The sequence below is a fragment of the Prochlorococcus sp. MIT 0801 genome (assembly GCF_000757865.1).
Classification (GTDB): Bacteria; Cyanobacteriota; Cyanobacteriia; order PCC-6307; family Cyanobiaceae; genus Prochlorococcus_B.
In genome coordinates this window covers 863327-920997 of the sequence record NZ_CP007754.1, presented here as the reverse complement: position 1 = coordinate 920997, position 57671 = coordinate 863327, and the positions used below count along the sequence as shown (strand labels likewise).

Sequence of the window (57671 nt, the reverse complement as noted above, 5' to 3'; positions counted from 1 at the left end):
AACTGACTCAGAATCAATGGCAGAATTTCAGATAGAAGTATTAGAGGCGATGGATGAAAATAATATTTAAATCAAATAAAAGTTAAAACAATTAAATCAAAAATTAAATACCAAAGTATTTAGCTACTGGATGTAAAGCAACAATAGCTGTAGTACTTTGTTCTGGATGAAGTTGTTCACTTTCATCCATAGATATATTAATTTTATCTGCATCTAGCCAATCTAATTGCTTTCTAGAATCTGATACTTCTGGGCAAGCTGGGTAACCAAAAGAGTATCTGCAGCCTCTATATTTTACATCCAATATATCTTTTATATTATCTGGTTCTTCAGATTCAAAACCACACTCTATTCTAATAATAGAGTGTATATATTCTGCTAATGCTTCAGCTAACTGTACAGTTAAACCATGGAAAAATAGATAATCAGAATAAGAGTCTTGGCTAAATAATTTATGGGAGTAATCACTAGCAGTATCTCCCATTGTAACTGCCTGCATAGGTAGATAATCAGAAGGAAGATTATCTACTAAATCATTATAAAAATCTGCGATGCAATATCTCTTTCCAGATCTTTGTCTTGGTAATAGAAAATTTCCTAAAAGAGATTTATGATCAGTATCAAATACATTTAAGAAATTCCCTTCTCTCCCACATGGAAAATATCCATAAACCAATGATGGTGAGATAAGATTATCATTTATGATTTTATTCATCCAATAATCTAATTTTGGCTCAGCCTTTTGCTTGAGAAATTCCTTATAATCTGAAGCCGACATATCTTTGGATCTTTTCATTTGCCATTGTCCAGCAAATAATGCATTGCGGTCTAAAAATTTATAAACAATAGATAAGTCAATATCTTTTTCTAATAAGACCTTGGAGCCTAAAAATGGAGGTTTAATGGATTTTACTGAAGATATATCTTTTGATCTGGAATTGTCGATAACTTTTTTTACCTCTAAACCCTCTTTTATTACTTTTGGATCTGAATTAGAACTTTTATAAGTTCCAATAGTTATCCCCTCAGGAGCTCCTTCGGAAAAACCAGTTTTGTTATCCCAGTTATTAGCTAATTTAGCTTTCATATATGCGTCCATAAATTTCAAATCAGTGAAGGCATCTCTCCCATAAATAACCTTGCCCTTGTAAACACTTGCGCAATCTTGGTTAACAAATTTAGGGGTTAATGCAGCCCCACCTAAAATGATAGGTACATCAATATCTTCCTCATTTAATGCTTTAAGATTATCTTTCATAAAGGCAGTCGATTTTACAAGTAGACCGCTCATTGCAATGCAATCGGCATGATGTTCTTTTTGTGCGTTTATAATTGCATTGACATCTTGTTTGATTCCTAAATTAATAACATCATACCCATTATTCGACAAAATAATATCTACTAAATTTTTTCCTATATCGTGAACATCGCCTTTGACCGTAGCTATAATAAATTTACCCTTTGATTGATTTACCTCAGATTTATCCATAAAATCTTCTAAATATGAAACTGCATATTTCATTGTTTCTGCAGATTGAAGTACAAAAGGTAATTGCATTTGACCTGATCCAAATAATTCCCCAACAACTTTCATTCCATCTAGTAAATATTCATTAATTATTATCAAAGGCTTATATTTATTTAATGCTAAATCAAGATTTACATGTAGATTTGTTTTTTCTCCATCAATAATATGATTCTTCAACTTATCTTCTATAGGTAAATTAATATCCTCATCAATTGAGCTATTATTTAGAAGTTTTTTCGAGTCATCAAAATAGGAAGTTAGGGTCGTTAGGGGGTCATAAGTGCATACACTATTATCTATGATTCTCTTGTCATAAATAAGATCCAAACATATTTTTATCTCTTCTTCACTAATTTTATTTAAAGGTAATATCTTGGATGGTGAAACAATTGCCGAATCTAATCCAGCCTTAATTGCTTCATTTAGAAAGATAGAATTAAGGACAACTCTCGCACTCGATGATAGGCCAAAACTTACATTTGAAATGCCTAGGATTAAATGTACTTGTGGATGTCGATCTTTAATTAACTTAATAGCTTTAATCGTTTCCAAACCATTCTTTCTATCTTCCTCAAGTCCTGTTGATATTGGCAAAGCTAAAGGATCATAAAAAATTTCATAGGGTTTCAACCCAGAATTTGTAGCATCCTTAAAAGCCCTAGTTGCTATTTCAGCTTTTTTTTCTGCAGATCTAGCCATTCCATCTTCATCAATTGTACCAATCACAACTGCTGAACCATGTTCTTTAGCTAGATCAATCACCTTATGAAATCTATCTTGTCCATCTTCGTAGTTAGTGGAATTTAAAATACATTTTCCGCCAGCATGTTTTAAACCACTCTCCATTTTTTCATAATCCGTTGAATCAAGCATCAAAGGTAAATTGATATTATTAACTAATCTTTTAACCAAGTTCGACATATCTTCTATGCCATTTCTTCCAACAAAATCAACATTTACATCAAGTACATGCGCATTTTCTTTAAGTTGTGATTTTGCTATTCCAACCAGACCATCCCAGTCCTCAATATTCAAAAGTTCTCTTACCTTTTTTGAACCACTTGCATTTAATCTTTCGCCAACTATCAAAAATGAGTTGTCTTGTTCATATGGAATTGACTCATAAATTGAAGATGCAGCTGGAATTATAGATCTTTCCTTTGATAGGTTAATCAATCTACGATCTGATGATAAAAGCTCAAGCGATAAATCTGAAAGTTGTTTTATGTGTTCTGGCCTAGTCCCACAACAACCACCAATTAATTGAACGCCTAAATCATTAATAAAATGACTAAGTTGGAACTTAAGTTCCATTGGGGTTAATCGATAATGAGCCTTACCACCTACATTTTCAGGAAGTCCAGCATTTGGAATACAACTTATGTGAAAGGGTGAATGCTCAGATAAGTATTTAATATGATCTTTCATTTCTTCTGGGCCAGTAGCACAATTAAGGCCCAAAATATCAATATTAAAAGGCTCTAAAATTGTTGTTATGGAAGAAATATCGCTACCAATAAGCATCTGACCTGTAGTTTCCATGGTTACAGATACCATTACTGGGATTTTAATTCCATCACCTATTGCTTCATTTACGCTCTGCAGAGCTGCCTTTATTTGTAAAACATCTTGGCAAGTTTCAATAAGAAAAAGATCAATTCCACCCTCAATCAGTGCTTTAGCTTGTTCAAGATAAGATTTTTTTAATTCATCAAAACTGATATGACCAAGGGTTGGGAGCTTTGTTGTTGGACCAATTGAACCAGCAACAAATCTTGGCTTTTCAGCTGTTTGATATTTATTTGCAATACTCCTTGCTATTTGTGCGGCTTTGAAATTGATCTCATAAGCTTTGTTTCCAATTCCATACTCATCAAGAACAATAGAAGTTGCGCCAAATGTATTTGTTTCTATTACATCACAACCGGCCTCTAAGAATGACTGATGTACTTGCTCAACACTAGAGACAGAGGTTAAAACAAGATTTTCATTACAACCTTCTAAAGAAGCACCACCATAATCATCTGCAGTTAGTTGTTGATCTTGTAAAGAGGTGCCTGTTGCACCATCAAAGACTATTATTGGTCTTTTCTCTGAGTTTAGATAGTCTAAAAAGCGAGTCATATAATATATACTTTACTTATAAAAATGAAAAACATAAATCTAAATAAATTATACATTAAGATTTTAATCTATATTCACACGTTTAACCCAATTCTCATATTCAGGTACTAAACCTTCTGTAATTTTAGTTAATTTATCTCTGAGTAAATTCATTGTTGGCATTTCTTTACTCATTAATGTTGTTTCAATCATTTTAATCGGAGTTATCTTTGCAGCTGTGCCTGTTAAGAAAACCTCATCCGATATAAATAACTCTGTTTTATCTACAGGTCTTTCAATAACATTTATTCCATTACTCTTAGCAAGTTCTAAAACACTTGCACGAGTAATACCTTCAAGAATATCTTGATCTACACCAGGTGTTATGAGATCACCATTCCGAACTATAAAGATGTTCATTCCACTAGCCTCACTAACTTTACCTTGACTGTTAAGTAATAGTGCCTCATCAAATCCACTTTTTACTGCTTCCGTTTTAGCTAATGAGCTTGTTATGTATGCTCCACTAATTTTCCCACGCAGAGGAAGTGAATTGTCTTGCTGACGGGTCCAGCTACTGACGCGACATGTAACACCATCTGGTGAAAGATAATCCCCTAATTCTATTCCGTAAATAAAGAAATTAGTTTCGATATTATGTAATCTTGGTGCAATTCCTAAATCACTAGTATAGACAAATGGTCTTATATATACAGGTTGAGTAGGTTTATTTTTGACTAGAAACGTTTCTAGAGAGTTTAATACAAAATCCTCATCTAATTCAGTCATCAAAAATTTAGCGCTTTGGCATAATCTTTTTGCATGTTTATCTGCCCTAAATAATAAAAATGATTTACTATTATTCGGGTCAGGGATAGCACGCATCCCACCAAAAGCTGCAGTTCCATAATGAAGGGCGTGAGTAGCTATTGATAGCTTTGCATCATTGAATGGAATACATTGACCCTCAAACCAAGCGAAGGGAAGAAAACTATGCATTTAAGCTCGAGCTAGGATGAAAAAAAATCAGCATTTTTAGTTTTACTGCATTAATTACACATAATAAATGAATGCATAGAATTGCCAGCCTTCCTGGGAATGATCCTCAAGAAGAAATTACATTTATTGAACAACCTAATGCACCAGTTATCTTCCTAACTAGTGCTACATCCGACATAACTTGTTTATCCTCTGTATTAAAGCAACCTAAAAATAAAAAGTGGAGAAATAAAATCAGGGCTTTACCAATAGCCTATTTATCATCAAATGCATCAATCGACCATTATATATCCAATACATGTAATACAGCAGAAATCGTTGTTGTTAGGTTTTTAGGATCAAGATCATATTGGTCATATGGATTTGAACAACTAAGTTTATGGCAATTAGAGAAACCTAATAGACAATTAATAGTAGTCTCTGGCATAGAGAGTACAGCAAATGATCTTAAAGATATTAGTAGTATAAAAGAAGATCAAGTTGATTTTATTCAACTTCTATTAAATGAAGGCGGTTTAAAAAACTATAATTACTTTTTAAAGGTTTTAGATAACATAATAAGTTTAGAAGAAATTAAACTTGAAAGAGATTTAATTGAATATCATGATGATTTAGTCAAATGGAAATGGATAGATAATGATTACCCTAAGATTGCTATATTTCTCTACAAATCATTATTGCAATCAGGCAACACAGAATTAGCAGAATCAATAGTTGAAATTTCAAAAAGACATCAGATAAATCCCAAAATCGTATGGATTACTAGTTTTAAGTCAAAAGATATTCAGAAAGAAATAATAAATTTATTGGATAATGAAAAAATTGAAGCGATCATTACTACTACTTCATTCTCATCAGTTGAATATGAGAATGATAATATAAAAAATAGCCTATGGGAGACATTAGACGTTCCTGTCTATCAACTACTTATATCCAGTTCGACGGTTAATGAATGGAAAAAATCAACAGTAGGTTTAAATCCAATTGACTTATCAATTCAAGTTGTTCTGCCAGAAGTAGATGGTCGAATTTGTACAGTTCCAATTGCATTTAAAAATCTTAGCTATACAGATAATGAATTATCTATATCTGTATATAAAACAGAACCTTATGACAAACATATTGAATGGTGTATTAATTACATAAAAAATCTTGTTTATCTTAGAAAAACAAGCAACTTCAATAAAAAAATTGCTATTGTAATAGCTAATTATCCTGTTAAGGATTCAAGGATTGCAAATGGAGTTGGTTTAGATACACCAGAAACCCTTTTGTACGTTTTGAGATGGTTAAAAGATGAAGGATATTATTTAGGAGATAACCCCTTGCCAAGAAGTAGTAAAGAGCTAATTAACAAGTTAATTACTTATAGGACAAATTCTGATGAAACCATATCTAACGAACCCCAATCATATTTAAGCCTTGTTGATTATTTATACCAGTGGAAAAAAATTGAAGCTAATGCGAAGGAAAAGGTGATTAAACGATGGGGAGAACCAAATTGTTCAAAACAATTAGAAGAAGGCGGGTTCCCGATCAATGGATTTACTCTAGGAAATATAACTGTATTAGTTCAAGCAAATAGAGGCTTTGAACAAGATAATTTGTCAGATTTGCACTCACCAGATCTACCACCCACACATAAATATATTGCGCAATATTTTTGGTTATCGCATTCATTTAAGGCAAATGCAATTATACATCTAGGAAAGCACGGTAGCGTTGAATGGTTACCTGGTAAAGGTGTTGGTTTAAGTAGTAATTGTTTCCCATTTATTATTTGCCCACCAGTTCCAAACATATACCCATTTATCGTAAATGACCCTGGAGAAGGGTCACAAGCAAAAAGAAGGACACACGCGATAATTATTGATCATTTAACACCGCCACTTTCTCACGCTGGTAGTTATAATGAGTTAATAGAAATTGAGAACTTAATTGATGAATATTATGAATCTAAACTTATTAATGATAATAGAAATGAGTTATTAGAAAAAAAGATTATAGACTTATTAATTAAAAATTCATGGCCAAGTATTGACCCATATATAATTAAAGATGATATCAAAAGAATTCATATACAAGAGATAATAGATACTGCAGAAAGTTATTTATGTGAAATAAAACAATCCCAAATAAGGACTGGACTTCATATCTTTGGTGTGAATCAAAGTATGGATAAACTAATAGAATTAACGTTGGCTATATCAAATGTGCCTACAGGGAACATTGCTGGTTTATCACAATATTTAGCTGAAGATTTAGGTTTTACCATTGACCCCTGGAGAGACGAAGAAAGTTTAGACTTAACGCAAAGAGATATTAATTTATTTAAAGAATATACCTCTATTAATGCAAGAAAAGTAGGGCAGCTAATTGACTGGTTTAATGAAATTGGAATGTATATAATTGAGTTTCATTGTATACATATACTTAATCTCGAAACCACTGCCAAAAATAAAATCGACCTTGATAGTAAACTACTAAAATATTTAGATATTGAAAACCCAAATATATTTATAAATCATTTAATAACTAATATTTTACCTAGATTATTAAAAAGTTCCAAAAACGAAAAGACTAATTTACTTAGAGCGTTGGAAGGGAAGAGAATTGCTAGCGGCCCTTCTGGTGCCCCAACAAGAGGAAAATTAGAGGTCTTACCGACAGGTAAAAATTTCTTTTCTGTTGATATTAGAGCTATTCCAACAGAAACAGCATGGGACCTGGGGAAAAGAAGTGCTGAAAAATTAGTTGATCTTTACCTACAAGAAAATGGAGAGCACCTTTTACATCTCGCTATTTCAATATGGGGAACTTCAACCATGAGAAATGGAGGAGAAGATATTTGTCAACTATTTGCACTTATGGGTCTAATGCCTATATGGGATGGAACTTTAAGAAGAGTTGTGGACGTTGAAGTCATTCCCATGAGTGTTTTAAATAGGCCCAGAGTCGACGTCACATTAAGAATATCTGGTTTATTTAGGGATGCATTCCCCCAAATCATTGAATTAATACGAAGAGGACAAAACCTTATTGGGAATTTAAATGAGCCCAATGCAATTAATCCCCTTGCTGAGTCTTATAGAAATGGAAAAACCGACTCAAGAATATATGGATCAGCACCTGGATCATATGGAGCAGGTTTGCAAGAAATTATCAATAATGGCTCATGGGATCATCAATCTGAACTGGCTAATGCATTTATAGAATGGAGTAAATGGCGATATGAAGGTTCAAACAATATTGTTAAAGACAAAAAAGGGTTGGAATATAATTTATCAAAAGTAAAAGTAGTACTTCATAGTCAAGATAATAGAGAGCACGACATACTCGATTCAGATGATTACTATCAATTTCAGGGTGGCTTAATCTCTGCAGTAAAGAAAACTAGTGGTAACAATCCACAAGCTTATTTTGCAGATAATTCTAGATATCAACGACCAAGAATACATAAACTTTCAAAAGAAATAGATAAGGTTGTTAGGAGTAGGTTATTAAATCCAAAATGGCTTGAGGGAATGAAACAACATGGCTATAAAGGAGCTTTCGAGATGTCAGCAAGCCTTGACTATTTATTCTCTTTTGATGCAACAACTAACCTTGTTCCTAATTGGTGTTATGAGTCAATTGCAAGTAATTGGTTGGTAGATGAAAAGACAAGAAAATTTATTATTGATAACAATCCATGGGCATTAAGAGATATCGCTGAAAGACTACTAGAAGCATCAAATCGAAAGCTTTGGACAGATGTATCTAATGAAGAAATAGCATCTATTAAATCTATTTTATCTGATATAGACAGTAAAATTGAAAAATTTAATTCCAATAGAAGAAATAATAAATCAGCGCCTTAAAAGAGATAATCCATGAGTATCTGTTCCACATGTTGATAACAATGAATAAGAATTTGCACAATCAAATATTTTATCGCAAATAAACTCTGACGGGATCCAAATAGGTGCTCTTTCGTAGTTATACCAAGTTTCAACAGCATCAAAATTAAGCTTTGATGCTTCATTAATTAAAATATCAAATGGAAGCTTATATCTTGCAGGATGAGCTAAAACAGCAATTCCATTCGCATTGTGTATCGAATCAACTACATTTGATGCTAGTAATTCATTACCAATAGCAGATCTATGTTCAACATAAGGTAATAAGTGTTTAGAGCTAGGATCAAATCCAAGCCCTAAAACATGTACTAAACATCCTTTTAATAAGCAGGTAATTTCTATACCAGTCCAAAGTTTTGGAAAAATTGAACTATCAAGATAATCAGATTCAATAATTTTAACTAATTCAAGATATGCATCAACTGAATGATGATCTGTAATTGCATAATGATCAATATTTAGTTCTAAGGCTTGATTATAGATTTCTATAGGAGACAAACTTCCATCACTATAAGTTGAATGCATATGAAAATTAATAGAATTTGGACAACTATCTTTAGTAACAGATTTGATTATATTTTTTAAACAAAGAAAATCCTTATTAGTCATATTAACTAAGTAAGTTGTTTCTTGTTCCTGCGCCATTTGGCATAAAATTGTATACTTGCAGCCATAAAAAGTATTAGCCCAAAGATCAACCAACTTGCAGCACTTGTTGGGAATTGGTTTTTAAATACAACAAGCATTACAACAACTACCAAAAGTAGTGTTGGCAACTCATTCAATGCTCGGAGTTGCTGACCACTATAATTGAACTGATTATTATTTAATTGATTCATAATTCTATAACAATAAAAATGATATATAAGTAGAAATAATACAAATAATAATTTAACTTGCATCCATGCTTGCGATAGATATGAAGGCTGCATATATAATAGACCAGTTGCCATTATAACAGCCAATACCATTCCTGGAGTGGTAATTATATTAGCTAACCTTTTCTCCATTAAAGAATATTGCTTATTAAAAACGTCCCTAATTTCCTCTTTCTGAGTTTGTACTTCAACATGGTAAATAAATAATCTAACTAAATAAAATAAACCTGCAAACCAAACAACTACGCCGATAATATGAAATGATTTAAACCATAAATATGTCTCTGGCGAAAAATTCATATTAAATCAAATGTTGGGTAAGTTCATATCACTCTATACATTACTCTAATAAAGATTAGATGTCGCTCAATAGTTAATAATTTAAAATTAGATTATTTATTTTTATCGGGATGAAAATAGTTTCTAATAACAACAGCAGTTGATCTGCCTAAGCCTGGTGTTGATGAAAGTTCAGAAAAAGTAGCCATTTGTATTGCCTCAATTGACCTGAAATGCTCAAGCAATAATTTTATTCTTTGAGGTCCAAGACCCGGTATTTCATTTAACTGAGAACGTTTCATCCGTTGACTCCTTTTTTGCCTATGAAAAGTAATTGCAAATCTATGAGCTTCATCTCTCAGTCTCCTTAGCAAAAGCATTCCTGGTTGATTTGATTCGGTAACTAATGATTGTTTAACCTTCGGAATAAAAACTTCCTCCTTTTTTTTTGCTAAAGAAATGACATTTAAATTTTGATCAAGTTTCAGGTCCTCAAGAGCAGCTACGACAGAACTTAATTGACCTTTACCTCCATCTATCACAACGAGATCTGGCCAGTCATTTAAATTCTGATTGTCAAGAACACTGCTTTCATTACTTAGTAGGGCATCAATATTTCCACCTTCTTCTTTAAAACGAGCCCATCTTCTAAATCTTCTAGTTATCACTTCAGCCATTGATTCGAAATCGTCGCTGTGTCCAATTTTTATATTCGGGCTTTTAATTTTATATCTTCTATAGTGTTGCCTTGCCGCAATACCATCAATAAATACTACTTGTGATGCAACAGCATCACTTCCTTGGATATGGCTTATGTCATAACATTCAATTCTCTTTGGAATATTTTCTAAATCAAGGATATTAGCCAGATCATCAAGTTCAACTAAATTCTTATCATGAGATTGTTTAATTCTTTGTAATTCTAAATTAGCATTTTTTTCTACGAGTTTAATAATCTCTGCTTTTCTAGATCTTTTAGGAACATTTATATTAACTTTTTGCTTTTTTATTTCACTAAGCCAATCTGATATTAAGATATTATTTACAAGTTGATGTTGAACTAATATTTCTGATGGGATTTCAACAGGATCTACATTTGAATAATGATTTTCTATTACTTGTTGAAGTATTTGAGATGAATTAAAATTACTATTATCTGAGAAATATCCTAAACGACCAATTAATTTACCTGATCGCATTTGAAAAATTTGTACAGAGCTTATATTTTCTTCTGATGCCATTGCAATTATATCCCTACAAACAGATGAATCAGGAATGATCATCTTTTGAGATTCATACAATCTATCTATACCCTTAAGCTGATCTCTAACTGATCCAGCCTCTTCAAATTTCAATGACTCTGAAAAAGAAATCATTTGTTTTTCTAATAATATTCTTAATTCATCCGTTCTTCCTTGAAATATCATTTCAACTCGTTTTAAAGTGTTTTTGTAATCTTCTGAACTTATTTCTTCCTGGCAAACACCAGGGCATCTTCCGATTGAATAATTAAGGCATGTTCTATCCTTATAAAGTGGAATTCTTCTTTGCCTGAGTGGAAACAATTTTTTTATAGTAAACAGAGTCTGTCTAAGTAAATAAACATCTACATAAGGACCATAATATTTATCTTTTAATTGTCGTTGACGTCTCTTTCTTGTTAAAAAAATTCTTGGATATTTATCACCCCAAGTAATACAAACATAGGGATACTTTTTATCATCTTTTAGTAAGACATTGAAATATGGTTGATGAGATTTAATTAAATTTGATTCTAATGTTAATGCTTCACTTTCATTATCAGTAACTATCAATTCAATATCTGCAACTTGTCTCACCATTAAAGATATTCTAGGACTTAATTCATTACCTGAACGAAAATAACTTCTAACTCTATTCCTTAACTTTTTAGATTTACCAACATAAAGCAATCTATCCTCACCATCTTTCATCAAATAACATCCAGGATCATTAGGTATATCCTTCAAAAAATCCGATAATCTTGACTTGTCCCTTATTAACGGTGTTAGTTCCACCGAACTTGTCTCGATAAATTAACCACCATAATTCCAACCTGTGCTCGCTAAATTTAAGGCAGATCCATCTTTATTCAATACTGCACTTTTTACTTCAGCGACGAAAACTGTGTGATCTCCATGCTCGACTCCTGAAATGACTTCACATTCAACGCCACCTATGACATCTTCGATTAACGGCATGCCTAGTTCTCCATAAGTGAATTTACAAGCTTCAAATCTTCCTCCCAAACCTTTTTGAGGCTTAAAAAACACAGCTGCTAGGTCCTTTTGATCTTCTCTCAAAACATTTAAAGAAAACATCTTTGTTCTTTGAATAATTCCATGACTCGATCCATCGGCACGAACTGCCATTACAACTAATGGAGGTGTAAATGAACCTTGTGTTACCCAACTAGCTGTAAAACCATTTATTTCATCACCCTCTCTTACTGCACATATAAATAATCCATGAGGGATTTTGCGCAAAAGAACTTTTTTTGCATCCTGATTGAGAGTCATGCGCTTTGATACTTTTGTAGATATGTGATTCTATGAAAGAACTGGACATTTTTAAAGCTAAAACACAATGAAGGCGCTTTATCCGGGTAGTTTCGACCCATTAACGTTTGGGCACCTTGATCTAATTCAAAGAGGAAGTGATTTATTTGGGGAGGTTCTCATTGCAGTATTAGAAAACCCCTCAAAAAAGGCAACTTTCTCCTGCGAGAGAAGAATCGAGCAGATTGAAAATGCTACTAAAGATATCCCAGGTTGCAGAACAATAGCTTTTAAAGGATTAACTGTAGATTGTGCTCGTGAAAACAATGCTGATCTTATTTTAAGAGGCTTAAGAGCTATGAGTGATTTTGAATATGAACTACAAGTTGCTCATACAAACAGATCTTTAAATAATCAGTACGAAACAATTTTTCTCGCGACAGAAACGCACCATAGCTTTTTAAGTAGTTCAGTAGTCAAAGAAGTCGCAAGATTTGGCGGTGAGATTCGCCATATGGTTCCTGAATTTATTGCTAAGGATCTTATGAAACTAAATACTAATTAAGTACAATAATTAGTATTATCTACTATTGATAAAATATTAATAATATTCTTCGTCGAATTTTCCTTATTATTAACAATAATACTAAATATTTTATCTTTACCTAATATAATACCAGAAATAGATCTAACGTTACTAAGTCTTCCTGATTTAGCCAAAATTCTGCCTTTGAGATTTATTGGGGCTTTTACATTTTCCAATGATCCTCTAACCCCTAAAATAGAAAAAGATGAGAAATAATAATCGGAATATCTACTTAATTGCATTCTTCTCAAAAATTGAGATAAACCATATGTGGTAACTCTATTATCTCTTGATAAACCACTAGCATCAGCAAAGATAAAATCATCTGAATCAAAGTTTTGATCATTTAACCACTTAGTGTATTTAACATTAGGAAAATCATGAGACCAGTTATTTAATGAATGTCTAAAAACAACCTCAGCTGTATAATTATGGCTTTCTGAATTAACTAGATTAAGTAAAATATATAAGGGCGCAGAATTAACACTTTTGATAGTAGAAACAAAATCAATAGAAAAATCATTATAAACAGGTTTAATAAAATATTTACTTGATAAGTTATTTCTTACTAAAGAAGTCTTTAACTCATTAATAAAATTATCTATTGGATTATTTAAAGCATTAGTACTTGCATTACTAGCTATCGAGTACTTAGTAATTGGTGCTCCATACTCCTCTTTCCTATCAGAATAGGACCAGCTAGGAGGCCACCAAGTATTTTTTTTACTACTAGTGATTAAAATTGGTAATTTAATACCCGTATTAAACTCCTTACTATTTAGTCCTCTTAGTAACTCATCTAAATGTCTTTTATCAAAGTCAGGATCACCAGAGGCATCAAGGTATAAGCCTCCATTACTCATCTCATTTAGAGATGTTTTGAGAATATAGTTTGGTCCTAAATTATCTAAAGAAAAAGCACTCGACAAAATCTTTTGATTCGATGCAGGAATTCTAGGAATTTTTCCATTTATATCTACAATAAACTCACCATTTTTATTTAATATATTAACACTTATTTTACTATTAAAGTTATCAATATAATCCTCTATCTTTTTTTGTAATGCATAACATATATTTGTCTCTTCAGGAGTTATAGAATTAATATTAATTCTTTGACGGACGTATGAATATATCGAAAACAAATTACCATTAGCTGTATTTATCGATATAATTATTAATCCAATATATAAAGAAAGTTTTTTTTTCATTAATTTACAAGTTAAGAATTATTGTTTCATCGTCAGGCCTATTAATAAATGATTTAACAAAAGAATACCCATTATTATTTAATTTAAAAAGTTCCCAATCATTGGGATATCTTTTTAATAATGCACCCATCGATAATGGTTGAACAAAGTATAAAACTTTCCATTTTTTAGCAAATCTTTTTCTCATTTCTCTTCCTACGCTTCCAATTCCAACAATGGGGTCTTCCAGCTTACCATTAATCATAATTACATTAGATTTAGCATGTGAACATACCTGTTCAAACATCTCTATATCATATGGTTGAGGAGAACAAACTAATAATATAGAATTTGACAAATCTGTTGAATTAATAAATTCTTTAAAAGTAAAGATCTTACTGGCTAATTCAGGTTTATCTCTTTTCGCGAGAGCTGCTCCACCAGCATCAGCCCACAATAAGATATTATCGTATTTAATTTCTGTAAGTTTATTAGATAATCGAAAAATTATAGGATTTAGTCTTAATCCATCGAATTTTAGATTAATAGAAAGAAACGATTGTTCGGAGTTACTTAAAAAGTAACTTTGAACAGATTCATATACATTTGATTCTGCTTCTTTAAGATCTGAAGGCAACATATTCATTATTTGAAAATCATTGTTTTTTGAGTTCTAAAGTTTGCAATGATTCGAATATTATATTTGAAACTGAGGTAATATCATCATTTGAAATCCATGGACCAATAGTAATTCTTAATCCAGATTCTTGAAATGTTTTGTCAACATTAATTGCTACCAGTATTGGATTTGGTCCTTGAATAGATGAAGAGCAGGCACTACCGCTACTTATATAAACTCCATTTTTTGACAATAATCGAACAATTTCTCTACCTTTAATCGGGATCATTGATTCTGTATGGCAGAGAAATGAAAGATTATTGGGCAGTCTTTCTATATCTGGTCCGATAAACGTAAGATGTTTATTATTAATTAGATTTTTTTTTAAAAGAGATGTCATTTTTGAAACATTATTCACAGGAAATAAAGTTTGATTGTCTTTAACCTCTATATATTCATTGAGTAAGTCAATTGCTGTCGAAAAACCTGCAATAAGAGGAACTGACTCAGTACCAGATCTTATTGAGCCATTTTTAAATCCATATGAAGGATTCTTCATTAATAAATCTTGAATACCCTTTCGCAACATCAATAATCCAATACCTTTAGGGCCTTGAAGCTTATGAGCAGAGGCGCTAAGCATATCGACATTTAAATTACTCCAATCAATAAGGCCACAAGGGAGGACCTGTGTGGCATCTGTATGGAAAAGAATATTTCGTTTCTTACATTCCATACCTATGAGATTTATGGGCTGAATGGAGCCAATCTCACTTTGTCCCCAGATTATTGAAACCAATTTTGTCGGAGGAGATAACACCTCCTCTAGTAAATCTAGATCAATAATTCCATAACGATCCACAGGCCAGTATTTAATATCCCAGCCTTCATTACGCAATTGATTAGCTATTAGGTTAATTGAGGGGTGTTCAACGCTAGAAATGACAATTCTTCCTTTATCAATATTATTAGATACAGCTTTTAGAGCTAGATAATTTGATTCAGTTGCTCCAGATGTAAAAAATAATTCGTCCGAAGACGCTTTTAATTTATTTGCTATTGATAATCTTGATCTTTCTAAAATCTCTCTTGCGATAACCCCAACTTTATGAATACTTGATGGATTACCCCAGCATTCAAGTTGAATATCCTTTAATTTAGTAATAACATCTAAATGAGGAGGAGTAGTCGCTGATGCATCGAGATAAATATCTTTCATATGAGGACTTATTAAATATCTATCTCTCCACTAAATACTTTTAAAGCTGGTCCTTGCATGAAAACGGGACCTGACTGATTAGGCCATTCAACTTCTAATTTGCCGCCTGGTAAATAGACATTAGCGTTGTTTAAAGTTTTCCCTAACTTAGAGGTAACTACCAGACAAGCGCATGCTCCAGTACCACAAGCTAATGTTGGGCCGCAACCCCTTTCCCATACCTTTACTTTAATATTTGACTTATCGATTATTTCAACAAAGTGAACATTAGTATCATTTGGAAATGCATTATGTTTTTCAAGGAAACTACCCCATTCTTTAAATGGTATCCCTTCAATATCATTAACAAATACGATCATATGAGGATTCCCCATACTAGCAGCATAAACATTTAATATTTGATCATTTATTGTAATCACTCCATTCGGAACATTTAAATTATTCATCAACAATTTTGTGGGTATATCTAAAGGAGAAAGGATAGGTTCGCCCATATTTACTTTTATATTTTTATTGCCATTAATAGAGGTAAGAATAAGACCCGCTTTGGTTTCAATGGGAATCTCAGAAGATTCATTAATTTCATTATTATCGTTCAAAAAAGCAATCAGGCATCTAATACCGTTGCCACACATTTCAGGTTCGGAACCATCAGAATTATAAATCTTCATTCTCACAAAACATTTATTATTAGACTCTAATATAAGAATAATCCCATCAGCTCCGATGCCAAAATTTCTATTACATAGGTGCTCAATAAAATTATCTTTATTTTTTGAAAATAAATGATCTAAATTATTACCACGAGCATCAAAGATAATGAAATCATTACCAAGTCCTTGATACTTTGAAAAATTATTTTTCATGATTTTCAGTTTGTTTAACTATGTTTGTAGGAAATAAAGGGCTCTTGGTAGTAATTTCAGAACTATTGGCATATTGCGCATCAATTTATGAGAACATTATTTGATTGGCAAATCAACTACTGAAGGAGATCTTCCTTGAATAATACTACTTCAGATATTAATGACCAGCGATACGAGCCTCGGGAAGTAGAAGCTTATTGGCAAAAAGAGTGGGCTAATGATGACCTCTATAGGACAAATACTGAGGTAAATAAAGAAAATACTTTCTATGCCTTGTCGATGTTTCCATACCCATCAGGTTCTTTACATATGGGTCACGTCAGGAATTATGTCATTACAGATGTACTGGCTAGATATAAAAGGATGAAAGGTTTTAACGTCTTACATCCAATGGGTTGGGATGCCTTCGGTTTACCTGCTGAAAATGCAGCAATAGAGAGAGAAACAAGTCCATCGACATGGACAGATAAAAATATTTCACAAATGAAAGATCAATTAGCTCGCCTTGGATTATCAATAGATTGGTCTAAAGAAGTTACCACTTGCAAAGCAGAATATTATAAATGGACTCAATATATATTTAATCAATTACATAAAAATAATCTTGCCTATCAAAAAAAAGCAACAGTTAATTGGGATCCAATTGATCAAACTGTTCTTGCGAATGAGCAAGTAGATGCTGAAGGTAAATCATGGAGATCTGGAGCTAAAGTTGAAAAAAAAGAATTAAATCAGTGGTTTTTACGAATTACTAGTTTTGCCGAAGATCTTAATAAGGATTTAGTTACCCTTAATGACTGGCCAGATAGAGTAAGGGTTATGCAAAAAAATTGGATTGGTAAATCCATCGGTGCAGAAATAACATTTGATATCAAAGATAGCGACCAAAAAATAACAGCTTTCACCACAAGAATAGATACAGTCTATGGTGTAAGTTATCTGGTATTAGCATCAAATCATCCATTAATTGATCAATTAATAAGTTCTAATGATATTGATAAATTAAATGAGTTTAGACAAACTCAAGAAAAGTTAAGTGATCTTGAACGTAATTCAGATACTAGACAAAAACTAGGAATGTATTTAGGAGTAAATGCAATTAATCCAGCAAATAATAAAGAGATACCGATTTGGATAGGAGACTATGTGATTATGGAATATGGAACTGGTGCTGTGATGGGTGTCCCTGCTCACGATAGTAGAGATTATCAGTTTGCAAAATCATATAATTTACCAATTCAATATGTAATAAAACCCAATATTGATGAAGATGATAATTATTTAAAGGCTGAATATGTTGATAAGGGTATCATGATCAATTCAGATAAATTTAATGGTATTGATTCTGATATTGCAAAATTAGAAATACTTGAATTTGGTTCAAATTCAAATTGGGCAAAATCAAAGATAACATACAAGTTAAGAGATTGGCTTATATCTAGACAACGATATTGGGGCTGCCCAATTCCGATTATTAATTGTAAGAAGTGTGGCCAAGTAAGAGTCCCGGACAAGGATCTTCCAGTTGTACTACCAATTGATATTAAATTAACTGGTAAAGGTAAGAGTCCTTTAACAACAAAAACCGAATGGATAAATACTTGTTGCCCTAAATGTGGAATTGATGCAAAAAGAGAAACTGATACAATGGACACTTTTATGTGTTCATCTTGGTACTTTTTAAGATATATAAACCCTGATAATTGTGAAAATCCTTTTCTGAACAGCGAAATAGATAAATGGCTTCCAGTTAAGCAGTATGTTGGTGGTATCGAGCACGCAATCTTACATTTACTATATTCTAGATTTTTAACCAAGGCTCTCAAAAGGTGTGGATTAATAAATATCGATGAACCTTTTAAGAAACTACTAACTCAAGGGATGGTTCAAGCCATTACTTTTAAAAATCCCAATACAAATAAATATTTTTCAAAGGATCAGATTGAAGATATTGAAAACCCTAAAGATCCACTTACAGGAGAGAGTATTGAAATCATCTTTGAAAAGATGTCGAAGTCAAAATATAATGGTGTAGATCCATCTGTAGTGATAGATAAATATGGTGCTGACACAGCAAGAATGTTCATTCTTTTTAAAGCGCCACCAGAAAAAGATTTAGAGTGGGATGACTCCGATGTTGAAGGGCAATACCGATTTATACAGAGACTCTGGAAATTTGTTATTAATACTTTAGAAATAACAAAGAATAATTCAAGATTAAATATAGAAAATGAAAAGTCAAAAGATAAAGAGGCTTTACGCCTAATTAATATTGCTATTAAGGAAATTACTGATGATTTGGATAATCTACAATTTAATACAGCAATATCTGAACTTATGAAGGTTGTAAATGGCCTAAGTTCAATAGTTAATTACTGTAGCAATCAAACTCTAAATAAAGTTATTTCAATATTAGTTAAAATAACTTCTCCATTTTCTCCTCATATTGCAGAGGAACTTTGGAAGACAATCGGAAATAATCAAAGTATTCATCTTCAGTCATGGCCAAAATTTGATGCAGGTGCAATTGAACAAGATACTTTTAAACTTATGATTCAAATCAATGGAAAAGTCAGAGGATCAATTAATGCTAGTAAAAATCTATCTAAAGAAGATTTAGAGGACTTAGCTATTAAAACTGAGGCTGCTATTAAATGGATGGATGGAAAAGAACCAAAACGAATAATTGTTGTCCCGAATAAATTAGTGAATATAGTTATTTAGCAATCAAGTTTTCAAAATAATAAGCTTATCAGGATTTGATTGATTACCAATCATTGAATAATGTTCGGAATTTTCTGAAAGTTTTCTAAGAATTAAATAAATTGACTCTGTTGATTCAGAAGACAACTCATCATTGATTTCATTTAATGTTCTTTGCTTCCCATCAGCTAATAATTCCTCAATCTCTTTTTGAAGTTTGATTATCTTTGTAGCGGCTTTTTTACCTGCTTCAACTCCCGGTTGATTGTAGGCATTAACATTAATCAATTCTGCATAGAGACTTACAGCTCGCTCAAATAATGCGATTAAAGCACCAAGACTTGATTCATCAAATGACTTGAAAGTGATAGTCAAATTCTGCCTACCTCCTTCAGTTAATGCTGACCGAGTTCCTTGAAGAAATCCAGACAAATAGTCACCTGGTCTTTTATTTTTTACTTCAACTATCTCTAAGGGGTCATGAAGAATTTCTATGAAATTAACAAAAAAATTATCAATACCATCTCTTAATTGCTGCACATATGCATGCTGATCTGTAGAACCTTTGTTTCCATAAACTGCGATACCTTGATTAACTTGAATTTCATCTCTGTCATACTTTTTACCTAAAGATTCCATGACAAGTTGTTGAAGATATCTACTGAAAACTTCTAATCTGTCTCTATAGGGAAGTACAACCATATCTCTTAACCCTTTTCCATTTCCCGATTTGAACCAAGCTAAAGACAAAAGTGCTGCTGGATTATTTTTAATGTCTTTTACTCTTGTAAGTGCATCCATCTGAGATGCTCCATTTAAGAATTTGTCTATATCAGCGCCAATTAGGGCAGCAGGTAATAATCCAACAGCGCCAGTAATACTTGTCCTGCCACCAACCCAATCGGGTAAATCAAAAATATCTAACCAATTCTCATTATCGGCTAAAACATCTAGCTTGCTACCTTTTGATGTAATAGCTATCGCCCTAGATGACCAATTTTGGTTGTTATCGCGAACAAACTTCATAGCTTGCTCCATTCCAATTAATGGTTCTGGAGTGCCACCAGATTTACTAACAACTACAAACAAAGTTGAATCAAGATTGGGAAGGATAGAATTTAATTTATGGGAAATCCCCTCAGGATCTACATTGTCTAGAAAATGTAGATCCAATCCGATTGTTTCTCTCTTGAAGGACTCCTTAATGAGTAGAGGACCCAAACCACTACCACCGATTCCAATCCAAAAAACATCTGTATATTTTTTTCCGTCGCTGTTTGTTATTTCACCATTTAATATTGAAGCCCCAAACTTGGATATGTCTTGAATTTCCTTAGTAATAGAATCTGAAATATCAGGGCTTGGAGCAACTTTTGGATTCCTAAGCCAGTAATGACCTACTTGCCTACTTTCATCAATATTGGCAATAGAACCATTCTCGAGACTTTCTAGCGCATCAAAAGCTTTGGAATACATTTCATTAAAATCTTCAAAATCGGTTGTCTCTACATCCATTCTGCTTATATCAAGCCAAAAACCTAATGAATCATTGCTATACAAAAGGTCGCAGTACCTTCTCCATTTATCTTTGTTATTCATCTGGAAGATGTCAGTTATTGCCATTATTGATAAAAGAATACTCCTTAATGAATTCTGTTAGCAGGTACTCTAAACAGAGAGCCATTTAACAAATATATTTTATTTATATTAGTCACGAATGGATTTTAAATGCTGAATGTTTAGTAATTGACAAATAAGAATGATTGTATCCTTGTTAGTTATTACTAACTAACCCTGTATTTTTCTAATTACTAATTTAAATTTTTATTAATATTTAAAATGTCTTTACATTTAGATATTGTAATTTCTTCGATAGGTCATATATTTGTTGTAAATAAACCTTAATTGATGAATCAAGATAATAAAGAATATGCTGAAAGAAATTTATTTAATGGTTTAAATGGACAGAGTCTAATAAGTCCAATTGAATCAGTAAACAATTTAGTTGAGCCAAAGATTAGATTAGGTATCCTTGCCTCTGGTAATGGATCAAATTTTGAATACATTATTAAATCTATTCAAAACAAGGAACTTAATGCAGAAATTTCAATATTAATTGTTAATAATCCTAATTGCTTAGCAATAGAAAAGGCAATTAAATATGATATACCCTATATAATTATTAATCATAGAGATTGTAATTCGAGATTAGAACACGATATATTGGTTATGAATAAACTAGAGGAAATATCTGTAGATATAGTTGTCATGGCTGGATGGATGAGAATTGTTGGTGAAGAAATAATTAATAAGTTTAATAAGAGACTAATTAATATACATCCATCACTTCTACCATCTTTTAAAGGCATTGATGCAATACAGCAGGCAATGGATACAAAGGTAACTATTACTGGCTGTACAGTTCACTATGTTCAAAAGGAGGTTGATTCAGGCTCAATAATTATTCAAGCGGCAGTTCCTATAAAAGAAAAAGATAGTATAGAAACCTTAAAAAAACGAATTCAAGATATGGAACATATAATATTACCTTTAGCTATTGCTAAAGTAGCAATAGAAATTAGAACTAGTTTCAAGGATAAAAAGTAATCTTAGGAAGACCAATATCTGATTCAAGTCCATGCATAATATTTAAATTTTGAACTGCCTGACCTGCTTGACCTTTTAGTAGATTATCTATAACACTCATTAGAACAATTCTTCCGTTACGTTTATCAACTTCGACAGAGATCATAACTTTATTAGTATTTTTAACCCATTTAGTTGCTGGATAAGTTCCTACAGGCAAGATATCAATAAATGGTTGATCTTTATAAAAAGCTTCAATTACAATTTTGCAGTCTTCAGCTGTTAATCCGGGATCTCTTAAACGAGCATAAACTGTCGACAAAATCCCTCTAACCATTGGCACTAAATGAGGAGTGAATTGTAAATTGACTTCGTGACCAGCAAAATGACTTGCAATCCTTTCTATTTCAGCCGTATGCCTATGTCCAATAACTCCATAGGGTCTAATTGATTCAGAGCATTCAGACAATAAAAGTTGCTCACTTGGATTTCTCCCGCCACCAGATGTACCAGATTTTGCATCAATAATAATTCCTTCACTTTCTATTAAGCCTTGTTTTAAAAATGGAATAAGTAAGCTAAGTGAAGCAGTTGGATAGCAACCTGGACATGCAATTAATCTAGAATTTGAAATTTCGCTATTAAATTCTTCTGAAAAACCATAAATAGCCTCTTCACATAATTCGTAGTCAAATCTTGGATATTTCGCTGCTTCTTTTTTATAGACTTCTTTCCATTTATCTAGAGATTTAAATCTATAATCAGCTGACAAATCGAGGACCTTAACACCTTTTTTTAATAATAAAGGTGTTAACTGTGATGATAAACCATTAGGGAGACTCAATATTGCATAATCAGAATCATGAGCGATTTCATCAATATTGCTTTTAGTTATCTTTTTATCTCCCAAAATTTTCATAAAAGGATTTATTTCATTCCAGCTTTTACCTACTGATCGCTCACCATTTAAAGTTGAAATCTTAAAATCAGGATGCTCATTGATCAACTTAACAAGCTGAAGTCCACCGTATCCAGATGCTCCAATAATTGCGATCCTCCCAGTTTTCGATGTACTAATTGCCATAACATCAATGTTATTTCGTAGAATGAGCAGATATTCATTTGAGAATAATTAGCAAAGAACCATTTCACCACAAACACGAGGAATAAGTTGAAATCAGAAGATTGTTATGAAATTGAATTTGATGATATAGCAGATGCTCTAGCTGCTATCAGAAATGGTGAATGTGTTGTTGTGGTTGATGATGAAAAGAGAGAAAACGAAGGCGATTTAATATGTGCTGCTCAATTTGCGACTCCCCAGCAAATAAATTTCATGGCAACAGAGGCTAGAGGTTTGATATGTCTAGCAATGCAAGGCGAAAGATTAGACGAATTAGATCTTCCATTAATGGTTGACAGAAATACCGATTCAAACCAAACCGCATTCACAGTAAGTATCGATGCAGGTCCAGAATTTGGAGTATCTACGGGTATTTCGGCTGAAGATAGGGCTAAAACAATTCAAGTTGCTCTTAATAGTCAAACAAAACCAATTGATTTAAGAAGACCGGGTCATATTTTCCCTTTAAGAGCAAAAATTGGAGGAGTCTTGAAAAGGGCTGGACATACGGAAGCGGCAGTAGATCTATCTTTGTTAGCAGGCTTATCTCCTGCAGGCGTTATATGTGAAATTCAAAATCTGGATGGCTCAATGGCAAGATTGCCTGAGTTAAAAAAGTATGCGCAAGAAAGAAATTTAAAGTTAATCAGTATTGCAGATTTAATTCACTACAGACTTGAAAATGAGAGATTTGTGTACAGACAAGCAATAGCAAAGTTGCCTAGCCTATTTGGAGATTTCAAGGCAATCGGTTATAAGAATGAATTGGATGGATCAGAACATGTAGCGATAATAAAAGGAAATCCAGAAAATTTAAAAGAGCCAGTATTAGTAAGAATGCACTCAGAGTGTCTAACGGGAGACGCGTTTGGATCATTAAGGTGCGATTGTAGGCCTCAATTAGAAGCTGCCTTGTCAAGAATTTCTGAAGAAGGAGAAGGAGTTGTTGTCTATCTAAGGCAGGAAGGGAGAGGTATAGGTTTAGTTAACAAATTAAAAGCCTATAATCTACAAGATGGAGGATTAGATACTGTTGAAGCAAATGAGAAGTTAGGTTTTCCTGCAGATTTAAGAAACTATGGAGTAGGGGCGCAAATATTGACAGATTTAGGAATAAATAGACTTAAATTACTAACAAATAATCCTAGAAAAATAGCTGGTCTTGGTGGATATGGTCTTCAGGTTGAATCTAGAGTTCCATTAGTTATTTGTCCGGGAGATCATAATGCAGCTTATCTTGAGGTGAAAAGAGAAAAACTTGGACACTTAATTGATAATAATATTCAGACAAACTTAATCAATGAAAGACAAAATATTGTTGTCTATTGGGATGGAAAAGTTGACAACAGAGAATTAAAACATTTTGAAGATAAAGCATGTAAGTGGTCAGAAAACCATTTTTTAAATATTTCTATTCAAACTGCTCAAAGGTTAATAGCTCTATGTGAAAACCCATTATTTATTTGGAATGTTAGACATAGAGATATCAAAGCACATTTGGAAGGTAACTTGATAGATAAAAGATTACTTGAGTCACTACTTAAGGAACTAAGCAATTGGAAAAATACAGAAAGAATTGGAATAATTAAAACTGATAATTATGAAAGACTTTTACATCCTTCCTCAAATATATCGATTGAGGAAAAAAATATTAGCGAACTTTCAAATTTTGAAAATTCGCCGTTATTTGATTGGAATTTAAAAGATAAGAACAGAACTATTGAATGGAGTTAATTACAAGATTAGATAATAAATTTATGTCTTAAGTTATTAAATAATACTTACACTATTAATTTTAGTACCATTAGTGATAGATAGAAGAGTTTTAATATCATTAGTTTTACCAAAAACAGTATGTACTCCATCCAAATGTGGCTGTGGAGAATGAACTAAAAAGAATTGGCTACCACCAGTATCCTTTCCTGCGTGGGCCATAGAAAGAGAACCAGCTTCATGTTTGTTTGGATTAATTTCACAATTTATGGAATAACCAGGGCCTCCAGTGCCAGGCATACCTCTTGAGCCCTCTCTTGTATTTGGACATCCGCCTTGAGCCATAAACCCATTAATGACTCTGTGAAAAGATAGGCCATTGTAAAAACCTTCTTTAACAAGTTTCAAAAAGTTTTCTACTGTTTTTGGTGCATCATTATCAAAGAGGTCAATAGTCAATTGGCCTTTATCTGTTTCCATCAATACTTTAGACATAACTCAAGTTAATTTTTCTCATAATAACTTCTTTTAAAGTTTAATGCAGAAAGTACAATAAGAATACCTAAGATTTAATTGATCATAATTCAATTATCTTTAAATTTAATAAGTGCAGTTCTTAAATTACCCTTTGAATCATTAAGTAATTGCTTGGCATCTATAACATCCATTCCAGACAAAGCAATTAATAAAGACAATTTTACAGATCCATTTGTCTTCTTTAAAAGTCGAATAGAAGTTTCTTTATCAACCGATCCAATATCAAATAAAATACCGATTGCTCTATCCAATAATTTGTCATTGGATACTGATAAATCAATCATTCTATTGCCATAAACCTTACCTAATTTAATCATCACAGATGTAGAAATTATATTTAAAGCCATCTTTGTAGCTGTTCCAGCTTTTAATCTTGTAGAACCCGCAAGAATTTCAGGTCCAGTAATCAGCCTAATATCGATATTATTATCTAAAGTTGAATCACTTTCTGGAACTGATGAAATAGAAATAGTTAGTGCATTTAAACTTTTGGAATAGTTTAATGCACTTAGAACATAAGGAGTTCTACCACTTGCTGTTATACCTATTAAGACATCTCTACATGAGAAATCTCTATCTTTAAGATCAGCAATAGCAATCTCAGATAAATCCTCTAGATATTCAGAACTTTTTGTTAGAGATGGTACACCTCCAGCGATTATTCCTTGAACCAAATCAGGATTCGTGCAAAAAGTTGGGGGACATTCTGAGGCATCAAGTACTCCCAATCTTCCTGAAGTACCAGTACCAATATAAAATAATCTGCCATTTAATTTAAGTCTTGCAGTGATTTCATCAATAGCATTAACTAATTCTGGAATAACTCGCTCCACAGCTTTTTGGGGTTCTTTATCAGCTTCTGAAAAAATATTAACTATTTCATTTGTCGACTTAGTATCCAATTCATTAGAAGTTAAATTAATCTGCTCAGTTAGTATTCGATTAATAATATTTTTTGAATCTTTATTTATATCACTCATAAAAGATTTTCTAAACGTTTTTTTATATCTTGGAGTTGATCATTAGAAGATGTTTGTTCATTTAAATTATCTTGATTTTGCCAATTTCCTACTTCTAAATTTGAAAGAGGTGGTGAAATCATAAGGCGCTCTTCATCGGTTCTTGGGATAAAGCCTTTTTCTACAAAGCGGGATTCATAACCAGCTTCAATACAAAATGCTTCAATATCCGTCTTGGTTAACTCCTCAACAGATGGTGTAGGAAAGTCTTGAGCTTCTAAAAGTCCACAATATCTCTCAGCATCGTCCTTGTCTTCGAACATAAGGATTACTGTCGTTCCCTTAAGTTCGAGGGAATGTATGCCTTCACTTTCAGTCCCCGCCTCATACAAAAGGACATTAACTAACATAGTAAATAAATAACCAATTTAATTATAAATCGATAAATTGAATAAAAAATATAATTCTAATAATTCTCCATAGATATTTCATTTAGACGTTGATATAATGCTAGTTCAGAATCACTTAAATTATCCGGTAACACAATAATTATTTCAACTATTTGATCACCACGATATTCCTCGTATTCCAATCCACGTCCTCTAAGTCTTAATAACCTCCCTGTAGAAGAATTAGGAGGTACTTGTAATGTTACAGATCCATTTAAAGTTGGAATATCAACAGCACAACCCAATAAAGCATCATGTGGAAACAATTCAAGACGATATGTAACTCTTAATCCATCTATTCTTAGACCTTCTTTCGTTTGTACTTTTAATTGAACAAAATGATCGCGACAACCGATTGCAGCACCTTCTATTCGTAATCTCCATCCATCACCTGCAAATGGCGGAGTTAAAACCTCAACAAGGGTGCCGTCTTGCAACTGAATATCTACTGAAGAACCATAAAGAGCTTGATCTGGTGAGATTTCTACAATTGACTCTTGATCTTCATAAATTAAAGTTGGAGGTGGTACTGGCTCACTGGTGGTAGGAATATATTCATTAAAATTAGTTTGTTCAAAGTCTTCGTATTCATCTTCAGAAGGTTCTGAATATTGTTCATCACTTTCTTTTTTTAAATCTATTCTTATTCCTAATACAATATTTATATATTCCTCATAGGTTGGAAATCTATTTTCAAAGATATCTTCATGTTTATTATTTTGCTTCTCCCATTCCCTTCTCTTTTTTGGATCGCTAAGTATCGCATAGGCTTCATTAATTAATTTAAATCTTTCCTCTGCATTGACATCATTCTTATTTAAATCAGGGTGCCACTTTCTTGCCTCTTTCCTAAAGGCAGATTTAAGCTCATTAGAATCACATTCTGGAGAGACTCCTAATAGAGACCAATAATTAGGATCAACGGTAGTAGTCATTATCCCAAGGATCTACATCCCTTCTCCCATAATTATTATCACCATTTCTATTTTGACGTCCTTGAGAATAATCCCAAGGATCATCATCCCAATAATCGTCTGAAAATAATTCGTCCTTTAATGACCCAAAAGTATTTTTAATACCTTGTATGGGATTTGACTCTGTTTTTCTTTCTGCTGACAAGCGACGATTCAAACCAAATAATGCTTCTTGTAGAGAACCGACTGCATATTCGAGTTCTTGCAAATCATTATCTTGAAGCAAATCTTCAACGTCCCGCATCGCAACCTCTACAGATCTTTGTTGTCTTTCTGCGCCATAGGGTCCTAACTCAAGAGAAGCATCTCTTAGCCGTCTCTCAGCTTGAGCAACAAGTGTTAATGCATTATTTTTCTGATCAATAGAAGCTCGCTTTTTTCTATCTTCAGAGGCCTTTACTTTGGACTCCTCAATCAACTTATTCACTTCATTTTGATTCAGATTTGAACCGCCGGTAACACTTACTGATTGTTTTCTCCCTGTAGTTCTATCAGTGGCACTGACTTCTAATAGACCATTAGCATCAATATCAAAAGCCACCTGAACTTGAGGAACACCTCTTGGAGCAGGAGGAATACCAGATAATTTAAATTTTCCCAGTGATTTGTTGTCTGAGGCCATTTGCCTTTCTCCTTGCCAGATATGAATCTCAACTGATGATTGATTTGAGGCAGATGTACTAAAAACATCGGATTGTCTTACTGGTATAGAGGTATTACGTGGAATTAGAACTTTCATTAAACCTCCAACAGTTTCTAGTCCTAACGAAAGAGGAGTGACATCATTCAACAAAAGGTCTCTCAACTCTCCTGAAAGAATGCCACCTTGAATTGCCGCACCAATAGCCACAACTTCATCAGGGTTAACAGATTGACAAGGTGGATTTGGAACTAAGGTTTTAACTAATTGCTTTACCATTGGCATACGCGTACTTCCACCTACAAGAACAACTTCATCGATATCCTCAGGATTCCAACCTGAATCATCAATAACAGTATTAACAGGATCAAATAATCTATCTAAAAGGTCATTGCAAAGACTCTCGTATTTTTTTCTACTAAGGGTAGTTTCTATATGTAGTGGACCATCTTTTCCTGTAGAAATAAAAGGCAATGAAATGGGTGTGGTTTGAACACCAGAAAGTTCTTGTTTAGCTTTCTCAGCCGCTTCAGTAAGTCTTTGTAATGATTGCCTGTCTCTTCTAAGGTCTATTTTATTCTTTTCTAAAAAATCTTGAGCAAGCCAATCAACAATTCTTTGATCAAAATCATTACCACCCAATTGTGTATCACCTGAAGTTGCCTTTACATCAAAAACACCATTAGAAATGGACATTAAAGACACATCAAATGTGCCACCACCTAAATCAAAAACCAGAACTTTTCTAGAGGAGCTTTTATCAAATCCATAAGCAAGAGCCGCGGAGGTTGGTTCATTTAGAATCCTTTCAACAGATATGCCAGCCAAAATCGCAGCATCGCGAGTAGCTTGTCTTTGTGAATCGTTGAAATAAGCGGGAACAGTGATTACAGCAGCATCAACGTTTTCTCCTAAGTAAGTTTCAGCGTCATCTATTAACTTCCTAATGATATTTCCAATCAGTTCTTCAGGTGCATATTCCCTTTTTGTTATAGGAGAGGTGATACGAACATTCCCCTGATCATTTGAGCGGACACTATAAGGAACTGAAAGGCTTGCTTCTTCAAGCTCATCCCATGCTCTGCCAACAAATCTTTTTAAATTGGAGAAAGTGTTTTTGGGATTAAGAACTAATTGCCGTCTAGCAAGTTGACCGACTAACAATTCAGATTCCTTAGTAAAGCCAACAACAGATGGTGTAGTTCTAGCACCTTCAGCACTAGCAATAACAACAGGCCTACCAGCCTCCAACACCGCTACAACGGAATTAGTCGTTCCCAAGTCAATGCCAACTATTCTCCCCATGGCAATACTTATTTAAGCCCCACAGTAACTAGCATTTAAGGGTATTCAATACTTATTATGTACCCTTCAACACTTAAAGCCAATCATTAACCCTCTGTTAATGAAAAATTTGAAAATAGATATAGATTCATAAAGTAAATTGCTTTAGCGAGTGGACAAAGCAAGTACACCGAAATTTTCACTGAGAACAAGACCAACTTCAGAGAAGTTGGTAGATTTTGGTTTTAAAAATATTGTTGTTGCCATGGCTTCAATGGTAGCCGTAGTCCTTTTTTCTATATTTGCAGTAGTTTACTATGAATCTACTGAATCGATTTCAAGATATGGACTGAGGTTTCTTTTTAGCTCTGCATGGAATCCAGTTACAGACGAGTATGGTGCATTCACAGCTATTTATGGAACCCTTTTAACATCGATTGCTTCATTATTAATTGCCATTCCATTGGGTGTCGGCACTGCAATATTTATAACTGAAAATATAATTCCCGAATATATAAGAAATGTAATTGGAATAATGGTTGAACTTTTAGCTGCTATTCCATCAGTAGTTTTAGGACTATGGGCAGTATTTATTATGGAACCTTTTATTAGACCATTTTTGAACATAATCTACGAAGTATTTGGATTTATCCCATTTTTCAGCACCCAACCTTTGGGTGCTGGAATGCTACCCGCAATATTAATACTTGTGGTAATGATATTACCTATAATTACATCGATTTCAAAAGATTCACTAAATCAAGTTCCATCTAAGCTTAGGCAAGCTGCCTATGGAATTGGAGCCTCAAGATGGACTACTATTTTTAAAGTTATTATTCCAGCCGCAATTTCTGGGATAACAGGAGGAGTTTTACTTGCTCTAGGAAGAGCTATGGGTGAGACAATGGCAGTTACTATGATTATTGGCAATTCAAATAACTTTAGTTGGTCAATATTTGCTCCTTCATATACAATTTCATCAATGCTTGCTAATCAATTTGGTGAAGCTGATGGAAGCCAAGTCTCTTCTCTAATGTATGCAGCATTAATCCTAATGATATTAACCTTATTGGTTAATGTATTTGCCCAGTGGATTGTAAAAAAATTAAGCTTAAAATATTAATAAATGAATTACACTTCACAAAAATCTCTAATTTATAATCCCACTCTAACTAGAAATATTGGGAACAAAGCCTTAACTTTTATTTCTGCTATTTTTGCTATCATTTCTGTACTTCCTTTAATATTAGTCATAAGCTATGTACTAATTAAGGGTGGAAGTTATATAAACTTAGATACCTTAATTCTTGAACCTGAGCCACCAGGAGACGATCTTCTCTCAGCTGGAGGTATTGGACCAGCAATAACTGGAACTTTTATAATGTCAGTTATTGCTTCAATAATATCAATACCTGTTGGAGTAGGAGGTGGAATATATCTTGCCGAATATTCAAAATCAGGAAAGTTTGCAAAATTTATAAGGTTTGGATCAAATGTACTTGCAGGGGTTCCTTCTATAATTGCTGGTGTATTTATATATGCAATTATAGTCTCCACCAAAATATTATTTGGATCAATGTTCAGCGGCATAGCAGGCGGAATATCACTGTCAATTTTAATGCTTCCAACAATAATTAAAACTACTGATGAAGCACTTAAATTAGTTCCAAATGATATGAGAAGAGCTGCATTTGGAGTTGGTGCCTCAAAATTCACAATGATAACAAATATCACATTACCAGCTGCATTTAGTTCAATTTCTACAGGAGTATTATTAGCACTGGCCAGGGCAGCAGGAGAAACAGCTCCTTTAATATTTACAGCTCTTTTCTCCCGTTATTATATTACAAGTTTTGATGATCTTTTCTATGAGATGGGTTCATTGTCAGTCTTAATTTACAATTTCGCTCTTGAACCATATGAAGCTCAAAACCAACTAGCATGGGCAGCATCATTCATATTAGTTGTTGTACTTTTAAGTCTTAATGTCCTTTCAAGATGGATAGGCACGCTTGGTACTTTTTCAAAAAAAAGAGTATAATTATGAGCAAAGCTAATAATATAATATTCTAATGAATAAAAAAAATTTAAAATCTACATCTTCAGTCTCACTAGATAATGTATCAATTACATATGGCAATTCAGTTGCAGTTAAAAATGTATTTTGTGATATTGAAAAGAATCAAGTTACATCTTTTATTGGTCCATCAGGATGTGGTAAATCAACTGTTATCAGAGCAATCAACCGAATGAACGATTTAATAGAAGGTTGCAAATTATCAGGCAGTGTTATTTTTGAAGGTATAGATATATATGCAGAGGATATAGATCCAGTTGAAGTCAGAAGGAGAATTGGAATGGTTTTTCAACAACCCAATCCTTTTCCTAAAAGTATTTACGAAAATATTGCCTTTGGTGCAAGAGTTAATGGATATAAAGGTAATATGGATCAATTAGTAGAAGAATCTCTTAGAAAGGCAGCAGTTTGGGATGAGTGCAAGGATAAATTAAACGAAAGTGGTTATTCATTATCTGGTGGTCAACAACAAAGATTATGCATAGCAAGGACAATTGCTATTGAACCTGATGTGATCTTAATGGATGAGCCATGCTCAGCACTTGATCCAATATCTACCTTAAAAATTGAAGAGACAATTCACGAATTAAAGAAGAATTTTACAATCATTATTGTTACGCACAATATGCAACAAGCCAATAGAGTCAGTGATTACACAGCTTTTTTCAACACAGAGAAAAAAGAGAAGGATTTAGGTGGAAAAATTGGATTTTTAGTTGAGTTTGATAAAACAAAAAACATGTTCAATTCACCAAAGCAAAAATCAACTCAAGACTATATCTCTGGAAAATTTGGATAACACTAAAGCTTTTTTATTAAAAGTTAGCTTGTTATACGGAGAGAGAGGGATTCGAACCCTCGATAGGGTTGCCCCTATACAGCATTTCCAGTGCTGCGCCTTCAACCACTCGGCCACCTCTCCTTGGAATCAGCCATGAAATGTCTCTCAAATGCTGAATTTAAATATATACCACAAGAGAGGTCTTGTTAAAAATTTAACTATCGGATTTATTTATTAAATACTTTTATACCAAACAAGTTCCTAGTAATCATTAATTTATTAATGAGAATAAATTGATTTAAAGATAAATAGAATCTACCAATAGTAGACGATTAATATAAATAAAAACAATAGTCATGGTCATACCATCTTGTAAAACCGCTGCTTTTAATGCAGGTCTAGGTAAAGATGAAATTAATAAATTATTAGAAATTGCCAAGCAGGCCGCAGAAATAGGGGGATCATCTCTAATGAATAATTATGGAAGGATTAAAACAATAAAATGTAAGGGAACTGCTGGAGATCTTGTTACTAATGCAGATATAGAATGTGAAAAATTAATAATAGAATATTTAGAAAAAGAGACTCCTTACATTTCTATTCTTGCTGAAGAAAGTGGATATAAGTCAAAGGATGGTGAATTAAAATGGTGTATAGACCCTCTTGATGGAACAACTAACTATGCCCATGGATATCCATTTTTCGCAACTTCAATAGGTTTAATTTGGAATAGCAATCCAATATTGGGAGCAATATCAGTACCTTCTTTGAATGAAATTTATTACGCTTCTCCAGAACACGGATCATATTGTAATGGCGAAAAAATAAATGTAACGAACACGAATTCCTTATCTGATTCACTCTTAGTTACAGGTTTCGCATATGACCGACGAGAAGTATTAGATAATAATTATTCAGAATTTTGTTGGCTAACCCATCTTACCCATGGGGTAAGAAGAGGAGGAGCAGCCGCTGTAGATCTAGCATTTGTAGCTTCAGGCAAAGTTGATGGTTTTTGGGAACGTGGACTTGCAAAATGGGATATGGCAGCAGGAGTACCACTAGTCGAAATGGCGGGTGGAATAGTTTCCAATTATCCTTCCGGAGATTTTGATCTCAATAACGGCAGAATTCTTGCTTGTAATCCAGAGATACAAAATGAGCTCATAAAAGAACTTGGAAAAATTAAACCATTAACCCCTAACTCTTATGGTGGAAAATAGTCTTAATTTATGTGATCCTTAAGAAATAAAAAGATTCAAATAATGACATTGCAACCTGCCTCGGGTGCGCGCGACTTAAATCCTCAGCAAGTAAGAAAGAACCATCTCATTGCATCAAAACTTTCCTCTCTATATCAACTATGGGGATATGAGCGAATATCACCGCCACACATAGAACGTCTAGACACACTGACGGCAGCTGGTGGGATTTCGAACAATGAAATACTAAAAATCGTTTCTGATGAACCTCTTGGATTAAGACCTGAAATAACAGCGTCAATTATTCGAGCTGCTTCAACTAGATTTAATGAATATGAAAGGCCACTTCGTTTTTGGTCAGCAGAAACATCATTCAAATGCAATCAAAGCATTGATGGTGGTATTGATATTGAAGAGTCATTTCAAAGCGGAGTTGAATTGATAGGAACAAAAGCAATTAATGCAGAAATAGAACTTCTATCTCTTCTCATCGAATCATTAGAAGTAATTGAAATTGATCAAAAATATAAAATGACATTGCTTATTGGAAATACATATCTATTGGAACTTATTTTAAGCTCATTTGATTCAACCAAGATAGACCAAATAAAAAAAATTCTCTGCGATCTTGATTACATAGCATTGACTACACTTGATGTAAAAGAAGAACAAAGAATGTTTATCAAAACCATCATGAATATGAGAGGAAAACCTGAAAAAGTGTTAACTAATCTACAAAACATATATGGCTCAAATTCATACATTGATAAACTAAAGGAATTATTTACCATTATTGAGCCATTAGCTAAAGAGAAAGGAATAGAAGTACAACTAGACCCTACATTAGGAACCAAATATAAATTATATAGTGGATTAACATTTTCTCTTGTTTCATCATCAACAAGTGCTCCTGTTACTATTGCTAAAGGTGGTAGATATGATGATTTAGTTAAAAAATTTAGTTCAAGCGCCCAAAATTGCTATGGAATTGGTTTTAGTATTAGCGTTGATAAAGTAAGAGAATTAGTCTCCACAAGCAAAGAAAAACTTGTTAATAATGTAAAAGTATTAATCGCATATAAGCAAAGTGTAAATTTGTATAAAGCATTAAAACAACAAAAGGAATTGCATAGAAAGGGGATTATTTCAGTAATTTCACATGAACCTTTAAAGACAAATGATGAAACAGATCAACTCTTAAAATCTAACAGATGTAATAAAATAGAATGGATAGATTGATATAAATTAGCCTTAAATTTTTAACAATTGTCAGGGATTGAAAACTATTGAGCTGTAATCAATAACACTTTTGCATTTAACGCCTAAATAGAAATTTGTATCGCTATGATAATAAAAATTTAGACAAGACATGCCCGTTAAAGAAGAAGGAACTATTCTTATTCACACAGAAAATATATTTCCAATAATAAAAAAAGCAGTTTACTCAGATCATGAGATATTTATTAGAGAGCTTATAAGTAACTCCGTAGATGCAATCAAGAAAAGAAAAATGGCCGCCTTTGCAGGAGATTGTGTCGCTGCTGACGATGAAAAAATAAAAATTTCGATTGACAGAGAGCATAAGACATTGACCATTAGTGACAATGGAATAGGAATGACTAGTGATGAAATTAAGAAATATATTAATCAAGTAGCTTTCTCAAGCGCAGAAGAATTTCTTGAGAAATACAAGCAACCCGATGATGGTTTTATAGGTCATTTTGGACTCGGTTTTTACTCAAGTTTTATGGTTGCAGAAGAAGTTGAAATAATAACTAAATCAGCAAAGAATGACTCACAAGCTATTCAATGGAAATGCAATGGATCGCCTCAATATACACTTGATGAATCAGATAAAGAAGAGATAGGTACAGATATAATTTTACATTTAATGGAAGAAGAAATTGAATATATAGAACCAAGCAGAATTAAGACATTAATTAAAAAATATTGTGATTTCATGCCTATTGAAATCTCACTTGAAGAAGAAGTTATCAATAAAATGAATCCGCCATGGAGAGAAAGCAAACAAAATCTTAAAGATGAAGATTATATTGAACTCTATAAATATCTCTATCCCTTTCAGGGAGATCCTCTCTTATGGGTTCACCTAAATACTGACTATCCATATAATTTGCAAGGAATATTATATTTTCCAAAGATAAGTGGAAGAGCAGATTGGGAAAGTGGTGAAATAAAACTTTTCTGTAATCAGGTCTTTGTTAGTGACTCAATTAAAGAGATAGTTCCTAGATATCTATTACCGTTGAGGGGTGTGATAGATTCACCAGACATTCCCTTAAATGTTAGTAGAAGTGCATTACAATCAGACAGAAGAGTTAAATCTATAGGTAACTTTATTGCTAAGAAATTAGCCGATAAGCTTAAAACATTAAAGAAGGATGAAACCCAATTTTATGCTGACATATGGGACTCAATAGCCCCCTTTATAAAAATTGGAGCTATGGAAGATGAGAAATTTGCCGAGCAAGTAAAAGATATAATTTTATATTCAACAACAAAAGTTCCTGTTGAAGATAATGAAGAGAATAACGAGTTGGTAAAATCTGGTTCAAAAATATTTACTACCCTAGAAGGATATAAAAATAGGCTTACTGATGAGAACAAAAAGATTTTATATTCAACAGATGAAGTCTCTCAATCAACAGCACTCAATATGTGGACTTCACAAGGTAAAGAGGTCTTAAAACTTGATACTGTTATTGATACTCAGTTTATTCCTTGGCTAGAGGAAAAAAATAAAGAAATAAATTTTGTAAGAGTCGATTCCGAACTGGACGAAAGTATTAAAGATGATTCGCCTGAGATTGCAGATAAAGACGGGAATACAAAGTCAGAAACACTTAAAAAAATTATTAGTTCGGCTTTAAACAATGAAAAAGTCACAGTACAAATACAGAATCTAAAAGGTGATAATTCACCACCTTCATTAATATTGTTACCAGAACAAATGAGAAGAATAAATGATATAACAGCATTAATGGAACAGAAACTGCCTGGTCTTCCCGAATATCATAATTTAATAGTCAATTCAAACCACCCACTTATTCAAGGCTTACTCAAGCTAAATTCTAACCAAATAGTTATTGAAGGATCTAGTAAATCAGAAGAAGGTCGATTAGCTAGCGACATCGCTATACATGTTTATGAGATGGCAAAACTATCAATTGGAGGGCTTGAGAACAAAGATATAGCAGCTTTTCAAAATAGAAATGCTGAGCTGCTAGGGAAATTAATGAAAAATTTCGTATAAACTCAACCTCATTTGATAGAATAAATAAACGAATAAGATTAAAAAATGTCTAGAGTTTGCCAACTTACAGGCACAAGGGCTAATAACGGAATGTCAGTCAGCCATTCCCATATCAGAACTAAAAAATTGCAGCAAGCAAATTTGCAGCAACGTAGATTGTGGTGGGAAGAAGAAAACAAATGGATTAATATAAGAGTTACGACAAGAGCACTAAAAACTATTCAGAAAAAAGGTTTAGGAAAATATGCCAAATCATTAGGGGTTGATTTAAACAAACTTTAAATTTGATTTTTATCAAATGAAAAGAAGTGAATTTATAAAATCCTTTATTTTATTTTCTACTATTTTATTTATTAAACCTTCGAGACTATTTGCAAGTATAAATTCAGTTAAAATTGGCCAAAAGGCACCCAATTTTTTGTTGAATGGATATAACAAAAACAGCCCAAATAAAAAGGAATGGTCATTGGATGATTTTTCAAAAAAATGGTTAGTTTTATATTTTTATCCTAAAGATTTCTCAAGTGGTTGTACATTAGAGGCTAAAAATTTTCAGGATAATCTTGCTAAATATAATAAAATTAATGCCTCAATAGTTGGGATCAGTGCAGATAGTGAAGGAGAGCACGAATCATTTTGTACATCTGAAAATCTTGGATATACATTACTATCAGATGCAAATTCAGAAATTAGCAAGTCATACGATTCATGGTTAGATCCCTACTCAAAAAGAAATACATTTCTAATCAACCCAGAAGGTATAGTTGTATATAAATGGATAGGAGTAAGACCAATTGGACATGCTCAAGAAGTTTTAAAAGAGCTTACTAAACAACAAAAAATATATGCATGAACTATCTCTAGGAACATGGTTTATCCATATTGCGACTCTATTTGAGTGGGCAATTGCAATAATAATAATTGACTATATTTCATCAATAACCAATAACAAGGCTTTGGGTTATTTTGCTTTAGCAATGTTGCCAAATTTAGCTAGTGCTATGGCAGCAATCACATGGCATATATTCGACAACAGTATTGAATTAGAAGGATTAGTTGTACTACAGGCGGCTCTTACAACTTTAGGAAATATATGTCTTGCATTTGCTGCTTGGAACTTGTTTAGGTCTGAGTCATCACAATCGAACCAATGAATGTTTCAATTCTTAGTCTTGATTCAATAGCACGAATTGACCCAAGTCCATTTTTCGTCATTTCACTAATCCCTTATCTAGTATTTCTGCGTTACGCTGGCAAAACAAAAGCGATACCAAAAATATCATTTATTGGCTTTAAGTTAACTCTTTTATTTGTATTCATGACGATTGTTTTTGCAATAATCGCACAAATTTATTTTGGGGATGAATTAACAAATGTTGATGTACTGCATGGACTAGCAGAATCGTTCTTAACGATTAGCGATGCATTTGTTGTTTACGGTTTTGTTTTGATGCTCCAGTCATTTAAAAATAAAGCAGAAGTAAAAAACTCTTAAGAGCTAAGTAACATTTGACGCAAAATCAATCTTTATGGTTGATAATGTAGTTATTCAATAGGGATAAAAGATGCTCACAACATTATTAGCAGCAGCTGATCCAGTGACATTTCAGTGGTCTCCAAAATGTGCCGTTGTGATGATCATTTGCAATATACTTGCTTATGCAATTGCAAGATCAAATATTGAAAAGCCAAACGAAGGGTTCCCAATTCCTAATTCTCAATTTTTTGGTGGGCTAAGTCATGGTTCTGTTGTAGCCGCAAACTGCTTAGGTCATGTTTTAGGAATAGGATCAATATTGGGTCTTGCTGCTAGAGGCGTTTTATAAATTAAGTTTCTAAATTAGATAGAAAAAAAAAGGATTATTAATCAATAATCCTTTTTTTATTGTTTGATAATTAATTAAAATTAAATTTATTTCTAATTTGATCAGCCATCATTTCTGGTGTCAAGCCAAGCGATTCTTTGCTTTGTTGTGGCGTTGCATGATCAACTAATTTGTCTGGTATTCCAATTCTTAATGTAGGGACAAAAATATCATTATCATTAAAAGATTCAACAACAGCAGATCCAAAGCCGCCCAATAGTGTTCCTTCTTCCATTGTTACTACTTTGCCAATTCTTTTTGCTGCCTCATGAATAGTATCCTCATCTAATGGTCTTATGAAGCGAGCGTTAATAACAGTACTATTGACTCCAAATTCTCTCAGTATTGCTGCTGTTTTAATTGCTGGGAAAACCATAGAGCCATAACCAATTATCAATAAGTTATCACCCTCTTCTAGAGTCTCAGCTTTACCAATTTCTAGAGATTCCCATCCTTCCTCCATCAAAGCGGCACCTTCTCCAGAGCCTCTAGGAATCCGTAGAGCTGATGGACCATTGTGATTAATACAGGTAACAAGCATTTGCTGCAATTCAGCCTCATCTTTTGGAGCCATGACAGTAAAGTTAGGGATGCACCTTAAATAACTAATGTCATATTGTCCTTGATGAGTTGGGCCATCAGCACCAACAATTCCAGCTCTATCTAATACGAAAGTTACAGGTAAATTCTGTATTCCAATATCATGGATTAACTGATCATATGCTCGTTGTAAAAAAGTACTGTAAATGGCAACAACTGGTTTAATGCCTTCGCAAGCCATTCCCCCAGCGAGAGTTACAGCATGTTGTTCTGCTATACCAACATCAACATATTGATCAGGAATAGCTTTCTGTAAAAGATTCAAAGCTGTTCCTTCTGCCATTGCAGCGGTAATACCTACAATTTTGCTGTCTTGCTCGCAAAGTTTTACTAAAGTTTGGCCAAATACCTTGCTAAAACTTGGAGGTTTAGGAGTTTTTGAAGGAATAGATTTTCCTGTTGTTAGATCAAAGGAAGACTGAGCATGATAACCGACCTGATCGGCTTCGGCATACGGATAACCTTTTCCCTTTGTAGTAGCGACATGGACCATTACAGGTCCACCAACTTTATGCGCAGCATTAAATGTCCTAGTCAATTCAGAAATATCATGTCCATCTACAGGACCCATATAAGTAAAACCCAATTCCTCAAAAACCGCACCAACACTAGGAACTGCTAAACGTCTAACGCTACCAGTAAGTGATTTAAATTCCTCTTGGATAGCATCTCCCATGAAAGGAAGATTTTTCACACTTTCTTGGACACTGTCAGATATGAATTGAACAGGTGGGCTATGACGCATTCGATTTAAATAAGTCGATAATGCTCCAACAGGAGGAGAAATCGACATATCATTGTCATTTAGGACAACCAAAAGAGGAGTTTTTGGAAGATGTCCTGCATGATTAATAGCCTCTAAAGCCATTCCACCTGTAAGAGCACCATCTCCAATTACTGCAACACATTTATAATTTTCACCTTTTCGGTCTCTTGCAATAGCCATACCAAGAGCAGCAGAAATTGATGTGCTCGCATGACCAGCTCCAAAATGATCAAATTTACTTTCTGATCTTTTTAAATAACCAGCTACCCCTTTTTGCTGTCTGAGAGAATCAAAACGGTTATATCTTCCAGTAAGTAACTTGTGTGGATAAGCTTGATGCCCAACATCCCAAATAACTTTATCTACATCTAGGTCTAAAGTCTGATATAGAGCAATTGTTAACTCCACAACACCAAGACCTGGACCTAAATGCCCACCACTAGTAGAAACTACTTGAAGATGCCTTTCTCTAATTTGGCAAGCAACATCTTCCAAATCACTAATGGCTAAGCCATGAAGCTCATTCGGATGACTTAACTGGCTCAGACGCATATAACTCTGAGATTGAATCTCTCCAATCTACGAGGTCTACCGTACATTTTGATAAAACTTGCACAAGAACAAATGGAATGTAGAAAACAAAAGATCCAAAAATCGTTAAAAAACTAGATATGGAGGACTATTTACAGAAAATACTAAGAGCTCGCGTTTATGACGTTGCTGAAGAAACACCACTAGAAAGGGCAAAAAACTTAAGCAAAAAATTCGAAAACAACATTTGGTTTAAGAGAGAAGACCTTCAACCTGTCTTTTCATTCAAGTTAAGAGGTGCATTTAACCGCATGTCTCAGCTGAGCAAGGAAGAGCTAGATAAAGGAGTAATTGCATCAAGCGCTGGAAACCATGCACAGGGAGTTGCGTTAAGTGCATCATTCCTGAGATGCAGAGCAGTAATTGTTATGCCACTGACAACTCCCGTTATGAAAGTAAGGGCAGTTGAATCACACAAGGCAGAAGTTATTCTTTTCGGTGAAACTTATGATGAATGCTATGAAAAGGCACTAGATATATCTAAGAAAGAAAATCTAACTTTCATACATCCATTTGATGATCCTGAAGTCATAGCAGGACAAGGAACAATTGGTATAGAAATACTTAGACAAAGTCAAACTCCGCCTGATGCGATTTACATAGCTGTTGGAGGCGGGGGACTTATTGCTGGAGTAAGTGCGTACGTAAAAGCAATATGGCCAGATACAAAGATTATTGGTGTTGAACCAGAAGATGCCTGCGCAATGACACTTTCATTAAAGGCAAATGAACCTATTGAGCTTGAGAGTATTGGCCTTTTTGCAGACGGAGTTGCGGTAAGGAAGGTAGGAGAAAAGACGTTCTCGATTTGCAAAAAAAATGTTGATGAAATGGTTACTGTAAGTACTGACGAAATTTGTGCCGCGATAAAAGATGTTTTCGAGGATACAAGATCAATTCTTGAACCAGCAGGTGCATTATCTATAGCTGGCTTAAAAAAACATGTTGTAAATAATCAGTTAAAAAACAACAACCTTGTTGCAATAGCTTGTGGTGCAAATATGAATTTTGAACGACTAAGATTTGTCGCAGAAAGAGCCGAATTAGGTGAAGAAAAAGAAGCTATGATTGCAGTAGGAATACCAGAAAAAGCCGGCAGTTTAAAACTTTTATGCAAAACACTTGGTTCACGCAGTTTAACTGAATTTAGTTACAGAATGTCACAAGGTAAAACAGCTCAAATATTTATGGGTGTTGAAGTTTCAAATAATAATGATAGGGAATTATTAACAGCTGAGATCAAAAGGGGAGGTTTTGATTGTCATGATTTAAGTAATGATGAATTATCAAAAGTTCATCTCAGGCATATGGTTGGTGGCAGGCTACCAAGATCAATAAGTCAAATATCTAAAGGAGAATACACAGAATTACTATATAGATTTGAGTTTCCTGAAAGGCCTGGAGCCTTAATGAGATTTGTTAACTCAATGAGACCAGAGTGGACAATAAGCATCTTCCATTATCGAAACCATGGCGCTGATACGGGAAGAATAGTAATAGGTGTACTAGTAAACGATTCCGAGATTCAAGCTTGGAATGAGTTTGTCAAAAAAATAGGTTATAAAAATTGGGATGAGACAGATAATCCAGCATATAAATTATTTTTAGGTGCATAGTTTAATTAGACACGTTAATTTTGGATATACAGAAAAATAATTTTGGTTTTAATGTTATGAGTGAGAGCATACAAATTTCATTACCAGCGAAGATTGAGGCAATCCTCTATCTCAAAGGAAGGCCAACATCATCAAAAGAGATGGCTGAATTACTGGATAAAGATATTGCTGAAATTGAAAAAGCACTTTGGGAACTTAAGGCTGGATACGCTCAGCGTGACACTTCTCTAGAAATAAACGAAAACAAAAGTCATTACAGCTTGGAATTAAGGCAAGGGCTAGGTGAGTTGGTTCAAGATCTCCTTCCAGCAGATTTATCGATTGCGACATTAAGAACATTGGCGACTGTTGCACTCAAAAAGAAAATACTCCAATCAGAGTTGGTTGATCTCAGAGGATCTGGCGCATACGATCACATTAAAGAGCTTGTAGAAAAAAACTTCGTTGAAAGAAGGCGGCAAAAGGATGGACGTTCTTTCTGGTTAACTCTCTCAGAAAAATTTCATCAAACATTTTCAGTGTTACCTGAACCAGATCAAGCAGAAGACAAAAAGGCGGCGTAATATAATACAAAAAATCAAAGGCTAATGGGCTACGAAATTATTCCGACAATTCTTCTTGTACTTTTAAAAACACTTGGAATTTATTCAACAATATTAATCATTAGGGTTTTGCTGACATGGTTCCCAAATCTTGATATGAGTAATCCCATACTTGTAAATTTGTGTGCTATTACTGATCCTTATCTAAATTTTTTCAGAGGAATTATACCTCCATTAGCAGGCTTAGATTTATCTCCTATTTTAGCTTTTGTTGTTATTAGAGTCGTTCAAGGAATTCTAGGAAATGCAGCTGCATTGGCGATGGGAGGATTTCAAATGTATGGATAATTTAAGATCATCGATCATCGCCGCTACCTTGGATTTTTCCTCGAGATTTTCGGCTGTTGAGCTTTTGTAGGTTTGCATGAGCTACATCTTCCAATTCATATCCCAGCTCACTAGAGAGCTGGGATATGTACCAAAGAACATCACCTAGTTCAAATTTAATTGCATCCTTACTATCTTTATCAAATACACCCTTTTTGTCTCTTAGAATTTTCTTTACTTTGTCAGCAACCTCCCCTGCTTCACCAACAAGACCTAAGGTTGGATAAATAGCATTGCTACCAACATCAGGATAAAGAGCTGTCTTACGAGATTCTCTTTGGTAATCATTTAATTCCATCTTTATTCTCTTGAAAAAGTAAAGTTGACAAATAAAACACAATCAGATGTTAGTTTTTTGTTATCACAAGTCACATAAATGAAAATACTCGACCTAGCCAGAAGGACCAAGATTGTAGCTACGATAGGACCCGCAACGGAAAGTGCGAGTCAAATAAGCAAGTTAGTAGAGGCCGGTGCGACTACTTTTCGTCTAAATTTTAGTCATGGTGATCATGAAGAACATGCTCAAAGAATAAAAACAATTAGAAAAGTTTCTGATGATCTAGACATTCACATAGGAATCCTTCAGGATCTTCAGGGGCCTAAGATTAGACTTGGTAGATTTAAAAATGGCCCAGTTAATGTCAAAAATGGCGATAAATTTATTCTTACATCGAAAAATATTGACTGTAATCAGGACCAAGCAAATGTCACGTACGACAAGCTAGCTGAAGAAGTAAATGTTGGAAATCGAATTCTGTTAGATGATGGAAGGGTAGAGATGAAAGTTGAAGAAGTTGATTTAAAAGATGAAAGGTTAATTTGTTCAATAACCGTGGGTGGGGTTCTATCTAATAACAAAGGAGTAAATTTCCCTGATGTTCAACTCTCCATAAGGGCTTTAACAGAAAAAGATAAAAAAGATCTAGCATTTGGTTTAAAACAAGGTGTTGATTGGGTAGCACTAAGTTTTGTAAGAAATCCTTCTGATTTAATAGAAATAAAAGATTTAATTAGAAATCATGGATATGACACTCCAGTAGTTGCGAAGATTGAAAAATTTGAAGCTATTGATCAAATAGACGCCGTCTTAAAATTATGTGATGGAGTAATGGTAGCCAGAGGGGATCTCGGGGTAGAGATGCCCGCAGAAGAAGTTCCATTGTTACAAAAGCAACTCATTAAAAAGGCAAACAGCCTTGGCATACCGATTATTACGGCCACACAAATGCTTGATTCAATGGCCTCAAGCCCAAGACCTACAAGAGCAGAGGTGAGTGATGTAGCAAATGCCATACTCGATGGTACGGATGCCGTAATGCTCTCAAATGAGACTGCAGTTGGTGATTATCCCATTGAGGCTGTGGCAACTATGGCCACTATTGCGAAAAGAATCGAAAGAGATTATCCACAAAAAGCACTGGAAAGTCATCTTCCAAGCACAATTCCAAATGCTATTAGCGCAGCCGTAAGCAGTATTGCTAGACAAATAAACGCTGCAGCCATAATACCTTTAACAAAAAGTGGTGCAACTGCAAAAAATGTAAGTAAATTTAGACCCGCCACTCCTGTACTGGCAGTTACTAATGAAAAAAGTGTTGCCAGCACACTTCAACTTGTCTGGGGAGTTACGCCACTTCTAATAGAAAATCAAACAAGCACGTCAAAAACATTTGATGATGCTATGAATATGGCAAAAAAAATGAAAATTCTTAAGCAAGGAGATCTTGTTGTTGAAACAGCAGGAACACTTTCAGGCGTAAGTGGGTCAACAGATTTGGTAAAGGTTGGGATAGTTAGTTCAGAACATGAGAATGAATCTCTTTTTATCTAAAAAAATATGAAAAGGAAGCTCCGTCTAACTGAAACAACGGGAATGGCAATAAAGAATCTTAAATCTAATAAGTTTAGAAGTTTATTAACAATGCTTGGAATAGTGATTGGAAATGCTTCTGTTATAACGCTTGTAGGAGTTGGAAGAGGGGCACAGAATCTTGCAGAAAATCAATTAAGCAATCTAGGTGCAAATGTTTTATTCGTTGTACCAGGTAGTAATGACACAAGAAGAAGAGGAGTAGCTTTTCCAAAAAACCTTGTTCTTAAAGATGCAAAAGCAATAGAGGAGCAAGTGCCAACTGTTAAAAGGGTAGCTCCACAAATCACTTCAAATGAAGTCATTCAAACTGGTTCTAAAAGCACGAGTAGTTCTATTTCAGGAGTAACAAATGATTTTTTAATTGTAAGAAGCTTTGAAATTGCTAAAGGCCGATTTATTAATGAGCAAGATACAAAAGGGGCCAAAAATGTAGTTGTTATTGGACCAGATCTTGAAGATAAGCTGTTCAATAAAAAAGAAGGTTTAGGGGAGAGAATAAGAATAAAAGATCAGTCTTTTGAAATTGTTGGAGTAATGAAGCCTAAAGGTGCTGTTTTTGGAAGCAATCAAGATGAGAACGCTTATATTCCTCTATCAACGATGGTTAGTAGAATTACTGGTAAAGATCCAACTTATGGTATAAGTCTTAGTTTCATAAGCGTTGAAGCAATAAATGAAAATTCAATAAAGGCAGCAAAATTTCAAATAACAAATTTATTGAGGCAAAGACACAAAATAATTAGAGATGATGATTTTGCTGTTAGATCACAAAAAGATGCATTACAAATAGTATCTACGATTACGGGTGGTTTAACATTATTGCTAGCTGCGATAGGGGGGATATCATTAATAGTTGGAGGGATAGGAATTATGAATATAATGTTGGTCTCTGTAAGCGAAAGAACCGAAGAAATAGGGCTTAGAAAAGCTTTAGGGGCGAGGAGATTAGATATTTCAACACAATTCCTAATAGAGTCATTAATTCTATCTAGCCTGGGTGGAATAGCAGGAACAGGCTTAGGACTCACAGCAGTAAAAATCGTATCTTTATTATCACCTTTGCCTGCAACAATTGGATTTGGAACTGTATTTATAACTGTTTTCATATCAGGTACAATAGGTTTAACCTTTGGTGTTCTTCCAGCAAAAAGAGCTGCAAGGCTAGATCCAATTACCGCGCTAAGAAGTTTATAAATATAATATTTTATATAAAAACATTCTAAATTTTATTAACTTTAGAAACATGATTTTAAAATATTTCTGATAAACAGATGAAAGCATCCAACAGAAAGGGGCATTGCACTACTAGAATTGACTGAAAGTTTTAAAGAATTATGGATAAGAAATGGAAGGTTATAGCTCTTTGGGTGATTCCAATAACAATAGTAGTTTTAATTACGTTCCAAATTATTGGCTCTTCATCCAATACTCAAGTAAATCAAGCGAGTACCTCTAATCCATCAAGAAATGCACCGGTTGCAAAGATAAGCTATGGAAGATTTCTTGATTACGTAAAAGCAGGAAGAGTCACTTCTGTCGACATTTACGAAGGTGGTAGAAATGCAATAGTCGAGTCAGTTGACCCCGAAATTGATAACAGAGTTCAACGATTAAGAGTTGATCTCCCAGGCTTAGCGCCTGAATTAGTTTCCTCACTCAAAGAAGAGGGAATAAGTTTTGACATTCATCCACCTAGAACAGCACCAGCAGGAATTGGAATTCTCGGCAACCTCCTTTTTCCAATAATTCTGATAGGAGGATTGATTCTACTTTCAAGAAGATCAAACTCAATGCCAGGGGGACCAGGACAAGCAATGCAATTTGGTAAAACAAAGGCAAGGTTTGCAATGGAAGCTGAGACTGGTGTCAAATTCGATGATGTAGCGGGAGTAAACGAAGCCAAACAAGATTTAGAAGAAGTGGTCACTTTTTTAAAACAACCTGAAAGATTTACATCTGTAGGAGCTCAAATTCCAAGAGGTGTTTTACTAGTTGGTCCTCCAGGAACTGGTAAAACTCTCTTAGCTAAGGCTATTGCAGGAGAAGCAGGAGTACCATTTTTCTCCCTTTCTGGCTCAGAATTTGTAGAAATGTTTGTTGGTGTGGGTGCTAGTCGTGTCAGAGATTTATTTAAAAGAGCAAAAGAAAATAGTCCATGTTTAATTTTTATTGACGAAATCGATGCAGTAGGGAGACAGAGGGGAGCTGGAATTGGAGGTGGAAATGATGAAAGAGAGCAAACACTCAATCAACTTCTAACTGAGATGGATGGATTTGAGGGTAATAGTGGAATTATCATCATCGCAGCAACTAATAGACCAGATGTTCTTGACTCAGCATTAATGAGGCCAGGTAGATTCGATAGACAAGTAACCGTTGACGCACCAGACATATCAGGGAGATTATCAATTCTTAAAGTTCACTCAAGAAATAAAAAATTAGAAAAGGATTTAACTTTAGAGAGCATTGCAAGAAGAACGCCTGGTTTCACAGGCGCTGATTTAGCCAATTTGCTAAACGAAGCAGCTATTCTCACAGCCAGAAGAAGAAAGGATCAAATAGGTCTTTCTGAAATTGATGATGCAGTTGATCGCATCATTGCGGGTATGGAAGGAACACCTTTAGTAGATGGAAGAAGCAAGAGACTCATCGCTTACCATGAGGTTGGTCATGCCTTAATTGGATCTTTAGTAAAAGATCACGATCCTGTACAAAAAGTAACTGTTATCCCAAGGGGACAAGCACAAGGTTTGACATGGTTCTCTCCAGATGATGATCAGTCTTTAATAAGCAGAGCACAATTAAAAGCAAGAATTATGGGAGCTCTTGGTGGTAGAGCTGCTGAGGATATTATTTTTGGTAGAGAAGAAGTTACAACTGGGGCAGGAGGAGACGTGCAAATGGTCGCATCAATGGCAAGGCAAATGGTTACGAGGTTTGGGATGAGCAGCCTCGGCCCAGTCTCTTTAGAAGGTGATAGTCAAGAAGTATTTGTAGGAAGAAGCTTAATGAACACATCTGATATATCAGATGGAATTTCAAAGCAAATAGATGAACAAGTCAGATTAATAGTTAAAAAGTGCTATAGCGAAACACTTGAATTAGTCGAAAAGAATAGATCAGCTATGGATAAATTAGTTGAAATATTAATCGAAAAGGAAACTATGGATGGTGATGAATTCTGCAAAATATTATCTCAATATACTACTATCCCTGAGAAAGATAGATTTATTCCTGTTCTTCCAGATACAAAATAATTATATTTCATACTGAATTTACAGGCCTTTTATTAAATACGTTATCAATAATTCCATATTCGATGGCTTCAGATGGAGACATATAAAAATCTCTGTCTGTATCCTCTTTAATCCTCTCAATAGGTTGTCCCGTTCTATCAGACAATTCTTTGTTTAATTTATCCTTTATAAACAAGATTTCATCAGCCTGGATCCTTATATCACTCGCTTGACCTCTTGCACCTCCGAGTGGCTGATGAATCATTATTCTTGAATGGAGCAAGCTACTTCGCTTTCCTTTTTTTCCTGCACAAAGCAGAAAGGCTCCCATACTTGCAGCGAGTCCAACGCAAACGGTATGAATATCAGGCTTTACGTGTTGCATTGTGTCAAAAATCCCAAGGCCGTCATAAACAGATCCACCTGGAGAATTGATATAGAGAAAAATATCTTTATCTGGATCGTCAGCCTCAAGGAAAAGGAGTTGAGCAACAATTCGGTTAGCAGACTCACTTGTTACTGGTTCTCCCAAAAAAACTATTCTTTCTCTTAAAAGCCTTGAATAAATATCAAAGGCTCTTTCTCCTCTTCCAGATTCTTCAATAACTATTGGAATCATTGAACGATAATAATGGTCGGTTTTCATGATCCTAGCTAAGTCGCGGGATAAGCTAAGGTCTCTTAAGAATTATCTAGGTTTGGCATTGAGCGTTAGAGCAACAATTTCAGACAGCAAATCTGATTTCCATAAGGAATTTCCTTATGTCATACCAGCGATTTATAGAAAGCTTGCAGATGAGCTGCTAGTAGAACTTCACCTGTTGAGTCATCAGAAAAACTTTAAGAAAGATTCAATTTTTTCTACAGGCTTAAAAGAAGTATTTAGTAAATTCACAAGTGGGTATAAACCTAGAGAACATATTACAAAGCTATTCGACGCAATCTGTAATTGCAATGGTTTTAATCCTACGGAGATAAATAACTCCTCAGAACAATTAGTTAGCAAGGCGAAATCATTTACAAAAGAAGATTTAAATGATTTTCTAGCAAAAATGACCAGCGATAAAAAAGAATATGACTACTATAGTCGTATAAATGCTATCGGTATATATAAGTTGGTCAGAGAAATGGCGTTATTTAAGGATGTAAAAGAAGAAGAGATTAATAAAGAAATAAATGAAATATCGAAGTCGCTGGGCTACCAATATTCAAGGGTTGAGAAAGATATAAGTATGTATAAGTCTAATATTGAAAAGATGAAACAAGCTTTAGAAATTATCGCATTAAACATAAAAACCAAATAAGATTAGATATCATTTTTTTCTTCTTTTATCTTTCCAGTCAATATAACTAATATATATCACACCTATAGTGATAAAAGACAACAGAGCAATAGAGGTAAATGATAGAAAACTATAGAGATTAAAGTCTATAGTCATAATTATGCCTATATATCAATAGAACCATCACCGTTTCTGCCCCAAACAACCATTGCTATAGAAAAAGTGAAAATCGCAGCTAATGAAGCCCATCCCAAAGTAAAGATCATGACTAAGATTATTTTTTTAAATTATAACTTATCAGAAAGGTTAGAGTACTTTACCCCAGAGAAATTTAAATGAATTAAGAAATTCGACATAAGATATCAAAAAATGGGAAGACTTGTTCAAAACCACAGCACAAATATAGAAGGCTTAATTAAGTGGTTGAAAAAGATTGCATCAATCGACGAGATAAAAACAGTTACACCTGCCTCGCTATCAAAGACTAATGGAAGAGGAGAGAAACTTGATATAAAAGTTACTGTTAAAACAAAAGAAGGTTACAAGCTCCTAGCCAGGAAAGGTAAACTTGTACAAGAGGTCTTTCTCGTTACAAGGTTGGATGAAAGTGAAATTAAAAGAATAATTGAAAAAACTAATCCAAAGTCTTATCGGAAAAAGAAAGGTTCTTAGATGAAGTATGGTGATAGTAAGAATTTTTATTTTGCTTAGATACACACTCAGAAAGTTCTCTAATGATATCTTCTTTGATCACATTCATCGCAAAATCAATATCGTATGAGTTATCTGCCATAGAAATAGTAAATAATAATATAATCTAATTCACAAGTTTAGAGAAGCTCTATTAATTAATAAAGAAATTATAATTCAATTAAGTTAAATATAAATAACATAAGTTAAATATTTAAAATATTTTTTCTTATAAAAATGCTCAAACTAATATAACTGAAGGAAATTAAAAAGATTTAACACTAGAGTTCATATTCATTTTTAAATTTAGTTAAATTAGTTAAGTAAAGTTCATGAAGTTTAGTGGTATCATCATTAAAACCTACTTCCTTATACATTTGGTCAAGCGAGAGATAGGTACTCATTACTGGTAAAAATGCAGACTTATATTCTTCTTGTATGTCATCCTCATCTATATCATGTATTATGGCGGTAATTAATTCTATTTGTTTCTTAGCTAATGAAATGTTTTTCTCTAATTCAGGACTAAGTTTACGTCTTCTTTTTGCCATTGAATACAATTCATCCACAAAAATAATACACTATTTTTAATCGAAAAATCAATAAGATAATTCAAAGAATTAGAAAGAATAACAGAATAAGAGTAAATACTCATAAAAGAAGTAAACGACTATACCATTTTTATAAAAATGGTATATATTTCAATTGGTACAATATCGATGCGATAATAGCCCAAAAATATTTTATTAAAGGGCTAACTAATCTAACTATCAATATGAAAAGTAAACCAGATAAAAACCAAACAAAACTTCCATGGTGGGTTGAACTCTTATTTGTTCAAATCGGATTACCTGATTCTTGGCTTTCTAAATATCTCAAGAAGAAAAAAGAAACATTAAATTTCATTGATGAAAATAAAAAATATATAGTTTATTCCGCGATATTAATTGCAGGGATATTATACATATATCCAATAGTCAGGTACACATCATCAAGTTCTTCATGCATAGATAAAACTACAAAGTATCTAAAATCAAATAATATAAATAGATCTCAAAATGAAATAGACATAAATTCATTAGCAGTTGGATATTGCCATGGTGGTTCCTTGCCCAAATAATCACAACCTATTCATTTAGATTTTTTACCATCAATATCATATGTTGGTTGATGCTTAGGAGGCTTTCCCTCAAGTAAAGGAATAAATCTAGAAATAAACCTACCCATAACAGGAACCCAAAAGTTTGTGTAGGCATACTTAAGTATCTTATTCATTTTAATATGTCGAATCAAAAGAATTAGTATTAATTATTCAGCAATATTCATTAATAATAAGTGATTGTCAAATTTTTTAACAGTAACAAAGATTTTGTTAAGATTTAATTTTCCTAATAAATTAGCATTAGAAGTAATTACATATTTATATTTACTAATTATTTCATAATCATCTACAATCCTAGAGGATGGCAAATAATATGAAAGTAAAGTCTGAACCTTACTATCAACGCTGAATAAGTAAATGGTATTAGAGTTTATTATTTCTGACACACCAGTATCTTTCAAGAAAAGTTTTGTATTATAGTTAGGATTACCTAGTACACCAAAATTAAACAATAATGATAAAGAAATATATTGAGGTATGATTATATTGTAAAAGAAATTAGTTAGATTAGAATTTAGATATTCAATGTCAAATAGAAATCTAAGTGAAGTAAGGTAGGATAACAATATCAATGAGATAAGAATATAAACTAATAAAGGAGAACCCTTTGAATAAAGAATAACTAAGTCTGTATATTTAAGAATAGAAAATAATAGAATAGATGATATTAGTAAAAGGATAAAAAAGAGTAGATATCTTATAGTAGAGTATGAGAACGAGAATCTAGATGAATTAAATGTTATGTAGTTACCAAAGATTATGGATAAAGAAGGTAGAAGAAAAAGATAATAATGAGGATATGATGTAGACATAAATAATAATAAGATTAAAGATGAAAGAGGATAAAAATAAATCAATAATGGATATCTGGCCTTAAGATTAGATTTAGTAAATACAAAAAGAATAAGAAGTAATAGTCCAATAGGAAATGTTAAATAAAGAAAATTCAAAGGTAAAAGTATTAAATTGTTAGAAGCAAATTCACCAATAGCCTGTTTCTTAGCAAAATGAAAAAGGGATGTAATTCCAGAGATGCCAAACTTTTGAAAAGAAAAATAAAGATTGAGAAATGTGGGTATAGCCCCTAGAGCTATTCCAGTAAAAAATAAAAGTGTAGAAGTAAATTCTTTTCTATATAGATGATAAAAAATAAAAGGTAATAGTCCTATAAAAGGAACAAAGGCCATATAACTTCTAATAAAGAAAGATGTAGAAATAAAAAGTCCCGAACAGAATAAATAAAAATAATGAATTCTATATTCAGAAGAATCTAGTGATTTAAGGAAAAATAAAATAACTAATAAAATACATAGCACAAATGGCAAGTCTGGACTCGCATATCTTGAATATTGAATCCATAATGGCATTGATGAAAGTGAGAACAAAGAAATCAATGCAGACTTACTATTTGTAATTTTTAATGCTATTAAATACGAGGTTATCAAGCAAAGAAAAGAAGAAAGAATACTTGGAAGCCTTAGAGCTAGTTCACTATTTCCAAACAACCTTATAGATAATGCTATAAACCAATAACTGCCTAATGTCTTATGGTGAGGGGATGTGAATGGGGGGGAAAACCAATTAGCAGAGGATTCAATCAATCTTGCTCTTCTTGCGTAAAGTCCCTCATCATGAGCGACAAGACTTTGAGTAGAAAAATCGATAAGGAAATAAAGTGATATAAAAAAAAGAACAAAAAAGAAAGGTAAAATAATTCTTTTATTCTTTAAAAAAAAATTTATGACTACTACTTTAATCTTCTTATAGTTAATAACATTAGATAGAGGAATCTGCATGGTCGAATATGATTAAAACTCAAACGTTCATTTTTAATGAACTACACTTAAATCAAATTATATACTTAGTAATTTGATTTGGGAATCTAAAAAGTGTAAAATAATAACATCATGTATAATGAAAGATATTATAAGACTTAGCAAAGATGGCAACCGCAAAGGAAAAGAAGGAAGAAGTAAAGGCATCTCTCAAGATCTTACGAACTGAGCTTAGAAAAATGCATTTAGGAGTAACAGAGGAGTTAGCCCTCCCAGAGCCAACAGAAGTTAAAAAATTGATGACTCAAATGGAGGAGCTATTAGTGGTAATTGAACCCAAATCATCAAGAAAAGCAAAAAAATAAAACTTCTATTTAATTTTTCAAAAGAGATAGGGGAAATTAACAGTTACTAAATATATAATCATATGATTAATTCTATTATCAGACTTATTTATTTTTTTTTAAAAGATAGGGGCTTGTGATTAGTATCATAATTGCCAACGGGTGTTCAGAGATAGTATAAAAAAGAGACGAAAAAGTAAAAACATCAATTAGAATCCTAAGGTCAATTCTTAAATCATACATTGAAAGTATAATTAAAAAGATTTGTAGCCAATTGTATTTAAAATAATTAAAAAATCTACCAATAGAAATCAAGCACATATTTAATCAATCAAGGTTTTTATTACTTGTTATTGATAACATTGAAGGGGCTAAAGCTATACTCGACCAAGATCCAATTATAACGCCGATTAACAAAGAAAATGCAAACCAATACAATGTTGATCCTCCAAAAATCAATATACATATTAATGGAAGAAGTGTTGTAAGACTTGTATATAGAGTCCTTGTTAATGTTGCGCCAACGGCTTTATCAATCTGATATTTAAAACTTAATTGATTCTCCATTGAACTTTTCTCTCTGATCCTATCAAAAACAACAACAGTATTGTTTACTGAATACCCTGCAATGGTTAAAAGAGAAACAGCAAATAAGGAGTCGACCTCTACATTAAAAAAATATCCCAGCCAAGCAAATACACCACAAACAATAAGTATGTCATGCAAAAGAGCAAATAATGCTAAGAATGAGTATCTTCGATCATATCTAAAATTAATATATAAAGCTATTCCAAGAAAAGCAAAGAATAAAGAAATTAAACTGCTTTTAAGTAATCGCTTACCAAGACTTGGACCAATAATTTCAACTGAAGTATTTTCATTTTTAAATGGGCCAAAATGTTTATTAACCTCTGCCACTACAGACTCAGATTGATCTGCAGACAAAAATGGAAGCCTAATTGATATTAATTGTGAATTATCAAGCAATTGAATTTGTGATCTGGATAAGTTAGGAGATGTATTTAAACTGAAACTTTTATCCTCTTTTTTTAAAGCGACTATATTATTAGAAATTTCACTTGTATTTATGCTAATACAATCATCAGTACAACTCCTCTCTAAGATTATTTGAGTTCCTCCCGTATAGTCTAAACCAAGGTTTAAAGGAGCCTTAATAGAAGAACTTTTAAGGCAAATTAGCATACCAATTATTGAAATCAAACATAAGGAGAATGAAACAAACCAAACATATTTTCTATTTTTATAGATTTGAACTTTTAAATTAGCTTTCATAATTTAATAAATTTGAATTAGTGTTGCTATTGAACGTTGATAGATGTTGGTGGTATCTGATTAGCATAAATAAAGTTAGAGATTTTTCGAAGACCTTGAAAACTCATTAGGAACTTCAATATTGCTTTTGTACATGTTAAGGCAGTAAATAAGCTCAACACAACCCCAATACCTAAGGTGGCTGCAAAACCTTTAACAAATCCAGTTCCTAAATAAAATAACGTAATGCAGCTTATTAAAGTAGTTAAATGACCATCAATTATTGATGAAAAGGCATTTTTAAAACTTGCATCTATTGACCGAATCAAAGTATTTCCGTTGAGTAGTTCTTCCTTTAATCTTTCAAAAATAAGAACATTGGCGTCAACGGCCATTCCTATACTTAATATAAATCCAGCTATACCTGGAAGAGTAAGAGTTACTGGGAGTAGTGCATAAATAGAGAGAGTGAATAGCGAATAACAAGATAATGCCAAGACGGCAACAAAACCAGCTAGTTTATAGATAAAGATCATAAAAATAGCTACAAAAAACAGGCCTGTTAGAGCAGCAAAAAGACTTAGACGAATATTTTGTGTACCTAGAGAAGGGCCTATTGTTCTTATTTGAATTATCTCAATAGGTAGAGGTAATGCACCTCCCCTTAATTGAACTTCTAAATTCCTAGCATCATCAGCAGTAAAATTACCGCTTATAGTTGCGGCCCCTCCAGTAATACCTGCAGTTTCAAATTGCTTACCGACACTTGCTTCGCTATATGAGATCCCATCAATAACAATTCCAAGCAATCGAGAAGTGCCAGCGATGGATTTTGTGAGATCTGCAAATAATTCTCCGCCATCATTATTGAAGCTTAAAGTGACCTCCCAATTATTAGTATTTTGATCTTGTCGTCTGCCTGCATTTATCAAATACTGACCGGTTAATGATGTTGGTTCAAAAAGACCTGCTATTTCAGTACTTATTTTATTCCTTAAAATATTAAATTCAACTAAATCTAATATTTGGTCAGATTGAATATTATATTTTTCGAATAACTGATTAATATCATTGTTAATATTGATCTCCTTTAATAACTGAGATGAATTATTATTCTCTTCCAATAGGTTAATTATAGACTCAACACTATTTCGTTGAGTTTGTAAATCTCTTAATTGAGCAGCTGTACCATTTTTTTGTATTCTGAATTCCAATAGAGCAGTTTCTCCTAATACTTTCGCTGCCCCTGAAGGATCTTGTTCCCCGGGCAGTTCTAATAACAATTGATTTGTTCCTACAGTTTGAAGTTGAGAATCTGAAACTCCTAAGCCGTTTACCCGCTTATCAAGAACAGCCTTAACTCCTTCTATTTCGCTAGGAGTAATTTTTGTAATTTCCCTAGTAGGCTGAACCTCTAGAGTTAGTTGACTACCTCCTCGTAGATCCAAACCTAATTGGAAAGGAATATTAGTACATATAAAAATACTAAATATTGCAAAAATGATAACGAAAAGAAACCAGTAATTCTTTTTGCCCATTATTAATCTAATCCACCATTATTAATAATCTTTTCGGCAGCGTCTACTATCTGATGAGGTTGAATAATGGTTAAATTTTCTAAGTTTCCATTATAAGGAGTCGGAATATCCTGACTGCTTAAACGTACAGGAGGAGAATCTAAATCATTGAAGCAATTTTCAGTAATCAAAGACATCAATTCAGCTGCGATACCACCTGTTTTCATACATTCCTCAACAATAATTACTCTATGAGTTTTCTTTATTGATTTAGAGATTGTATTCATATCAAAAGGCTTAAGACTGATTAAATCAATTAATTCAACATCAATTCCTTTACCATTAAGAAGCTCGACTGCTTTTAAACAGTGGTGACGCATTCTCGAGTAAGTCAAAATAGTAATATCGCTTCCCTGCTTTACAAGATCGGCTTGATCTAGGGCACAGACATAATCACCCTCAGGCAGCTCTTCTATAAGGTTATACAGAAGCACATGTTCAAAGAAAAGAACAGGGTTATTGTCTCTTATAGCAGCTTTCATTAGACCTTTAGCATTTGTAGGAGTACTACAAGCGACAATTTTGATACCAGGAACAGCATGAAAATAAGCTTCAAGTCTTTGACTGTGTTCAGCGCCTAATTGCCTTCCAACCCCACCAGGGCCTCTAACAACTGTTGGAATAGTGAAATTTCCGCCGCTCGTGTATCTAAGCATTCCCATATTGTTGGATATTTGATTAAAAGCAAGCAACAAAAAACCCATATTCATCCCTTCCACAATTGGTCTTAAACCTGTCATAGCTGCACCAACAGCCATACCAGTAAAACTATTTTCAGCAATAGGTGTATCTAAGACTCTGAACTCTCCATATTTTTCGTATAAATCTTTCGTAACTTTATAAGACCCGCCATATTGTCCAACGTCCTCACCCATAACGCATACCAGGGGATCTCTACCCATTTCTTCATCAATTGCTTCTCGAAGAGCATTAAATAAAAGAGTCCCTTTCACAGCTTTAACAGATCGTCCGGATTACCGGTTTGTTATTCCAAACTATCTCAAACAGTGCCTAATTACCCACCTGCCGCAAAAGTCGATAACAGCAATATGGAAAGCAACATCCCAGGAGAGAGTAATAAAACCAAAAGCCCCAAATCATGAAG

At 33.4% G+C, this 57671-nt stretch carries 53 protein-coding genes, 1 tRNA gene and 1 pseudogene (1 of these 55 cut by a window edge); 27 read left to right on the top strand and 28 right to left on the bottom strand.

Annotated elements, in window-relative coordinates:
* Nucleotides 1–70: the final stretch of a hypothetical protein gene (locus tag EW15_RS04775; RefSeq protein ID WP_038652603.1), read on the top strand. Its footprint begins 158 nt before the window's first position; the window shows 70 of its 228 coding nt (coding positions 159–228); the start codon falls outside the window, past its left edge; its stop codon occupies nucleotides 68–70.
* A 33-nt stretch (nucleotides 71–103) separates the two neighbouring features.
* Here the strand turns inward: EW15_RS04775 and metH are convergent, their stop codons facing one another.
* Nucleotides 104–3652, bottom strand: a complete 3549-nt coding sequence (metH, locus tag EW15_RS04770) for a methionine synthase (RefSeq protein ID WP_038652600.1) — start codon at nucleotides 3650–3652, stop codon at nucleotides 104–106.
* A gap of 63 nt (nucleotides 3653–3715) precedes the next feature.
* On the bottom strand, nucleotides 3716–4630 hold the full coding sequence (locus EW15_RS04765; RefSeq protein WP_038652597.1) for a branched-chain amino acid transaminase: 915 nt from the start codon (nucleotides 4628–4630) through the stop codon (nucleotides 3716–3718).
* Nucleotides 4631–4701: 71 nt separating this feature from the next.
* Between EW15_RS04765 and cobN the strand changes: the two genes are divergently transcribed.
* Nucleotides 4702–8490, top strand: coding sequence for a cobaltochelatase subunit CobN (cobN, locus tag EW15_RS04760; RefSeq protein WP_038652595.1), 3789 nt, complete (start codon nucleotides 4702–4704; stop codon nucleotides 8488–8490).
* Here cobN and EW15_RS04755 read toward each other — a convergent pair.
* The 4 genes from EW15_RS04755 to EW15_RS04740 form a co-directional block, all read right to left on the bottom strand.
* Nucleotides 8479–9174, bottom strand: a complete 696-nt coding sequence (locus EW15_RS04755; protein ID WP_156095738.1) for a PHP domain-containing protein — start codon at nucleotides 9172–9174, stop codon at nucleotides 8479–8481. The genes cobN and EW15_RS04755 overlap by 12 nt on opposite strands.
* Entirely contained in the window at nucleotides 9144–9707 is a 564-nt protein-coding gene (gene hemJ / locus EW15_RS04750; protein ID WP_038652592.1) for a protoporphyrinogen oxidase HemJ, read from the bottom strand. The genes EW15_RS04755 and hemJ overlap by 31 nt, the downstream gene beginning before the upstream one ends.
* 92 nt (nucleotides 9708–9799) lie before the next feature.
* Complete coding sequence (gene uvrC / locus EW15_RS04745) at nucleotides 9800–11722, bottom strand: excinuclease ABC subunit UvrC (protein WP_038652587.1); 1923 nt, start codon at nucleotides 11720–11722, stop codon at nucleotides 9800–9802.
* An 18-nt stretch (nucleotides 11723–11740) separates the two neighbouring features.
* Nucleotides 11741–12223, bottom strand: a complete 483-nt coding sequence (locus EW15_RS04740) for a flavin reductase family protein (RefSeq protein ID WP_011293861.1) — start codon at nucleotides 12221–12223, stop codon at nucleotides 11741–11743.
* 67 nt (nucleotides 12224–12290) lie between these two features.
* On the opposite strand from EW15_RS04740, the gene coaD reads away from it, so the two are divergent.
* Complete coding sequence (coaD, locus tag EW15_RS04735; protein ID WP_036907578.1) at nucleotides 12291–12767, top strand: pantetheine-phosphate adenylyltransferase; 477 nt, start codon at nucleotides 12291–12293, stop codon at nucleotides 12765–12767.
* On the opposite strand, the gene EW15_RS04730 is transcribed toward coaD, so the two are convergent.
* From EW15_RS04730 to dapF, 4 genes are read right to left on the bottom strand one after another with little or no spacing between them, the layout of a single operon-like run.
* Nucleotides 12764–13999: a D-alanyl-D-alanine carboxypeptidase gene (locus EW15_RS04730; RefSeq protein ID WP_038652584.1), complete on the bottom strand. Its 1236-nt coding sequence runs from the start codon at nucleotides 13997–13999 to the stop codon at nucleotides 12764–12766. The two genes, coaD and EW15_RS04730, sit on opposite strands and share 4 nt — an antisense overlap.
* Nucleotides 14000–14003: 4 nt before the next feature.
* Nucleotides 14004–14624: a DUF1995 family protein gene (locus tag EW15_RS04725; RefSeq protein WP_038652581.1), complete on the bottom strand. Its 621-nt coding sequence runs from the start codon at nucleotides 14622–14624 to the stop codon at nucleotides 14004–14006.
* A 10-nt stretch (nucleotides 14625–14634) separates the two neighbouring features.
* On the bottom strand, nucleotides 14635–15816 hold the full coding sequence (locus EW15_RS04720) for a cysteine desulfurase family protein (RefSeq protein WP_038652577.1): 1182 nt from the start codon (nucleotides 15814–15816) through the stop codon (nucleotides 14635–14637).
* Between the two features lie 11 nt (nucleotides 15817–15827).
* A complete protein-coding gene (gene dapF, locus EW15_RS04715; protein WP_038652574.1) occupies nucleotides 15828–16682 on the bottom strand; it encodes a diaminopimelate epimerase in 855 nt (284 codons plus the stop codon).
* A 135-nt stretch (nucleotides 16683–16817) separates the two neighbouring features.
* Between dapF and leuS the strand changes: the two genes are divergently transcribed.
* Nucleotides 16818–19406 (top strand): leucine--tRNA ligase, encoded by a 2589-nt coding sequence (leuS, locus tag EW15_RS04710; protein ID WP_038652572.1) that lies wholly within the window; start codon nucleotides 16818–16820, stop codon nucleotides 19404–19406.
* A gap of 3 nt (nucleotides 19407–19409) precedes the next feature.
* Here the strand turns inward: leuS and EW15_RS04705 are convergent, their stop codons facing one another.
* Nucleotides 19410–21008: a glucose-6-phosphate isomerase gene (locus EW15_RS04705; RefSeq protein ID WP_038652569.1), complete on the bottom strand. Its 1599-nt coding sequence runs from the start codon at nucleotides 21006–21008 to the stop codon at nucleotides 19410–19412.
* 285 nt (nucleotides 21009–21293) lie between these two features.
* On the opposite strand from EW15_RS04705, the gene purN reads away from it, so the two are divergent.
* The gene (gene purN, locus EW15_RS04700; RefSeq protein WP_038652565.1) at nucleotides 21294–21992 is read left to right on the top strand and encodes a phosphoribosylglycinamide formyltransferase; all 699 of its coding nucleotides are present in this window, start codon (nucleotides 21294–21296) and stop codon (nucleotides 21990–21992) included.
* On the opposite strand, the gene argC is transcribed toward purN, so the two are convergent.
* Complete coding sequence (gene argC / locus EW15_RS04695) at nucleotides 21976–23055, bottom strand: N-acetyl-gamma-glutamyl-phosphate reductase (protein ID WP_038652563.1); 1080 nt, start codon at nucleotides 23053–23055, stop codon at nucleotides 21976–21978. The two genes, purN and argC, sit on opposite strands and share 17 nt — an antisense overlap.
* Before the next feature lie 87 nt (nucleotides 23056–23142).
* On the opposite strand from argC, the gene ribBA reads away from it, so the two are divergent.
* Complete coding sequence (gene ribBA, locus EW15_RS04690; protein WP_038652559.1) at nucleotides 23143–24828, top strand: bifunctional 3,4-dihydroxy-2-butanone-4-phosphate synthase/GTP cyclohydrolase II; 1686 nt, start codon at nucleotides 23143–23145, stop codon at nucleotides 24826–24828.
* Between the two features lie 36 nt (nucleotides 24829–24864).
* Here the strand turns inward: ribBA and EW15_RS04685 are convergent, their stop codons facing one another.
* The 5 genes from EW15_RS04685 to dnaK form a co-directional block, all read right to left on the bottom strand.
* Nucleotides 24865–25302, bottom strand: a complete 438-nt coding sequence (locus EW15_RS04685) for a peptidylprolyl isomerase (protein ID WP_038652556.1) — start codon at nucleotides 25300–25302, stop codon at nucleotides 24865–24867.
* Nucleotides 25303–25391: 89 nt separating this feature from the next.
* Complete coding sequence (gene murQ, locus EW15_RS04680) at nucleotides 25392–26324, bottom strand: N-acetylmuramic acid 6-phosphate etherase (protein WP_038652553.1); 933 nt, start codon at nucleotides 26322–26324, stop codon at nucleotides 25392–25394.
* Nucleotides 26321–26713 (bottom strand): DUF3110 domain-containing protein, encoded by a 393-nt coding sequence (locus EW15_RS04675; protein WP_038652550.1) that lies wholly within the window; start codon nucleotides 26711–26713, stop codon nucleotides 26321–26323. Before EW15_RS04675 ends, murQ begins: the two co-directional genes overlap by 4 nt.
* A 56-nt stretch (nucleotides 26714–26769) precedes the next feature.
* Nucleotides 26770–27687 carry a DnaJ domain-containing protein gene (locus tag EW15_RS04670; protein WP_038652547.1) on the bottom strand — a complete coding sequence of 306 codons (918 nt, stop codon included), beginning with the start codon at nucleotides 27685–27687 and terminating at the stop codon, nucleotides 26770–26772.
* Entirely contained in the window at nucleotides 27671–29671 is a 2001-nt protein-coding gene (gene dnaK, locus EW15_RS04665) for a molecular chaperone DnaK (RefSeq protein WP_038652544.1), read from the bottom strand. Before dnaK ends, EW15_RS04670 begins: the two co-directional genes overlap by 17 nt.
* A 151-nt stretch (nucleotides 29672–29822) precedes the next feature.
* Here dnaK and pstC point away from each other — a divergent pair, with 151 nt between their 5' ends.
* The 3 genes from pstC to pstB are packed head-to-tail and all read left to right on the top strand — an operon-like array spanning nucleotide 29823 to nucleotide 32526.
* Nucleotides 29823–30773 carry a phosphate ABC transporter permease subunit PstC gene (gene pstC, locus EW15_RS04660; RefSeq protein ID WP_038652541.1) on the top strand — a complete coding sequence of 317 codons (951 nt, stop codon included), beginning with the start codon at nucleotides 29823–29825 and terminating at the stop codon, nucleotides 30771–30773.
* A 3-nt stretch (nucleotides 30774–30776) separates the two neighbouring features.
* A complete protein-coding gene (pstA, locus tag EW15_RS04655; protein ID WP_038652538.1) occupies nucleotides 30777–31691 on the top strand; it encodes a phosphate ABC transporter permease PstA in 915 nt (304 codons plus the stop codon).
* 31 nt (nucleotides 31692–31722) lie between these two features.
* On the top strand, nucleotides 31723–32526 hold the full coding sequence (gene pstB, locus EW15_RS04650) for a phosphate ABC transporter ATP-binding protein PstB (protein ID WP_038652535.1): 804 nt from the start codon (nucleotides 31723–31725) through the stop codon (nucleotides 32524–32526).
* Between the two features lie 36 nt (nucleotides 32527–32562).
* Here pstB and EW15_RS04645 read toward each other — a convergent pair.
* Nucleotides 32563–32649: transfer RNA gene (locus EW15_RS04645), tRNA-Ser, on the bottom strand.
* Between the two features lie 215 nt (nucleotides 32650–32864).
* Here EW15_RS04645 and EW15_RS04640 point away from each other — a divergent pair.
* From EW15_RS04640 to psaK, 8 genes are all read left to right on the top strand, one after another.
* The gene (locus EW15_RS04640) at nucleotides 32865–33731 is read left to right on the top strand and encodes an inositol monophosphatase family protein (protein WP_038652532.1); all 867 of its coding nucleotides are present in this window, start codon (nucleotides 32865–32867) and stop codon (nucleotides 33729–33731) included.
* A 42-nt stretch (nucleotides 33732–33773) separates the two neighbouring features.
* The gene (locus EW15_RS04635) at nucleotides 33774–34949 is read left to right on the top strand and encodes an ATP phosphoribosyltransferase regulatory subunit (RefSeq protein ID WP_038652529.1); all 1176 of its coding nucleotides are present in this window, start codon (nucleotides 33774–33776) and stop codon (nucleotides 34947–34949) included.
* 130 nt (nucleotides 34950–35079) lie between these two features.
* Nucleotides 35080–36984, top strand: coding sequence for a molecular chaperone HtpG (gene htpG / locus EW15_RS04630; protein WP_038652526.1), 1905 nt, complete (start codon nucleotides 35080–35082; stop codon nucleotides 36982–36984).
* Nucleotides 36985–37029: 45 nt separating this feature from the next.
* Complete coding sequence (rpmB, locus tag EW15_RS04625) at nucleotides 37030–37266, top strand: 50S ribosomal protein L28 (protein WP_011293839.1); 237 nt, start codon at nucleotides 37030–37032, stop codon at nucleotides 37264–37266.
* A gap of 16 nt (nucleotides 37267–37282) precedes the next feature.
* Entirely contained in the window at nucleotides 37283–37837 is a 555-nt protein-coding gene (locus EW15_RS04620) for a peroxiredoxin (RefSeq protein ID WP_038652523.1), read from the top strand.
* Complete coding sequence (locus tag EW15_RS04615) at nucleotides 37830–38138, top strand: DUF2499 domain-containing protein (RefSeq protein ID WP_038652520.1); 309 nt, start codon at nucleotides 37830–37832, stop codon at nucleotides 38136–38138. Before EW15_RS04620 ends, EW15_RS04615 begins: the two co-directional genes overlap by 8 nt.
* Nucleotides 38135–38479 (top strand): DUF3593 domain-containing protein, encoded by a 345-nt coding sequence (locus EW15_RS04610; protein WP_038652517.1) that lies wholly within the window; start codon nucleotides 38135–38137, stop codon nucleotides 38477–38479. The genes EW15_RS04615 and EW15_RS04610 overlap by 4 nt, the downstream gene beginning before the upstream one ends.
* A 70-nt stretch (nucleotides 38480–38549) precedes the next feature.
* Nucleotides 38550–38810: a photosystem I reaction center subunit PsaK gene (gene psaK / locus EW15_RS04605; protein WP_011293835.1), complete on the top strand. Its 261-nt coding sequence runs from the start codon at nucleotides 38550–38552 to the stop codon at nucleotides 38808–38810.
* Nucleotides 38811–38880: 70 nt separating this feature from the next.
* Here the strand turns inward: psaK and dxs are convergent, their stop codons facing one another.
* On the bottom strand, nucleotides 38881–40767 hold the full coding sequence (gene dxs / locus EW15_RS04600; RefSeq protein WP_038652512.1) for a 1-deoxy-D-xylulose-5-phosphate synthase: 1887 nt from the start codon (nucleotides 40765–40767) through the stop codon (nucleotides 38881–38883).
* A 119-nt stretch (nucleotides 40768–40886) separates the two neighbouring features.
* Between dxs and ilvA the strand changes: the two genes are divergently transcribed.
* Genes ilvA through EW15_RS04585 form a run of 3 tightly spaced genes read left to right on the top strand, consistent with a single transcriptional unit; the run spans nucleotide 40887 to nucleotide 43312 of the window.
* Nucleotides 40887–42422, top strand: coding sequence for a threonine ammonia-lyase, biosynthetic (gene ilvA, locus EW15_RS04595; RefSeq protein WP_038652509.1), 1536 nt, complete (start codon nucleotides 40887–40889; stop codon nucleotides 42420–42422).
* Between the two features lie 56 nt (nucleotides 42423–42478).
* Nucleotides 42479–42985, top strand: coding sequence for an SMC-Scp complex subunit ScpB (gene scpB, locus EW15_RS04590; RefSeq protein WP_011293832.1), 507 nt, complete (start codon nucleotides 42479–42481; stop codon nucleotides 42983–42985).
* A gap of 24 nt (nucleotides 42986–43009) precedes the next feature.
* Nucleotides 43010–43312, top strand: a complete 303-nt coding sequence (locus EW15_RS04585) for a YggT family protein (RefSeq protein ID WP_011293831.1) — start codon at nucleotides 43010–43012, stop codon at nucleotides 43310–43312.
* A gap of 7 nt (nucleotides 43313–43319) precedes the next feature.
* Here the strand turns inward: EW15_RS04585 and EW15_RS04580 are convergent, their stop codons facing one another.
* Nucleotides 43320–43649: a nucleoside triphosphate pyrophosphohydrolase family protein gene (locus EW15_RS04580; RefSeq protein ID WP_038652503.1), complete on the bottom strand. Its 330-nt coding sequence runs from the start codon at nucleotides 43647–43649 to the stop codon at nucleotides 43320–43322.
* A 78-nt stretch (nucleotides 43650–43727) separates the two neighbouring features.
* On the opposite strand from EW15_RS04580, the pseudogene pyk reads away from it, so the two are divergent.
* The 3 genes and pseudogenes from pyk to ftsH form a co-directional block, all read left to right on the top strand.
* Nucleotides 43728–45152, top strand: a pseudogene (gene pyk / locus EW15_RS04575) (pyruvate kinase); the annotation flags it as partial.
* 39 nt (nucleotides 45153–45191) lie between these two features.
* On the top strand, nucleotides 45192–46421 hold the full coding sequence (locus EW15_RS04570; RefSeq protein ID WP_038652497.1) for an ABC transporter permease: 1230 nt from the start codon (nucleotides 45192–45194) through the stop codon (nucleotides 46419–46421).
* A gap of 140 nt (nucleotides 46422–46561) precedes the next feature.
* Nucleotides 46562–48484, top strand: a complete 1923-nt coding sequence (gene ftsH / locus EW15_RS04565; RefSeq protein WP_038652493.1) for an ATP-dependent zinc metalloprotease FtsH — start codon at nucleotides 46562–46564, stop codon at nucleotides 48482–48484.
* Between the two features lie 7 nt (nucleotides 48485–48491).
* On the opposite strand, the gene clpP is transcribed toward ftsH, so the two are convergent.
* Nucleotides 48492–49082, bottom strand: coding sequence for an ATP-dependent Clp endopeptidase proteolytic subunit ClpP (clpP, locus tag EW15_RS04560; protein ID WP_038655183.1), 591 nt, complete (start codon nucleotides 49080–49082; stop codon nucleotides 48492–48494).
* A gap of 85 nt (nucleotides 49083–49167) precedes the next feature.
* Between clpP and psb29 the strand changes: the two genes are divergently transcribed.
* Nucleotides 49168–49767 (top strand): photosystem II biogenesis protein Psp29, encoded by a 600-nt coding sequence (gene psb29 / locus EW15_RS04555; RefSeq protein ID WP_038655180.1) that lies wholly within the window; start codon nucleotides 49168–49170, stop codon nucleotides 49765–49767.
* A gap of 143 nt (nucleotides 49768–49910) precedes the next feature.
* On the opposite strand, the gene petN is transcribed toward psb29, so the two are convergent.
* A complete protein-coding gene (gene petN, locus EW15_RS10485; RefSeq protein WP_071841048.1) occupies nucleotides 49911–50012 on the bottom strand; it encodes a cytochrome b6-f complex subunit PetN in 102 nt (33 codons plus the stop codon).
* A gap of 103 nt (nucleotides 50013–50115) precedes the next feature.
* On the opposite strand from petN, the gene EW15_RS04550 reads away from it, so the two are divergent.
* Complete coding sequence (locus EW15_RS04550) at nucleotides 50116–50418, top strand: DUF2103 domain-containing protein (RefSeq protein ID WP_038652490.1); 303 nt, start codon at nucleotides 50116–50118, stop codon at nucleotides 50416–50418.
* A 299-nt stretch (nucleotides 50419–50717) separates the two neighbouring features.
* On the opposite strand, the gene EW15_RS04545 is transcribed toward EW15_RS04550, so the two are convergent.
* Nucleotides 50718–51005 (bottom strand): hypothetical protein, encoded by a 288-nt coding sequence (locus EW15_RS04545; protein ID WP_225866608.1) that lies wholly within the window; start codon nucleotides 51003–51005, stop codon nucleotides 50718–50720.
* Between the two features lie 206 nt (nucleotides 51006–51211).
* Between EW15_RS04545 and EW15_RS04540 the strand changes: the two genes are divergently transcribed.
* Nucleotides 51212–51556: a hypothetical protein gene (locus EW15_RS04540; protein WP_038652485.1), complete on the top strand. Its 345-nt coding sequence runs from the start codon at nucleotides 51212–51214 to the stop codon at nucleotides 51554–51556.
* Between the two features lie 11 nt (nucleotides 51557–51567).
* On the opposite strand, the gene EW15_RS11065 is transcribed toward EW15_RS04540, so the two are convergent.
* Nucleotides 51568–51711: a hypothetical protein gene (locus tag EW15_RS11065; RefSeq protein WP_197049704.1), complete on the bottom strand. Its 144-nt coding sequence runs from the start codon at nucleotides 51709–51711 to the stop codon at nucleotides 51568–51570.
* 33 nt (nucleotides 51712–51744) lie between these two features.
* Nucleotides 51745–53394 (bottom strand): glycosyltransferase family 39 protein, encoded by a 1650-nt coding sequence (locus EW15_RS04535; RefSeq protein ID WP_038652482.1) that lies wholly within the window; start codon nucleotides 53392–53394, stop codon nucleotides 51745–51747.
* 146 nt (nucleotides 53395–53540) lie between these two features.
* Between EW15_RS04535 and EW15_RS04530 the strand changes: the two genes are divergently transcribed.
* Entirely contained in the window at nucleotides 53541–53738 is a 198-nt protein-coding gene (locus EW15_RS04530; RefSeq protein WP_038652480.1) for a hypothetical protein, read from the top strand.
* Nucleotides 53739–54044: 306 nt separating this feature from the next.
* Here EW15_RS04530 and secF read toward each other — a convergent pair whose 3' ends face one another.
* Genes secF through EW15_RS04515 form a run of 3 tightly spaced genes read right to left on the bottom strand, consistent with a single transcriptional unit; the run spans nucleotide 54045 to nucleotide 57519 of the window.
* Nucleotides 54045–55010 (bottom strand): protein translocase subunit SecF, encoded by a 966-nt coding sequence (gene secF, locus EW15_RS04525; protein ID WP_038652478.1) that lies wholly within the window; start codon nucleotides 55008–55010, stop codon nucleotides 54045–54047.
* Between the two features lie 26 nt (nucleotides 55011–55036).
* Nucleotides 55037–56527 carry a protein translocase subunit SecD gene (gene secD, locus EW15_RS04520; RefSeq protein WP_038652475.1) on the bottom strand — a complete coding sequence of 497 codons (1491 nt, stop codon included), beginning with the start codon at nucleotides 56525–56527 and terminating at the stop codon, nucleotides 55037–55039.
* Nucleotides 56528–56529: 2 nt separating this feature from the next.
* Nucleotides 56530–57519, bottom strand: coding sequence for a pyruvate dehydrogenase complex E1 component subunit beta (locus EW15_RS04515; protein WP_038652472.1), 990 nt, complete (start codon nucleotides 57517–57519; stop codon nucleotides 56530–56532).
* Nucleotides 57520–57671: the final 152 nt, after the last annotated feature.

Coding starts and splice junctions, on each gene's coding strand:
- EW15_RS04685 (WP_038652556.1), bottom strand. CDS start 25,302: ATGTCTAAAGTATTGATGGAAACAGATAAAGGCCAATTGACTATTGAC.
- EW15_RS04580 (WP_038652503.1), bottom strand. CDS start 43,649: ATGGAATTAAATGATTACCAAAGAGAATCTCGTAAGACAGCTCTTTAT.
- EW15_RS04740 (WP_011293861.1), bottom strand. CDS start 12,223: ATGACTCTCAATCAGGATGCAAAAAAAGTTCTTTTGCGCAAAATCCCT.
- pstB (WP_038652535.1), top strand. CDS start 31,723: ATGAATAAAAAAAATTTAAAATCTACATCTTCAGTCTCACTAGATAAT.
- scpB (WP_011293832.1), top strand. CDS start 42,479: ATGAGTGAGAGCATACAAATTTCATTACCAGCGAAGATTGAGGCAATC.
- secF (WP_038652478.1), bottom strand. CDS start 55,010: ATGAAAGCTAATTTAAAAGTTCAAATCTATAAAAATAGAAAATATGTT.
- rpmB (WP_011293839.1), top strand. CDS start 37,030: ATGTCTAGAGTTTGCCAACTTACAGGCACAAGGGCTAATAACGGAATG.
- ilvA (WP_038652509.1), top strand. CDS start 40,887: ATGGAGGACTATTTACAGAAAATACTAAGAGCTCGCGTTTATGACGTT.
- htpG (WP_038652526.1), top strand. CDS start 35,080: ATGCCCGTTAAAGAAGAAGGAACTATTCTTATTCACACAGAAAATATA.
- purN (WP_038652565.1), top strand. CDS start 21,294: ATGAATCAAGATAATAAAGAATATGCTGAAAGAAATTTATTTAATGGT.
- dnaK (WP_038652544.1), bottom strand. CDS start 29,671: ATGGGGAGAATAGTTGGCATTGACTTGGGAACGACTAATTCCGTTGTA.
- hemJ (WP_038652592.1), bottom strand. CDS start 9,707: ATGAATTTTTCGCCAGAGACATATTTATGGTTTAAATCATTTCATATT.
- EW15_RS04585 (WP_011293831.1), top strand. CDS start 43,010: ATGGGCTACGAAATTATTCCGACAATTCTTCTTGTACTTTTAAAAACA.
- EW15_RS04535 (WP_038652482.1), bottom strand. CDS start 53,394: ATGCAGATTCCTCTATCTAATGTTATTAACTATAAGAAGATTAAAGTA.
- EW15_RS04765 (WP_038652597.1), bottom strand. CDS start 4,630: ATGCATAGTTTTCTTCCCTTCGCTTGGTTTGAGGGTCAATGTATTCCA.
- ftsH (WP_038652493.1), top strand. CDS start 46,562: ATGGATAAGAAATGGAAGGTTATAGCTCTTTGGGTGATTCCAATAACA.
- EW15_RS04620 (WP_038652523.1), top strand. CDS start 37,283: ATGAAAAGAAGTGAATTTATAAAATCCTTTATTTTATTTTCTACTATT.
- EW15_RS04755 (WP_156095738.1), bottom strand. CDS start 9,174: ATGGCGCAGGAACAAGAAACAACTTACTTAGTTAATATGACTAATAAG.
- EW15_RS04635 (WP_038652529.1), top strand. CDS start 33,774: ATGACATTGCAACCTGCCTCGGGTGCGCGCGACTTAAATCCTCAGCAA.
- EW15_RS04675 (WP_038652550.1), bottom strand. CDS start 26,713: ATGTTAGTTAATGTCCTTTTGTATGAGGCGGGGACTGAAAGTGAAGGC.
- secD (WP_038652475.1), bottom strand. CDS start 56,527: ATGGGCAAAAAGAATTACTGGTTTCTTTTCGTTATCATTTTTGCAATA.
- dxs (WP_038652512.1), bottom strand. CDS start 40,767: ATGCGTCTGAGCCAGTTAAGTCATCCGAATGAGCTTCATGGCTTAGCC.
- EW15_RS04670 (WP_038652547.1), bottom strand. CDS start 27,687: ATGACTACTACCGTTGATCCTAATTATTGGTCTCTATTAGGAGTCTCT.
- EW15_RS04530 (WP_038652480.1), top strand. CDS start 53,541: ATGGCAACCGCAAAGGAAAAGAAGGAAGAAGTAAAGGCATCTCTCAAG.
- EW15_RS04720 (WP_038652577.1), bottom strand. CDS start 15,816: ATGAAAGATATTTATCTCGATGCATCAGCGACTACTCCTCCTCATTTA.
- EW15_RS04640 (WP_038652532.1), top strand. CDS start 32,865: ATGGTCATACCATCTTGTAAAACCGCTGCTTTTAATGCAGGTCTAGGT.
- EW15_RS04730 (WP_038652584.1), bottom strand. CDS start 13,999: ATGAAAAAAAAACTTTCTTTATATATTGGATTAATAATTATATCGATA.
- EW15_RS04725 (WP_038652581.1), bottom strand. CDS start 14,624: ATGAATATGTTGCCTTCAGATCTTAAAGAAGCAGAATCAAATGTATAT.
- pstA (WP_038652538.1), top strand. CDS start 30,777: ATGAATTACACTTCACAAAAATCTCTAATTTATAATCCCACTCTAACT.
- cobN (WP_038652595.1), top strand. CDS start 4,702: ATGCATAGAATTGCCAGCCTTCCTGGGAATGATCCTCAAGAAGAAATT.
- argC (WP_038652563.1), bottom strand. CDS start 23,055: ATGGCAATTAGTACATCGAAAACTGGGAGGATCGCAATTATTGGAGCA.
- psaK (WP_011293835.1), top strand. CDS start 38,550: ATGCTCACAACATTATTAGCAGCAGCTGATCCAGTGACATTTCAGTGG.
- metH (WP_038652600.1), bottom strand. CDS start 3,652: ATGACTCGCTTTTTAGACTATCTAAACTCAGAGAAAAGACCAATAATA.
- EW15_RS04570 (WP_038652497.1), top strand. CDS start 45,192: ATGAAAAGGAAGCTCCGTCTAACTGAAACAACGGGAATGGCAATAAAG.
- murQ (WP_038652553.1), bottom strand. CDS start 26,324: ATGAGTGATATAAATAAAGATTCAAAAAATATTATTAATCGAATACTA.
- clpP (WP_038655183.1), bottom strand. CDS start 49,082: ATGATTCCAATAGTTATTGAAGAATCTGGAAGAGGAGAAAGAGCCTTT.
- EW15_RS04550 (WP_038652490.1), top strand. CDS start 50,116: ATGGGAAGACTTGTTCAAAACCACAGCACAAATATAGAAGGCTTAATT.
- EW15_RS11065 (WP_197049704.1), bottom strand. CDS start 51,711: ATGAATAAGATACTTAAGTATGCCTACACAAACTTTTGGGTTCCTGTT.
- coaD (WP_036907578.1), top strand. CDS start 12,291: ATGAAGGCGCTTTATCCGGGTAGTTTCGACCCATTAACGTTTGGGCAC.
- EW15_RS04610 (WP_038652517.1), top strand. CDS start 38,135: ATGAATGTTTCAATTCTTAGTCTTGATTCAATAGCACGAATTGACCCA.
- EW15_RS04615 (WP_038652520.1), top strand. CDS start 37,830: ATGCATGAACTATCTCTAGGAACATGGTTTATCCATATTGCGACTCTA.
- EW15_RS04540 (WP_038652485.1), top strand. CDS start 51,212: ATGAAAAGTAAACCAGATAAAAACCAAACAAAACTTCCATGGTGGGTT.
- petN (WP_071841048.1), bottom strand. CDS start 50,012: ATGATCTTTACTTTGGGATGGGCTTCATTAGCTGCGATTTTCACTTTT.
- dapF (WP_038652574.1), bottom strand. CDS start 16,682: ATGAAAAATAATTTTTCAAAGTATCAAGGACTTGGTAATGATTTCATT.
- EW15_RS04705 (WP_038652569.1), bottom strand. CDS start 21,008: ATGGCAATAACTGACATCTTCCAGATGAATAACAAAGATAAATGGAGA.